Origin of the sequence: Nonomuraea sp. NPDC049709, assembly GCF_040674815.1 — a bacterium.
GTDB lineage: Bacteria > Actinomycetota > Actinomycetes > Streptosporangiales > Streptosporangiaceae > Nonomuraea.
This window is the reverse complement of sequence record NZ_JBFANM010000043.1, coordinates 1-57101: the sequence shown is the minus strand read 5'-3', so window position 1 is coordinate 57101 and position 57101 is coordinate 1. Positions and strand designations below refer to the sequence as shown.

General features: G+C 69.6%; 55 protein-coding genes (1 of these 55 running past the window's edge). 15 read left to right on the top strand and 40 right to left on the bottom strand.

The genetic code is table 11. The annotated features are described in order from the left end of the window. Nucleotides 1–212, top strand: the 3' end of a protein-coding gene (locus AB0J69_RS36375) for an Lrp/AsnC family transcriptional regulator (protein WP_364127025.1). 280 nt of this gene lie to the left of the window's left edge; only the last 212 of its 492 coding nucleotides appear in the window; its start codon lies beyond the left edge, outside the window; the stop codon is at nucleotides 210–212. Here the strand turns inward: AB0J69_RS36375 and AB0J69_RS36370 are convergent. From AB0J69_RS36370 to speB, 3 genes are read right to left on the bottom strand one after another with little or no spacing between them, the layout of a single operon-like run. Further along, nucleotides 209–856, bottom strand: a complete 648-nt coding sequence (locus AB0J69_RS36370; RefSeq protein WP_364127023.1) for a cyclase family protein — start codon at nucleotides 854–856, stop codon at nucleotides 209–211. The genes AB0J69_RS36375 and AB0J69_RS36370 overlap by 4 nt on opposite strands. After that, on the bottom strand, nucleotides 853–2379 hold the full coding sequence (locus AB0J69_RS36365) for a cytosine permease (protein ID WP_364127021.1): 1527 nt from the start codon (nucleotides 2377–2379) through the stop codon (nucleotides 853–855). Before AB0J69_RS36365 ends, AB0J69_RS36370 begins: the two co-directional genes overlap by 4 nt. Continuing rightward, the gene (speB, locus tag AB0J69_RS36360; RefSeq protein ID WP_364127018.1) at nucleotides 2376–3308 is read right to left on the bottom strand and encodes an agmatinase; all 933 of its coding nucleotides are present in this window, start codon (nucleotides 3306–3308) and stop codon (nucleotides 2376–2378) included. The genes AB0J69_RS36365 and speB overlap by 4 nt, the downstream gene beginning before the upstream one ends. Nucleotides 3309–3377: 69 nt before the next feature. Between speB and AB0J69_RS36355 the strand changes: the two genes are divergently transcribed. Next, nucleotides 3378–4838: a PucR family transcriptional regulator gene (locus AB0J69_RS36355; RefSeq protein ID WP_364127016.1), complete on the top strand. Its 1461-nt coding sequence runs from the start codon at nucleotides 3378–3380 to the stop codon at nucleotides 4836–4838. 31 nt (nucleotides 4839–4869) lie between these two features. Here AB0J69_RS36355 and AB0J69_RS36350 read toward each other — a convergent pair whose 3' ends face one another. The 8 genes from AB0J69_RS36350 to AB0J69_RS36315 are packed head-to-tail and all read right to left on the bottom strand — an operon-like array spanning nucleotide 4870 to nucleotide 14911. Further along, complete coding sequence (locus AB0J69_RS36350; RefSeq protein WP_364127014.1) at nucleotides 4870–7611, bottom strand: glycoside hydrolase family 38 C-terminal domain-containing protein; 2742 nt, start codon at nucleotides 7609–7611, stop codon at nucleotides 4870–4872. After that, nucleotides 7608–8687: a Gfo/Idh/MocA family oxidoreductase gene (locus AB0J69_RS36345; RefSeq protein WP_364127012.1), complete on the bottom strand. Its 1080-nt coding sequence runs from the start codon at nucleotides 8685–8687 to the stop codon at nucleotides 7608–7610. The genes AB0J69_RS36350 and AB0J69_RS36345 overlap by 4 nt, the downstream gene beginning before the upstream one ends. Beyond that, nucleotides 8684–9577, bottom strand: coding sequence for a TIM barrel protein (locus AB0J69_RS36340; protein ID WP_364127010.1), 894 nt, complete (start codon nucleotides 9575–9577; stop codon nucleotides 8684–8686). The genes AB0J69_RS36345 and AB0J69_RS36340 overlap by 4 nt, the downstream gene beginning before the upstream one ends. After that, on the bottom strand, nucleotides 9568–10740 hold the full coding sequence (locus tag AB0J69_RS36335) for a CehA/McbA family metallohydrolase (protein ID WP_364127008.1): 1173 nt from the start codon (nucleotides 10738–10740) through the stop codon (nucleotides 9568–9570). Before AB0J69_RS36335 ends, AB0J69_RS36340 begins: the two co-directional genes overlap by 10 nt. Beyond that, nucleotides 10737–11801 (bottom strand): ABC transporter ATP-binding protein, encoded by a 1065-nt coding sequence (locus AB0J69_RS36330; RefSeq protein ID WP_364127005.1) that lies wholly within the window; start codon nucleotides 11799–11801, stop codon nucleotides 10737–10739. The genes AB0J69_RS36335 and AB0J69_RS36330 overlap by 4 nt, the downstream gene beginning before the upstream one ends. After that, a complete protein-coding gene (locus tag AB0J69_RS36325) occupies nucleotides 11801–12619 on the bottom strand; it encodes a carbohydrate ABC transporter permease (RefSeq protein ID WP_364127003.1) in 819 nt (272 codons plus the stop codon). Before AB0J69_RS36325 ends, AB0J69_RS36330 begins: the two co-directional genes overlap by 1 nt. Continuing rightward, nucleotides 12616–13548 (bottom strand): sugar ABC transporter permease, encoded by a 933-nt coding sequence (locus tag AB0J69_RS36320; RefSeq protein WP_364127000.1) that lies wholly within the window; start codon nucleotides 13546–13548, stop codon nucleotides 12616–12618. The genes AB0J69_RS36325 and AB0J69_RS36320 overlap by 4 nt, the downstream gene beginning before the upstream one ends. Beyond that, nucleotides 13523–14911 carry an extracellular solute-binding protein gene (locus tag AB0J69_RS36315; RefSeq protein WP_364126997.1) on the bottom strand — a complete coding sequence of 463 codons (1389 nt, stop codon included), beginning with the start codon at nucleotides 14909–14911 and terminating at the stop codon, nucleotides 13523–13525. Before AB0J69_RS36315 ends, AB0J69_RS36320 begins: the two co-directional genes overlap by 26 nt. Nucleotides 14912–15174: 263 nt before the next feature. Between AB0J69_RS36315 and iolC the strand changes: the two genes are divergently transcribed. From iolC to AB0J69_RS36290, 5 genes are all read left to right on the top strand, one after another. Further along, nucleotides 15175–16113, top strand: a complete 939-nt coding sequence (gene iolC / locus AB0J69_RS36310) for a 5-dehydro-2-deoxygluconokinase (RefSeq protein ID WP_364126994.1) — start codon at nucleotides 15175–15177, stop codon at nucleotides 16111–16113. A 5-nt stretch (nucleotides 16114–16118) separates the two neighbouring features. Continuing rightward, on the top strand, nucleotides 16119–17015 hold the full coding sequence (locus AB0J69_RS36305; protein WP_364127127.1) for a deoxyribose-phosphate aldolase: 897 nt from the start codon (nucleotides 16119–16121) through the stop codon (nucleotides 17013–17015). After that, nucleotides 17012–17854, top strand: coding sequence for a 5-deoxy-glucuronate isomerase (gene iolB / locus AB0J69_RS36300; protein WP_364126992.1), 843 nt, complete (start codon nucleotides 17012–17014; stop codon nucleotides 17852–17854). The genes AB0J69_RS36305 and iolB overlap by 4 nt, the downstream gene beginning before the upstream one ends. After that, complete coding sequence (gene iolD / locus AB0J69_RS36295; protein ID WP_364126989.1) at nucleotides 17851–19698, top strand: 3D-(3,5/4)-trihydroxycyclohexane-1,2-dione acylhydrolase (decyclizing); 1848 nt, start codon at nucleotides 17851–17853, stop codon at nucleotides 19696–19698. The genes iolB and iolD overlap by 4 nt, the downstream gene beginning before the upstream one ends. 61 nt (nucleotides 19699–19759) lie before the next feature. Continuing rightward, nucleotides 19760–20743, top strand: a complete 984-nt coding sequence (locus AB0J69_RS36290) for an AI-2E family transporter (protein ID WP_364126985.1) — start codon at nucleotides 19760–19762, stop codon at nucleotides 20741–20743. 27 nt (nucleotides 20744–20770) lie between these two features. Here AB0J69_RS36290 and AB0J69_RS36285 read toward each other — a convergent pair whose 3' ends face one another. Then, nucleotides 20771–21259 (bottom strand): GNAT family N-acetyltransferase, encoded by a 489-nt coding sequence (locus tag AB0J69_RS36285; RefSeq protein ID WP_364126982.1) that lies wholly within the window; start codon nucleotides 21257–21259, stop codon nucleotides 20771–20773. A gap of 19 nt (nucleotides 21260–21278) precedes the next feature. Here AB0J69_RS36285 and AB0J69_RS36280 point away from each other — a divergent pair, with 19 nt between their 5' ends. Next, nucleotides 21279–21926 (top strand): HAD-IA family hydrolase, encoded by a 648-nt coding sequence (locus AB0J69_RS36280; RefSeq protein WP_364126979.1) that lies wholly within the window; start codon nucleotides 21279–21281, stop codon nucleotides 21924–21926. On the opposite strand, the gene AB0J69_RS36275 is transcribed toward AB0J69_RS36280, so the two are convergent. Further along, complete coding sequence (locus AB0J69_RS36275) at nucleotides 21923–22444, bottom strand: DivIVA domain-containing protein (protein ID WP_364126976.1); 522 nt, start codon at nucleotides 22442–22444, stop codon at nucleotides 21923–21925. The two genes, AB0J69_RS36280 and AB0J69_RS36275, sit on opposite strands and share 4 nt — an antisense overlap. A 115-nt stretch (nucleotides 22445–22559) precedes the next feature. On the opposite strand from AB0J69_RS36275, the gene AB0J69_RS36270 reads away from it, so the two are divergent. The 3 genes from AB0J69_RS36270 to AB0J69_RS36260 are packed head-to-tail and all read left to right on the top strand — an operon-like array spanning nucleotide 22560 to nucleotide 24710. Further along, the gene (locus AB0J69_RS36270) at nucleotides 22560–23294 is read left to right on the top strand and encodes an ATP-binding cassette domain-containing protein (RefSeq protein ID WP_364126974.1); all 735 of its coding nucleotides are present in this window, start codon (nucleotides 22560–22562) and stop codon (nucleotides 23292–23294) included. After that, nucleotides 23291–23959 carry a hypothetical protein gene (locus AB0J69_RS36265; protein WP_364126971.1) on the top strand — a complete coding sequence of 223 codons (669 nt, stop codon included), beginning with the start codon at nucleotides 23291–23293 and terminating at the stop codon, nucleotides 23957–23959. Before AB0J69_RS36270 ends, AB0J69_RS36265 begins: the two co-directional genes overlap by 4 nt. 37 nt (nucleotides 23960–23996) lie before the next feature. Continuing rightward, nucleotides 23997–24710 (top strand): SGNH/GDSL hydrolase family protein, encoded by a 714-nt coding sequence (locus AB0J69_RS36260; protein ID WP_364126969.1) that lies wholly within the window; start codon nucleotides 23997–23999, stop codon nucleotides 24708–24710. A gap of 19 nt (nucleotides 24711–24729) precedes the next feature. On the opposite strand, the gene rlmN is transcribed toward AB0J69_RS36260, so the two are convergent. Continuing rightward, entirely contained in the window at nucleotides 24730–25830 is a 1101-nt protein-coding gene (gene rlmN / locus AB0J69_RS36255) for a 23S rRNA (adenine(2503)-C(2))-methyltransferase RlmN (RefSeq protein ID WP_364126966.1), read from the bottom strand. Between the two features lie 119 nt (nucleotides 25831–25949). Here rlmN and AB0J69_RS36250 point away from each other — a divergent pair, with 119 nt between their 5' ends. Beyond that, entirely contained in the window at nucleotides 25950–26972 is a 1023-nt protein-coding gene (locus AB0J69_RS36250; RefSeq protein ID WP_364126963.1) for a suppressor of fused domain protein, read from the top strand. Between the two features lie 91 nt (nucleotides 26973–27063). Here AB0J69_RS36250 and AB0J69_RS36245 read toward each other — a convergent pair whose 3' ends face one another. From AB0J69_RS36245 to AB0J69_RS36215, 7 genes are all read right to left on the bottom strand, one after another. Further along, complete coding sequence (locus AB0J69_RS36245) at nucleotides 27064–27903, bottom strand: phosphatidate cytidylyltransferase (RefSeq protein ID WP_364126960.1); 840 nt, start codon at nucleotides 27901–27903, stop codon at nucleotides 27064–27066. A gap of 98 nt (nucleotides 27904–28001) precedes the next feature. Next, on the bottom strand, nucleotides 28002–28559 hold the full coding sequence (gene frr, locus AB0J69_RS36240; protein ID WP_364126957.1) for a ribosome recycling factor: 558 nt from the start codon (nucleotides 28557–28559) through the stop codon (nucleotides 28002–28004). 43 nt (nucleotides 28560–28602) lie between these two features. Then, nucleotides 28603–29301, bottom strand: coding sequence for a UMP kinase (gene pyrH, locus AB0J69_RS36235; protein ID WP_043634871.1), 699 nt, complete (start codon nucleotides 29299–29301; stop codon nucleotides 28603–28605). A 145-nt stretch (nucleotides 29302–29446) separates the two neighbouring features. Next, nucleotides 29447–30280 (bottom strand): translation elongation factor Ts, encoded by an 834-nt coding sequence (gene tsf, locus AB0J69_RS36230; RefSeq protein ID WP_364126954.1) that lies wholly within the window; start codon nucleotides 30278–30280, stop codon nucleotides 29447–29449. Between the two features lie 1500 nt (nucleotides 30281–31780). Beyond that, nucleotides 31781–32743, bottom strand: coding sequence for a 30S ribosomal protein S2 (gene rpsB / locus AB0J69_RS36225; RefSeq protein ID WP_364126952.1), 963 nt, complete (start codon nucleotides 32741–32743; stop codon nucleotides 31781–31783). A gap of 803 nt (nucleotides 32744–33546) precedes the next feature. Beyond that, the gene (locus AB0J69_RS36220; RefSeq protein ID WP_364126950.1) at nucleotides 33547–34170 is read right to left on the bottom strand and encodes a metalloregulator ArsR/SmtB family transcription factor; all 624 of its coding nucleotides are present in this window, start codon (nucleotides 34168–34170) and stop codon (nucleotides 33547–33549) included. Between the two features lie 86 nt (nucleotides 34171–34256). Next, nucleotides 34257–34472 carry a hypothetical protein gene (locus AB0J69_RS36215; RefSeq protein WP_364127145.1) on the bottom strand — a complete coding sequence of 72 codons (216 nt, stop codon included), beginning with the start codon at nucleotides 34470–34472 and terminating at the stop codon, nucleotides 34257–34259. A gap of 133 nt (nucleotides 34473–34605) precedes the next feature. On the opposite strand from AB0J69_RS36215, the gene AB0J69_RS36210 reads away from it, so the two are divergent. Beyond that, nucleotides 34606–35967, top strand: a complete 1362-nt coding sequence (locus AB0J69_RS36210) for an MFS transporter (RefSeq protein ID WP_364127124.1) — start codon at nucleotides 34606–34608, stop codon at nucleotides 35965–35967. 323 nt (nucleotides 35968–36290) lie between these two features. Beyond that, on the top strand, nucleotides 36291–37673 hold the full coding sequence (locus AB0J69_RS36205) for a peptidoglycan DD-metalloendopeptidase family protein (protein WP_364126947.1): 1383 nt from the start codon (nucleotides 36291–36293) through the stop codon (nucleotides 37671–37673). A 142-nt stretch (nucleotides 37674–37815) separates the two neighbouring features. On the opposite strand, the gene AB0J69_RS36200 is transcribed toward AB0J69_RS36205, so the two are convergent. After that, the gene (locus AB0J69_RS36200; RefSeq protein ID WP_364126944.1) at nucleotides 37816–38697 is read right to left on the bottom strand and encodes a tyrosine recombinase XerC; all 882 of its coding nucleotides are present in this window, start codon (nucleotides 38695–38697) and stop codon (nucleotides 37816–37818) included. 696 nt (nucleotides 38698–39393) lie between these two features. Beyond that, the gene (locus tag AB0J69_RS36195) at nucleotides 39394–40671 is read right to left on the bottom strand and encodes an alpha/beta fold hydrolase (RefSeq protein WP_364126942.1); all 1278 of its coding nucleotides are present in this window, start codon (nucleotides 40669–40671) and stop codon (nucleotides 39394–39396) included. Between the two features lie 61 nt (nucleotides 40672–40732). On the opposite strand from AB0J69_RS36195, the gene AB0J69_RS36190 reads away from it, so the two are divergent. Beyond that, nucleotides 40733–41323 carry a helix-turn-helix domain-containing protein gene (locus AB0J69_RS36190; protein WP_364126939.1) on the top strand — a complete coding sequence of 197 codons (591 nt, stop codon included), beginning with the start codon at nucleotides 40733–40735 and terminating at the stop codon, nucleotides 41321–41323. 1115 nt (nucleotides 41324–42438) lie between these two features. On the opposite strand, the gene dprA is transcribed toward AB0J69_RS36190, so the two are convergent. The 17 genes from dprA to AB0J69_RS36105 all read right to left on the bottom strand — a co-directional run. Beyond that, nucleotides 42439–43683 (bottom strand): DNA-processing protein DprA, encoded by a 1245-nt coding sequence (gene dprA, locus AB0J69_RS36185; RefSeq protein WP_364126936.1) that lies wholly within the window; start codon nucleotides 43681–43683, stop codon nucleotides 42439–42441. A 586-nt stretch (nucleotides 43684–44269) separates the two neighbouring features. Continuing rightward, nucleotides 44270–45805, bottom strand: a complete 1536-nt coding sequence (locus tag AB0J69_RS36180; protein ID WP_364126933.1) for a YifB family Mg chelatase-like AAA ATPase — start codon at nucleotides 45803–45805, stop codon at nucleotides 44270–44272. After that, nucleotides 45806–46168 carry a YraN family protein gene (locus AB0J69_RS36175; protein ID WP_364126931.1) on the bottom strand — a complete coding sequence of 121 codons (363 nt, stop codon included), beginning with the start codon at nucleotides 46166–46168 and terminating at the stop codon, nucleotides 45806–45808. A gap of 982 nt (nucleotides 46169–47150) precedes the next feature. After that, nucleotides 47151–47474 carry a DUF2469 domain-containing protein gene (locus AB0J69_RS36170; RefSeq protein ID WP_026215037.1) on the bottom strand — a complete coding sequence of 108 codons (324 nt, stop codon included), beginning with the start codon at nucleotides 47472–47474 and terminating at the stop codon, nucleotides 47151–47153. A 39-nt stretch (nucleotides 47475–47513) separates the two neighbouring features. Continuing rightward, entirely contained in the window at nucleotides 47514–48182 is a 669-nt protein-coding gene (locus AB0J69_RS36165) for a ribonuclease HII (protein ID WP_364126928.1), read from the bottom strand. A gap of 52 nt (nucleotides 48183–48234) precedes the next feature. Beyond that, nucleotides 48235–48828, bottom strand: coding sequence for a signal peptidase I (lepB, locus tag AB0J69_RS36160; RefSeq protein ID WP_364126925.1), 594 nt, complete (start codon nucleotides 48826–48828; stop codon nucleotides 48235–48237). Next, a complete protein-coding gene (gene lepB / locus AB0J69_RS36155) occupies nucleotides 48828–49685 on the bottom strand; it encodes a signal peptidase I (RefSeq protein WP_364126923.1) in 858 nt (285 codons plus the stop codon). Before lepB (AB0J69_RS36155) ends, lepB (AB0J69_RS36160) begins: the two co-directional genes overlap by 1 nt. 145 nt (nucleotides 49686–49830) lie before the next feature. Further along, nucleotides 49831–50193 (bottom strand): 50S ribosomal protein L19, encoded by a 363-nt coding sequence (gene rplS / locus AB0J69_RS36150; RefSeq protein ID WP_237109935.1) that lies wholly within the window; start codon nucleotides 50191–50193, stop codon nucleotides 49831–49833. 137 nt (nucleotides 50194–50330) lie between these two features. Continuing rightward, nucleotides 50331–51131: a tRNA (guanosine(37)-N1)-methyltransferase TrmD gene (gene trmD, locus AB0J69_RS36145; protein WP_364126920.1), complete on the bottom strand. Its 801-nt coding sequence runs from the start codon at nucleotides 51129–51131 to the stop codon at nucleotides 50331–50333. Further along, complete coding sequence (gene rimM / locus AB0J69_RS36140; RefSeq protein ID WP_364126917.1) at nucleotides 51131–51631, bottom strand: ribosome maturation factor RimM; 501 nt, start codon at nucleotides 51629–51631, stop codon at nucleotides 51131–51133. The genes trmD and rimM overlap by 1 nt, the downstream gene beginning before the upstream one ends. 73 nt (nucleotides 51632–51704) lie before the next feature. Further along, entirely contained in the window at nucleotides 51705–51950 is a 246-nt protein-coding gene (locus tag AB0J69_RS36135) for an RNA-binding protein (protein WP_043634919.1), read from the bottom strand. Between the two features lies 1 nt (nucleotide 51951). Beyond that, nucleotides 51952–52395 carry a 30S ribosomal protein S16 gene (rpsP, locus tag AB0J69_RS36130; protein WP_364126915.1) on the bottom strand — a complete coding sequence of 148 codons (444 nt, stop codon included), beginning with the start codon at nucleotides 52393–52395 and terminating at the stop codon, nucleotides 51952–51954. 252 nt (nucleotides 52396–52647) lie between these two features. Beyond that, nucleotides 52648–54198 carry a signal recognition particle protein gene (ffh, locus tag AB0J69_RS36125; RefSeq protein ID WP_364126912.1) on the bottom strand — a complete coding sequence of 517 codons (1551 nt, stop codon included), beginning with the start codon at nucleotides 54196–54198 and terminating at the stop codon, nucleotides 52648–52650. A gap of 57 nt (nucleotides 54199–54255) precedes the next feature. Beyond that, nucleotides 54256–54816 carry an ATP/GTP-binding protein gene (locus AB0J69_RS36120; protein WP_195899383.1) on the bottom strand — a complete coding sequence of 187 codons (561 nt, stop codon included), beginning with the start codon at nucleotides 54814–54816 and terminating at the stop codon, nucleotides 54256–54258. 7 nt (nucleotides 54817–54823) lie between these two features. Next, the gene (locus tag AB0J69_RS36115; protein WP_364127121.1) at nucleotides 54824–55132 is read right to left on the bottom strand and encodes a DUF742 domain-containing protein; all 309 of its coding nucleotides are present in this window, start codon (nucleotides 55130–55132) and stop codon (nucleotides 54824–54826) included. Nucleotides 55133–55257: 125 nt separating this feature from the next. Continuing rightward, nucleotides 55258–55680: a roadblock/LC7 domain-containing protein gene (locus AB0J69_RS36110; protein ID WP_346104683.1), complete on the bottom strand. Its 423-nt coding sequence runs from the start codon at nucleotides 55678–55680 to the stop codon at nucleotides 55258–55260. Beyond that, a partial coding sequence (locus AB0J69_RS36105; RefSeq protein WP_364126907.1) for an ATP-binding protein occupies nucleotides 55677–57101 on the bottom strand: 1425 nt, incomplete at its 5' end. The genes AB0J69_RS36105 and AB0J69_RS36110, both read right to left, overlap by 4 nt.

Here is a 57101-nt window from a genome sequence, read left to right as displayed (position 1 = left end):
CGGTGGCCGACGAGCTGGCGGCCATCGAGGAGATCGACTACGTGGTGCTCACGGCGGGCTCCTTCGACGTGATCGTGGAGGTGGTCTGCGAGGGCGACGGTCACCTGCTGGAGATCCTCAGCAAGATCCGCGCCATCCCGGCCGTACGGGCGACCGAGTCGTTCGTGTACCTGAAGCTGCGCAAGCAGACGTACTCCTGGGGCACCCGCTAGCCCACCCTCGCGACCGCGCGCACGGGCGCGCCGTCGGCGCCGGGGAGCCGCAGCGGCAGCAGGAACACCTCGATCGGCCTCCCCCGCACCTCCAGCAACCGGTCCAGGCCGGTCAGGTTCTCCGCGATCACGGCGTGCGCGCCGCACAGCACCCGGTGCGCCGGGAAGTCCTCGGCGGGCGTCGGGTCCACGCTCAGCGCGTCGATCCCGACCGTACGGACACCCCGCTCGACCAGCAGCCCGGCCGCCTCCTCGCTGAGGTACGGGTGCGCCGGGTAGTCCGCGCTCCCCCAGTACGCCGACCATCCGGTGGCGACCAGCACGATCGTCCCCGCCCTGAGCCCCTCGACCTCCTCGAAGGTCGCCGCCCCGATGGCCGAGCGCGGCGCCAGGCCCCGCGCGTCCACCACCACGGCGGGCCCGCAGAAGCGCTCCAGCGGCAGCTCGTCCAGCGCGGGCAGCGCGTCGTCGATGTGGACGGGCGCGTCCACGTGGGTGCCCGACTGGGAGCCCAGGTGCAGGGCCAGCACGTTGACGCCGTCGCGGGCCACGGTGAGCGCCGGGCCGACCGAGACCTCCGGATCGCCCGGGTAGACGGGCATCCCGGTCTCGATCGGCACCGACAGGTCGACGAGCTCGCTCACGCGACCGGCTCCGCCGCCCTGCCCGCCGCAGTGTCCACGATCGGCAGGATCGGGGTGTCGGCCGAACGCACCAGGCGCGGCCCGTCGGGACCGTAGACCTCGCGCGGCTCGGGGAAGGCGGCCAGCAGCAGCAGGTAGAGCAGCCCGGCCACGGCGAGCCCGACCGGCAGCGAGATGTCCACCTCGCTGGCCAGGTGGCCGAGCGGCCCGACGAACTGGCCGGGCAGGTTGACGAACATCAGCGCCAGCCCGGCGGAGACCAGCCAGGCGCTCAGCCCGCGCCAGTTCCAGCCGTGGGCGAACCAGTAGCGGCCGCCGCGCTGGCGCCGGTTGAACACCTGGAGCGCCTCGGGGTCGTACCAGCCGCGCCGGGTGACGTAGCCGAGCATCATGATCACCATCCAGGGTGCCGTACACGTGATGATCAGTGTGGCGAACGTGGAGATGCTCTGCGTGAGGTTCGCGGCGAACCGGCCGACGAAGATGAACACGATCGACAGCGTGCCGATGAACACCGTGGCCTGTACCCGGGAGAAACGGGGGAAGACGCTGGAGAAGTCGAGGCCGGTGCCGTACAGGGAGGTCGTGCCGGTGGACATCCCGCCGATCAGGGCGATGAGGCAGACGGGCACGAAATACCAGCCGGGGGAGACGGCCAGCAGGCCGCCGACGTAGTTGGGGGCGGCCGGGTCCACGTACTCGGCGGCCTTGGCGGCGATGATCGAGGCGGTGGCCAGGCCGAAGAAGAACGGCAGGATGGTGGCGATCTGCGACAGGAACGCGGCCGCCATCACCCGCCGGCGCGGGGTGTTCGCCGGGATGTAGCGGGACCAGTCGCCCAGGAAGGCGCCGAACGAGACCGGGTTCGACAGCACGATCAGGGCCGCGCCGATGAACGAGGGCCAGAACGGGGCGCCGGCCGGGAGCGCGCCCGGGTAGGACGGGTCGAAGTCGCCGGCGAAGGCGAAGACGCCCAGGACGAACAGCAGCGACGCGGCCGCCACCGCGATCTTGTTGACGAACAGCATGAAGCGGAAGCCGTACACGCAGACCACGAGCACGAGGACGGCGAAGATCGCGTACGCGGCGCCGTACGAGAGGTCGGTGTCCGGCAGCCCCACGAGCCGGTGCGCGCCGCCCACCAGCGCGTCGCCCGACGACCACACCGAGATCGAGAAGAACGCGATCGCGGTCAGCAGCGACAGGAACGAGCCCACCACCCGGCCGTGCACGCCCAGGTGGGCCGAGGAGGAGACGGCGTTGTTGGTGCCGTTCAGCGGCCCGAACAGCGACAGCGGCGCCAGGATCAGCGCGCCCACCACCAGCCCGAGCACGGTGGCGGCCAGTCCCTGCCAGAACGACAGGCCGAACAGGATGGGGAAGGCCCCCAGCACGCAGGTGGCGAACGTGTTCGCGCCCCCGAAGGCGACCCGGAACAGATCGACCGGGCGGGCGGTGCGGTCGGAGTCGGGGATGCGCTCGACGCCGTACGTCTCGATCTCGGTGATGGAGCCGCTGCTCATGTCTTCTCCTGGATCGCCAGCAGGCTGACGAGGTCGTAGGCCACGTGGGAGGCGGCGATCGAGGTGATCTCCGCGTGGTCGTAGGCCGGGGCCACCTCGACCACGTCGGCCCCGATCAGGTTGGCGCCGGCCAGGCCGCGCAGGATCTCCAGCAGCTCCCGGCTGGTGAGCCCGCCGGCCTCCGGCGTGCCCGTGCCGGGGGCGTGGGCGGGGTCGAGCACGTCGATGTCCACCGAGACGTAGAGAGGCCGGTCGCCGACCCGCTGCCGCAGCAGGTCGATCACCTCGTCCAGCCCGCGCCGCAGCACGTCGGCCGCGGTCACGATGCCGAACCCGAGCCGCCGGTCCTCCTCCAGGTCCTTCTTGCCGTAGAGGGAGCCCCGGATGCCGACGTGACTGAGCGCCTCGGTGTCGAGGATCCCCTCCTCGACGGCCCGCCGGAACGGGGTGCCGTGCGTGTACTCGGCCCCGAAGTAGGTGTCCCACGTGTCGAGGTGCGCGTCGAAGTGCACCAGCGCCACGGGACCGTGCTTCCTGGCCGCCGACCGCAGCAGCGGCAGCGCGATCGTGTGGTCGCCGCCGATGGTGACCAGCCGGGCGTCCAGCTCGTCGGCCGCGCCCTCGATGGTCTCGATGGCGGCGCCGATGTCGTACGGGTTGACCGCGATGTCACCGGCGTCGGCCACCTGCACCCGCTCGAACGGGGCGACGTCCAGCCCCGGATGGTACGGCCGAAGCAGCCGGGACGCCTCACGGACCGCGGCCGGACCGAACCTGGCGCCCGGCCGGTAGGAGACGCCGGTGTCGAAGGGTACGCCCACCACGGCCACGTCGGCCCGCCCGACCTGGTCGAGGCGGGGCAGCCGGGCGAACGTGGCGGGCCCGGCGAAGCGGGGGACCTTGGAGGAGTCGACGGGGCCTGTGTTCATGCGGACAGTGTTCGTCATGGCTCTGACCTGGGACAATTGTGGTCACCACAAAGTATTACGGTGTGTGTTGTGGCTGACCACAAGCTGACGGTCGAAGACCTCATCCGCTCCCCCGCCCTCCAGCTCCGCGTCCTGGCGGGCGAGTCCGGCCTGCCCCGCTCGGTCTCGTGGGCCCATGTGAGCGAGCTGGACGACCCCACCCCCTGGCTGCTGGGCGCCGAGGTCATCATGACCACGGGCATCGGCGTCCCCCGGACGGCGGCCCGGCAGCGCGCCTACCTGGAGCGCCTGGACGACGCCGGCGTCTCGGCCCTCGCCCTGTCGGCCCAGCTCCACGTCCCGCCGCTGCACCCGGCCTTCTTCGAGACCGCCGAGGAGCGCGGCATGCCGGTGCTGGAGGTGCCGCTGGCGGTCCCGTTCATCGCGATCGCCCAGGAAGTGGCCGCGGCGCTCCAGGAGGACGCCAGCCACCGCCTGGGCGCCCAGCTCCAGGTCTTCGGCGCGCTGCGCTGGCTGGCCGCGGAAGACCTCGACACGGCCACGCTCTTCAAACGCCTGGAACGCCTGTCCGGCTACGACGTCTTCCTGTCCACCCGGCACGGCCGTCCCCTGCTGCCCGGCGTACCCGTCCCGCCCCTCGACGTCCTTCCCGGCCAGCCCGACGCGCCGCCGACGATCCCCGGCGGCTTCGTCGTCCCGGTGTCCGCTCCCGGGGGCCCGGCGGGCTATCTGGTCGCCTTCGAGCGCGAGGGCGCCCGCCCGGCGGGCCTGGCCGTCGTCCAGCACATCGCCACGGTCGCGGCGCTGCAGGTGGCCATGGCCCGGCACGAACGGGAGACGCTGCGCAGGGAGGGCGCGGAGACGCTGGCCGAGCTGCTCCAGGACCTCCTCGACCCGCCGGCCGCCCGCCGCCGCCTGGCCCGGCTCGGCCTGCCCATGGACGCCGACACCGTCCTGCTGGTGGTCCGCAGCGTCCCCGACGACGCCCTCCGCCGCGCCCTCGACCCCCTGCCCCACCTGATGCTGCGCCGCGGCGACGACCACTACGTCCTGGGCCCACCCGCCCTCGGCCCCGCCGTCGCCGCCGCCCCGGGCGCGGCCGCGGGCCTGAGCCGCCCGTTCCCGCCCGGGGAGTCCCTGCAGGTGGCGCAGAGGGAGGCGGTCTGGGCGGTGACCCACGCCGCCGAATCGGGCAAGGCCCTGGTCCACTACGGCGAGGACACGACGGGCCGCTGGCTGCCGGACGACCCGGCGACCCTCTCGGCCCTGGTGGACCACGTGCTGGGCGGGGTGCTGAGCTACGACGAGGCGCACGACTCGAAGCTGCTCATGTCGGTGCGGGTGTGGATGGAACGCAACCGCCACGTGGAGGACGCCGCATCCGCGCTCCACGTCCATCCCAACACCCTGGCCTACCGCCTACGCCGCTTCGCCGCCCTCACGGGCCGCGACCTGTCGTCGAGCGCGGCGTTCGCCGAGGTCTGGCTCGCCATCCGAGCCGCCCGCCAGCTCGGCCTCCTCGGACCCTAGCGGGCCGTCCCCGGCGAACAACCTCAATTGCTCACTGCTGACGGAACTGGATGGTCGCGATCTCCCACGCTTCCAGCGGCAATCGCACCACACCGTCCCTGACCTGCACGGGCTCCCCCGGACGCCCTCGGAGGTCGGCCTGCCGGGCCTCGGTCAGGTCGCCCGAAATGACCGCCTCGGTGGGCTCGGGGGTGAGGGCCACCACCCGGAGCTCCTTCCAGCCGTCCCGGTCCCGCAGCGAGGTCATCACCACGCCCTCGCCCGTCACCGACAGCCCGGCCGCGGGTGAGGGCAGCGGGAGGAAGCGCTCGCCCTGCCCCGGCACCACGAGCAGGTCGTGCCGGAAGGACTCCGCCTGCGGCACCACCTCCTCCCAGGAGCCCTGGTACGGCATCAGCGCCAGGTTCACCGACCGCACCCCGCGCGACTGCGCCGCCGGAGTGGGCAGCTGGGGGCCGGCCGGTTCGGGGCGGAGGGCGTTGCGGTTGCGGGAGAGGTAGCCGACCGAGCGCAGCAGCGTCAGAGCCAGCTCCCCGTCCTCGACCTCGTACTCCGTCACGTGCTCCAGCAGCGCCGCCACACCTCCGGCGGCCACCCAGGAGGAGGCCGGGAAGGTGGGCAGCGGGGTCTCGCCGCAGCCGCCCTCCGAGGTGAGGCCACGGGTGACGACCGCGAACTGGCCCTCGGCGTACGAGTGCGTGGCCGCCGACGGGAGCGGGACGTGCAGGCGTACCCGGTGGTCGTCGCAGCGGTTGTCGAACTCGACGCGCAGGCGGACGAACGGCTCGCCCGCGCGCAGCTCGACCTGGGTGGTGACGGTGATGTCCTCCGTCCTGGAGCTGCGCGTCATGGCGGGCACCTCCGGAGCGCCGTCCACGCCCTCGCCCGAGACTGGCCAGCGGTACGTACGCCGCACCTCCACGATCGACACCAGCGGCCCCGAGCAGAGCAGCTCGACCTCGACCCGCTCCGGCTCCGACACCAGGAGGTCGGCCAGCGGGGGCGCGTAGTTGTAGGTGTCGCCCACGTCGCCGCGGTCCACGATGCGGCCGGCGCCGGTGACCGTGGTGCCGTCCTGGCCGACCAGCGTCAGCGTGCCCTCCGGCTCGATGGTGACCCGCAGCAGCCCGTTGTCCAGCACCTCGTGGTCGCCGCGCACCGGCAGGGCCGCCGAGTCGGAGCGGAGCCAGCAGGACGGATGGTGCTCGCCGAGCATGGGGTGGACCCGCTCGGTCCGGGCGGGGCCGTAGACCCGGTCGTGGGGGACGGGGCGGATGCTCGTGTGGCCGAGCGGCGGGGCCTCCACCAGGACCGCGACCGTGCGGCGCGGCTCGGCGACGATGCGGACGCGGGTCACGCCGTCGAGGGCGCCCCGCAGGTCGTCCACGTCGAAGACGACCGAGGTCTCGCGGGCCACGGTGAAGACCAGCGTGTCGCCCTCGACCGTCCAGTCGGTGATGTGCTGGCCGTACAGCTCGGTGCCGTGGATGAAGGTCAGCGCCGTGGCGGGGTCCATCTCCTCGTCGAGCAGCAGCGTGGCCGCGTACTCGAGGGGCTGCGTGGGCACCGGCCGGCCCCACGGGTCCACCAGCGGGTCCATCCCGGCGACGTCCACGATCACGACCCCGCCCCGCGCGTCCGGCGTCGGGTTGACGATCAGCACCCCGTCGGACGGTACGGTCCGCGCCAGGCGGGCGGTCACCATGTCGCGCACGGCCTGCCCGAGCTGCTCGGCCTCCGCGATGCGGGCGGCCACCTGCTGGGCGGTTTCGTCCACGCCGCACCCGGTCACCGAGTCGTGGCCGCTGGCGTCCACCAGCCGCCACCACGCCATGTCGAGGAAGCGGCCCGGCCACTTCTCGCCCCAGAGGGCGGCCAGCGGCTCGGCGTAGCGCTCGACCATCCGCTCGGCGCGGCCCATGGCCTGCTTGACGTGGGCGCGGACGGAGATGACGCCGGGCAGGATGTTGGCCCGGGCGTGGGAGCGGAGCTCTCCGTGCACCTCGGGCAGGCCATCCACTTCACCCGAATAAGAACCGATATATCCGGACAAGGTGTCCATGCGGGCGCCGATCGCCGCCACCATCTCCGGCAGCCCGCGCACGGGCGCCGAGTGGTCGGTCCCGTACATCGCCAGCAGCGACCCCTCGGGACCGTGCCACTCCCGCATGGTCTTGACGAACGCCGCCGCCCGCTCCTCCAGCCCCTGCGCGTCGTAGAACAGGTGGGCCCCGTTGCCGTAGCCGCCCGCCGGGAGGTACTGGGTGCGCAGCGCCGTGCCGTCGGGGGCGACCCAGGCGAACGCGTCGGTGGTGACCGAGGACGGCACCCCGCGGTACACGCAGGCGTGCAGCAGCCCGGCCTTGCGCAGGATCTGCGGCATCTGGGCCGTGTGGCCGAACATGTCCGGCAGGTAGCCGACCGGCATGGCGCCACCGAGCTTGTCCGCCCGGTCCATGCCCAGCTCCAGGTTGCGGATGATGTTCTCGCCGGAGCACAGGAACTCGTCGAGCAGGATCTGCCACGGCCCCACCGCCAGCCGCCCCGACTCCACCAGGGCCGCCACGCGGTCGCGATTCTCCGGGCGCACCTCCAGGTAGTCGTCCACGCAGGCGAGCTGCCCGTCCAGGGTGAAGTGGTAGGCCGGCTCGCGTTCCATGGTGTCGAGCACCTCGTCCAGCAGCGCCACCAGGCGCAGCCGGAAACGCTGGAACGGTTCGTACCACTCCCTGTCCCAGTGCGTGTGCGGTACGACGACGATCTCCTTGCTCACGCTGCCTCCCCTCCAATGGGCAGATCATGCTGTACGGCGTAACGGGCCGCGATCCGCTGCGCCGTGACGATGTCCTCCAGCCCGCCGCCCACGTCGGTCAGCGGCGGCTTGCCATCGTTCACGTAAGCATGGAAGGCCAGGAGTTGTACCTCGAATGCCTCAGTCACGTCCCGCCAGTGCGTACGGCTCTCGCCGTCGGAAACCACGGTGAGCCTGGTCGGGGCATTCATCAGATAAGGCGAGGGGAAGACCAGCTGGAGCGAGCCCCGGTCATGGTGGACGACCACGGTCTCGCGGTAGGCGGGATAGTCCTCCAGATAGTGCCAGCGGATGGAGAACCGGCCCCGGATCGGCAGCGGCCCGGAGATCTCGATGGAGCCGGGCGCGGGCCCCCACGTCTCAACGTACGAAATTTCCGTAGGCGAGCCAGTAAAGCGCCTCAAGAGCGACAAATCGTGGCATATCGAGCCCAACGCCACCCCGTAGAGGTTCCGCACCGCCTCGGGCGCCGACTCCCCCAGCGCCCGCGACACCAGATCGGTCTCCGCGGCGCGCAGCGCGGCGAGCAGCCCGGCGTCCACGTCGCGGGCCTGCGCCAAATTCGCGAACGCGAGCTGCGACTCCCCGCTCGGATGCAGCACCGTCACCTCGACCGCCCGGATCACCTCGGGCCCGCCCAGCCCGGCCAGCACCTCCTCGGCCCGGCGCACGGCGGGGTCGTACTGCTTCATGTAGCCGACCATCAGCCGCCCCTCGGGCAGCGCCGCCACCTCGGCCCTGGTCAGCGCGAGCGGCTTCTCGCACAACACGGCGTACCCGCCGGCCAGCGCCTGCCGCACGGTCTCGCCGTGGGAGCCGGAGGCCAGCACGACGACGGCCTCGAAGCCGCCGTCGGCCAGCATCTCCGCCACATCGGTGAACCGCCGGGAGGCGCCCAGCCGGTCCCCGACCACGTCGGCGAGCGTGCGCGACAGGTCGCACACCGCCACCACCTCGAACAGGTCGCGCCGCCTCGACAGCAGCGGCACGTAGACCGCCTGGGTGACGGCCCCGCAACCCACAAGAGCGATTCTCAAAGTCCCAAGTCCTTCAACTTCCGGCGATTGGCCGCTTGATCGGCGATGTTCTGGGCGACCGTGCGCCGCCCGGGCAGGGTGTCCTGCTCGATGACGATCCAGCCGGCGTAGCCGATCTCGTCCAGCGTCCGCACCACGCCGGGCAGGTCCAGCTCGCCCTCCCCGAGCCGGGCGAACCCGCCGCGGCCCATGAGCTCGCGCAGGTCCACGCCGTCCGACAGGGCCTGGGCCAGGATCTTCGTGTCGCCGTCCTTGATGTGCACGTGCCCGACCCGGTCCGCCCACGCGCGCAGGCAGGCGACCGGGTCTCCCCCGGCCAGCAGCAGGTGCCCGGTGTCCAGGCAGAGCGGCACGTCGGTCAGCTCCAGCAGGCGCTCGACGTCCTCGGGGGTCTCGACGTACGTGCCGAGGTGATGGTGGAAGGCGGGCTCGAACCCGCGCTCGCGGCACCGGTCGGTGGCCTCCTGGACGCGGGCGGCGTACGCGGGCCAGTCGGAGGCGGCCAGCCCTGGAGCGGTCCCTCCCGGGCGGGCGAACCGCTCCGGGGAGCCCGAGCAGGCCAGCGTGGGCCGCGGCGCCAGTTCACCGGAGGGGGCGGCGGCGAAGACGTCGAGCGCGGCCTCCAGCGCGGGCAGCCCGCGAGCGTACGCCTCGGCGTCGCCGTAGCGCAGGTCCACCCAGCCGCCCGCGAGCAGCAGCCCGGCCCCGGCCAGCCGGTCGGCCAGCTCGGAGCCGGTGCCCAGGTAGCCGATCGGGCCGGAGTCGATGCCCTCGTAACCGGCCTCGGACAGCGCGCCGACCATCTCGTCGGGGGTCAGCGGCGGCGGCGCGTCACTCAGCTCGAACACGCCGAAGCTCACAGGGGCGTTGGCGACTTTCCTCACGCGCATAGGGCGATCACCTCGTTCTCGTAGGTTTCCAACCGGTGCGGCCCGTCGATCGCCGGCAGCAGCACCCGCTCGCCGCGGACCACCTGCCGGGTGCCGTCGGGGCGGACCAGCACCAGGCCGTCGGCGTCCAGCGCGAGCAGCTCGTCGCCCAGCCTGACCAGCAGCGGCCCGTCGGGGCCCGTGGAGACGGCGGTGCGGCCGGCCCGCACGCCGTCCAGCACGGAACCGGGCTCCTCGGCCAGCACCCAGGTCGTGGGCGCGCCGGGCAGGCCGTCGGAGCCGGGGCGGTGGAAGTCGCTGCCGCCGATCGCGATCACGTCGTCGCGCCAAGCGTCGGCCCAGGCCAGCGGCGCGCCCCAGCGGCGATCCCACCAGCCGGAGCTCCACACCTCGGCGACCCGGGGCCGGCGGCTGATCGGCAGCAGCCAGGCGCAGTCGCCGCCGAGCGGGTGGTTGATCGAGATCAGCCCGCCCTCGCGCTCGGCGTGCTCCACCCAGGAGTCGGCCGGCTGCCGGAAGTCCACCCAGCCGACGTCGCCGAACACGTTCGCGTGGCCCCGGTCGGTGGTGACCTCCTGGCCGGGGATGAGCGTGACGTCCCGGTCGATCTTGCCCAGCCAGGGGTGGTGGCTGACGGTGTTGTGGTCGGTGACGGCCAGGAAGTCGAGCCCGCGCCCGCGGGCGAGCTCCGCCAGCTCGGCGATGGTCAGGCTGCCGTCGCTGTGCAGGGTGTGGGCGTGGAAGTCACCGGCGTACCAGCGCAGGCCGTCGATGTCGGGGATGTCCCGGCGGGGCGGGCGCTCGCCGTGCGGCGGCTCCCCGGCGACGGGCTCGGGCACGCTCTCGAACGAGATGTCCAGGGTGTAGTCCAGGCCCTGCGACGGGATCCGGTGCAGGCGCAGCCACACGTGCCAGGTCCCGGCCTCCGGCTCGCCCGGCAGGTAGCCGGGGGTGGCCCAGTCGCGGGTGATCGTGTACTCGTCGCGCGCGCCTCCCGACCAGCCGCGGAAGCCGTCCGGGGAGCCGCATCCGAGGTCGATCACCCCTTGCGACCTGTCGTAGGAGAGCTTCACGGTGACGGCGGCCGCCCCGGGCGGCACCTCGAACGGCACCTCCCGCAGGATCCGCTCCAGCCGGTCGTCCAGCGACCAGTGCCCTCTCACACCAGCTCTCCGTTCCGGTAGACGAGTGCCCGGTCGCGCCGGGGCAGCGCATGACCGTCATCCCCCACGGCGGGTTCACTGCCCTCGGGCACGACGGCCTGCACGGTCGTGTCGTTGACGTCGAGGGTCACGAGATGGGACGCGCCCAGGTTCTCCACGATCGCCACCTTCCCGCCGAACGCCCCTTCCGCGGCCTCGGCGGAGTAGGTCATGTACTCGGGCCGCACGCCGTACACGATCTTCTCCCCGTCGGACAGCAGCCCCTCCGCGGAGGCCGGGACCGCGACCTTGCACCCTGCCACCTCCAGCGTGTCACCTCGTACGGTGCCGTCCAGCAGGTTCATGGGTGTCGAGCCGATGAAGCCGGCGACGAACGTGTTGGCCGGCCGCTGGAACACCTCCGCCGGCGTGCCGATCTGCCGGATGTGCCCCGCCTCCATGACCGCCATCCGGTCGGCCATGGCCAGCGCCTCGGCCTGGTCGTGGGTGACGAAGACGGTGGTGACGCCCAGCTCGCGCTGGAGCTTCTTGAGGAACGTGCGCGCCTCCAGCCGCAGCCGGGCGTCCAGGTTGGACAGCGGCTCGTCGAACAGGTACGCCTGCGCCTGCGTGGCCATCACCCTGGCCAGCGCGACCCGCTGCTGCTGCCCGCCGGACAGCTGGCCGGGCCGCCGGTCCATGAGGTGTTCGAGCCCGAGCCGCGCTCCCACCTCGACGGCCTTGTCGCGGCGTGTGCCCTTGGGGACCTTCTTGATCCGCAGCGGGTAGGCGATGTTCTCCGTGACGTCCATGTGCGGGAACAGCGCGTAGTCCTGGAACACCATCGCCACGTCCCGGCCGCCCGGCTGCACGCCCGTGACGTCCCGCCCGCCGATCACCACGGCGCCGCCGGTGGCGGTCTCCAGCCCGGCGATCGTGCGCAGCAGCGTGGTCTTGCCGCAGCCGGAGGGCCCGAGCAGGGCGAAGAACTCGCCGTCGGGGACGGCCAGGTCGAGCGCGTCGAGCGCTTTCACCCCGCCGGGGTAGACCTTGGTCAGCCCGCGTAGTTCGATGGCGGCCATTAACGCTTGATCCCTCCGTGGAAGCGGAAGCCGTACTTCTTGCTGACGAACAGGTACATGAGCACCACCGGGATCGAGTACAGCAGCCCGAACGTGGACAACATGCTCAGGTTGGCCTGGCCGCCCTCGGTGTACAGCGTGTACGTGATCACGGCCGCCGGCTGCTTCTCGACGTCGCTCAGCAGCAGGTATGGCATCAGGAAGTTCCCCCACACGTTGGCCACGGCCCAGACGGCGATGGTCGCCAGGCCGGGGCGTACCAGGGGGACGACCACGTGCCGGACGATCTGCAGCGGCGTGGCCCCGAAGACCCGCGCCGACTCCTCGTACGACTTCGGGGTGGAGTCCATGAAGTCCTTCAGCATGAAGATCGCCGCGGGCAGCAGGCCGCCGGTCAGGATGAGGATCAGCCCGAACTGGGAGTCGATGAGGTTCAGCTCGACCGCGAGCTGGAACAGCGGCACCATCGCCGCCGTGCCCGTGATGATCGACGACAGCAGCAGCAACGCGTACAGCAGCGCGTCCCGCCCCGGTAGCCGCACCCGGCTCAGGGCGTAGGCGGCCAGCGCCGCCAGGACGACCACCAGCACGGCGGTGCCGGCCGACAGGACGACCGAGTTCCACAACGACGGCAGCGCGTACGGGTGCTCCAGCACCGCCCGGAAGTTGTCCAGGGTGAAGTCGGGCACGTTCACCTCGTACGTGGGGTCCGAGGTGAACGGCGCGGTCACCAGCCACAGCAGCGGGATCGTGAAGAACGCCAGCAGCACCGCGATCAGCGTGCAGAACCCGATCCGGCCCAGGACGAAACGCGTCATTTCTTGCTCCGCAGCAGCCGCAGGTAGAACACCGCCACGACCAGGTTGATCAGCAGGATGATCGTGGAGACGGCGGCGCCGTAGCCCAGCTCGCCGCCCTGCAGCGCGACCTTGTACACGTGCACGGCCAGCACCTCGGACTTGCCGTCGGGGCCGCCCGCGGTGAGCAGGAAGGGGGTGAAGTCGTTGAACGTCCACAGGCTGATGAGCAGCAGGTTCGTCAGGATGTGGCCCCTGATGTGCGGGAACACCACGTCCCTGAGCTGCTGCCAGCCGGAGGCCCCCGCCAGGCGGGCGCTCTCCAGGTGCGACGGGGGCACGTTCCCGAGCGCGGCGCCGTACAACATCATCGAGAACGCCGTGCCGCGCCAGGTGTTGAACACGATGATCGACAACATCGGGTGGTCGAGCAGCCAGGCGAACCCGGGGATGCCGAGCAGCGCGTTCAGCGTGCCGCCGTCTCGGTCGAGCAGCGCCACCCACAGGAACGACACGATGGCGCTGGGCAGGATCCAGGCCAGGATGACCAGGCCCTCGACCAGCCGCTTCAGCGGGCCGCGCCGGTCGCGCAGCAGCCAGGCGATGGTGAAGCCGAGCCCGACCTGTCCGATGACGGCCGAGCCCAGCACGAACTGCGTGGTCAGCCACGTCGAGTCCCAGAACGCGGGGTTGGAGACCGCCTCGAGGAGGTTGTCGAGCCCCACGAACTGCGGCTCCGCGGCCGCGATGCCGGTCAGGCGGTAGTTCGTGAGCCCGAGATAGAGCACCCAGAGCGCGGGGAAGACGAGGAAGACGGCGATGAGGAGCAGGGCGGGGGCCACGAAGGCCCCGGCCCGCCACCTCCCCAGGCCCGCCGCGTCCGAGCTGTAGCGAACGGGCTCCTGCTCTACCGGGAGCTCGACCTCAGGAGGCGATATTGCCTGCGCCACCGACGATTCCCTCAAGCTTCTTCTGGTAGTCGGCCGCCGCCTGGTCGGGCGCGGTCCCGCCCACGACCGCGGCGGTGGCCTCCTGCAGCGCCACCGACACCTGCGGGTAGACCGCGACCGGCGGCCGGTAGGCCGTCAGCGGCAGCACCTTCTCCGAGATGTACGTCAGCAGCGGCTCTCCGGCCAGGATCTCCTTGTTGACGTCGGTGCGCGGCGTGACGCGGACGTTGCCGTTCGCGGTCTCCGCCTTCAGCGCCTCCGGCGAGAGCGTGAAGGCCAGCAGCTCGAAGGCCTCCTTCGGGTGCTTGCTGTTGGGGTTGACCGTACGCAGCGCGCCGCCCGACATGCTGACGAAGTCCTGGCCCCTGAGGCCCTTGCCGGGCTCCATGGCCGGGATCATGGCGTATCCCACGGTCTGGTCGCGGTCGGCCATCTTGGCCACGCCGTCCTTGGGGTTGACCACGCCGCGCCAGAAGTAGTCGCCCTCCATCAGGATGCCGATCTTGCCCTCGGCGAACTGCTGGAACGACTTGTCGCGGCCCTTGGCCTCCTGCTGGAGCTTGGGGTCGCCGAGGCCGCCACCGTAGATCTTCTGGTAGAGGCCGAGCGCGTCCTTCAGCGGCTGGGAGGCGCCGCTCCACTTGCCGTCCTTGAGCACCTCGCCGCCCGCGCCCGCGAGCAGCGGCAGCACGCCCTGCATCGAGGTGGCCTCGCCCATGGCGGTGCCGGCGTTGATCTGGATCGGCACGGGCACGCCGGAGGACTTGAGCTTGGTCCCGGCGTCGAGGACCTCCTGCCAGCTCTTCGGCTGCCAGTCGGCCGGCAGCCCCGCCTTGGCGAAGAGGGTCTTGTTGAAGTAGAGCACCCGGCCGTCGGTGCCGACCGGCAGGGCGTACTTCTTGCCGTTGAACTCGGCCATCCCCTGCACCGCCTCGGGGATCTGCGCCCAGCCGTCCCAGCTGTCCGCCTCCGCCCCGACCAGCTCCGACAGCGGCTTGATGTAGCCGGCCTCGGCGAACTCACCGGCCCAGATGCTGTCGATGTCGATCACGTCCGCGCCCTTGCCTGACTTGAGGTCGAGGGAGAGCTTGGTCTTGTACTGCTCGTCGTCCACTCCGCTGGGAACGAACTTGACCGTGACGTCCTTGCCCTTCGCCTTCTGGGCCGCCTCGAACTTGGGGATCACCCAGTCGGCGATGTATTTCGCGGCCGCCGCGTTCTTCCCGCCCGCGATGGCGTTCTGGGCGATCGTCAGCTCGATCGCGTCACCGTCCCCGCCGGACGACTGGCCGCAGGCGGCGAGCCCCAGACCGGCCGCGGTGATGACCGCGACCACACCCATCGACCGTTTCCGCAATGCCATGCAAACCCTCCGACGTGTCCGAAAAGGGAGGAGCCATGGGCCAATATGTCATGACATCCATATGACGTAAAGACCTGGCCATAATTCGAGGATGTGCCCGCATGCTGCGTCTTTGCTCGACTGGGAGCGATCTAACTGTCCGACACTATGCGATGTGAGGCGCCGGGGTTTCGGCCGGGGCACATTGCGCAACATAGCGGACATCCAGATGTCATGACAATATGCCATAGTGTCGCGGGTAAGCTCCGTCCCTGGAGGTGCTGTTGTACGACTTGATCACGATCGGCCGCTGCGGCGTCGACGTCTATCCGTTGCAGACCGGTGTCGGGCTGGCCGACGTCGAGACCTTCGGCAAGTTCCTCGGCGGCAGCCCGACCAACGTGGCCGTCGCCGCGGCGCGCCACGGGCTGCGCCCCGCCGTGATCACCGGTGTGGGGGCGGACCCGTTCGGCGACTACGTGCGCCGGGCGATCCGCGGCTTCGGCGTGGACGACGCCTTCGTGCACACCATCGAGGGCCCGCCGACGCCCGTGACGTTCTGCGAGATCTTCCCTCCCGACCACTTCCCGATCTACTTCTACCGCGGCGAGCACCCGCCCGACCTGCAGCTCTCCCCGTCCATGCTGGACCTGGAGGCGATCGCGGCGACGGGGCTGTTCTGGTTCTCGCTGACGGGGCTCAGCCAGGAGCCGAGCGCCGCCGCCCACGCCGCCGCGCTGGCGGTCCGCTCCTCCGGGTGGACGGTGTTCGACCTCGACTACCGGGCCGCGCTGTGGGAGTCGCCGGAGGCCGCCCACGAGGCGGCGCGGCGGGCCCTGCCGCGGGCGAACGTCGCGGTGGGCAACCTGGAGGAGGTCGAGGTCGCGGTCGGCGTACGCGATCCGGAGGCGGCCGCGCAGGCGCTGCTGGACGCCGGAGTACGCGTCGCGATCGTGAAAATGGGCCCCGAAGGGGTTTTCGCGCGTACCTCCGAGGAGAGCGCATTGGTAGAGCCCATGGAGGTGAAGGTGGTCAACGGGATCGGCGCGGGAGACGCGTTCGGCGGCGCCATCTGCCTCGGGCTGCTGCGCGGCTGGCCGCTGGAGCGCACGCTGCGCTTCGCCAACGCGGCCGGCGCCTTCGTGGCCGCCCGCCTGGCCTGCGCCGACGCCATGCCGACGACCGCCGAGGTCGACGATCTGCTGAACGGGGCGCGCTCTTGAGCGACATCACGCTGTCCAGGGCGGCCGACTACGGGCGGCTCACCCACATCCGCGCCACCAGCCCCGAGAAGATCGCCGCGGCCGCGGCCCGCCGGGAGCGGCGCGGCCTGCCCGGCGAGGGTGAGCGGCTGCTGATCATCGCGGCCGACCACCCGGCCCGCGGCGCCCTGGGCGTACGCGACCGGCCGCTGGCCATGGCCAGCCGCACCGACCTGCTCGACCGGCTGCGCCTGGCCCTGTCGAGGCCGGGGGTGGACGGCATCCTGGCCTCCCCCGACGTCCTGGAGGACCTGCTCCTACTCGGGGCGCTGGAGGGCAAGCTGGCCTTCGGCTCCATGAACCGGGGCGGCCTGCAGGGCTCGGTGTTCGAGCTGGACGACCGCTTCACCGGCTTCGACGCCGCCTCGATCGACACCATGCGGCTCGACGGCGGCAAGATGCTCTGCCGTATCGACCCCTCCGACCACGCGACCGTGGCCACGCTGGAGTCGTGCGCCCGCGCGGTCACCGACCTGGCCCGCAGGCGGCTGGTGGCCATGGTGGAGCCGTTCTGGTCGCTGCGCTCCGAGTCGGGCGCGCTGCGCAACGACCTGTCGCCCGACGCCGTGATCCGCGCCATCAGCGTCGCCCAGGCGCTCGGCGTGACCTCGGCCTACACCTGGCTGAAGATCCCGGCCGTGGCCGAGATGGAGCGCGTGATGGCCGCCACCACGCTGCCCGCCCTGCTGCTCGGCGGCGACCCGCCCGACATCGACGCCGCCTACGCCGACTGGCACCGCGCGCTGAGCCTGCCCGGCGTGCGCGGCCTGGTCGTCGGGCGCGCCCTGCTCTACCCTCCGGACGACGACGTCGCCACGGCCGTGGACGGCGCCGCGGCACTGGTGCGAGAGGCCCGCGCATGACCTACCTTCCGTACGGCAAGACCGCCAGCGGCCCCTGGTCGGTGGAGATCACCCCGTCCCTGGCGGGCTGGACCTACTCGGGCCTGCGCATCGCCGACCTGACCGACGCCCCGATCTCGTTCGACACCGGCGAGGAGGAGCTGCTGGTGCTGCCCCTGGCGGGCTCCTGCACCGTCACGATCCCGGGTGACATGTTCGTGCTGAACGGCCGGTCGTCGGTCTTCGACGGCCCCTCCGATTTCGCCTATATCCCGATTTCTACGCATGTGACCCTGGAGGGCTCCGGGCGGATCGCGCTCCCCTCGGCCCGCGCCACCCGCGCGCTCGCCCCCCGCTACGTCGCCGCCGCCGAGGTCTCCGTCGAGATCAGGGGCGCCGGCCAGGCCACCCGCCAGGTGAACAACTTCTGCTCCCCCGACGCGTTCGACGGCTGCGACAAGCTCATGGCCGTCGAGGTGCTCACCCCCGACGGCAACTGGTCGTCCTACCCGCCGCACAAGCACGACACCCCCAACCCGGGTGAGGCGGTGCTGGAGGAGATCTACTACTTCGAGGTCGCCGACCAGGGCATCGGCTACCAGCGCGTCTACTCCTCGGAGCGCGGCCAGATCGACACCCTGGCCGAGGTCTCCTCGGGCGACGTGGTGCTCGTCCCGTACGGCTACCACGGCCCCTCGATGGCCGCCCCCGGCTACGACCTCTACTATCTGAACGTCCTGGCCGGCCCCGCGGAGCAACGTTCGATGGCGTTCTGCGACGACCCCCGCCACGCCTGGATCCGCGCCTCCTGGGACGGCCGGCCCATCGACCCCAGACTGCCGTTCGGGAGGACCCCATGATCCGGCTGACCGTCGCGCAGGCCGTCGTACGCTTCCTGGCCCACCAGTGGAGCGAGCGCGACGGCGCGGAGCGCCGGTTCTTCGGCGGCTGCACCGGCATCTTCGGCCACGGCAACGTCGCCGGCCTCGGCCAGGCGCTGGCCACCTCCACCGAGGACCTGCCCTACCACCTGAGCCGCAACGAGCAGGCGATGGTCCACACGGCGGCCGCCTACGCGCGCGCGAGCAACCGGCTGGCCACCCTGGCCTGCACCACCTCGATCGGCCCCGGCGCGACCAACATGATCACCGGCGCGGCGGGCGCGACCATCAACCGCCTGCCCGTGCTGCTGCTGCCCGGCGACATCTTCTCCACCCGCGTCGCGAGCCCGGTGCTGCAGGAGCTGGAGGACCAGCGCTCCTACGACATCTCGGTCAACGACTGCTTCAAGCCGGTCTCCCGCTACTGGGACCGGATCAACCGCCCCGAGCAGCTCCCCTCGGCGCTGCTGGCCGCCATGCGGGTGCTCACCGACCCGGCCGAGACCGGCGCGGTGACGCTGGCGCTGCCGCAGGACGTGCAGGCGGAGGCGTTCGACTGGCCGGACGAGCTGTTCGCCCGCCGGGTCTGGCACATCCCCAGGCCGCGCCCCGAGCGCTCGGCCCTCGCGCGGGCCGCCGAGCTGATCAGGGCGGCCGAACGCCCGCTGATCGTGGCCGGCGGCGGGACGATCTACAGCGAGGCGACCGGGCAGCTGCGCGCGTTCGCCGAGGCGCACGGTGTCCCGGTGGCCGAGACGCAGGCGGGCAAGGGCGCGCTGCCCCACGGGCACCCGCTGGCGATGGGCGCCATCGGCGCGACGGGCACCACGGCCGCCAACGCGCTGGCCCGCGACGCCGACCTGATCATCGGCGTCGGCACCCGCTACAGCGACTTCACCACCGCCTCCAGGACGATCTTCGCCCCCGGCGCCCGATTCGTGAACCTCAACATCACCGGCTTCGACGCCGCCAAGCTGTCCGGCCTGCAACTGGTCGCCGACGCCCGCGAGGGGCTGGCCGACCTGACCGAGGCGTGCGCGGGCTGGAGCACTCCCGCCGCCTACCGCGAGCGGGCCACCGAGCTCACCCGGGTGTGGGACGCGGCCGTGGACGCGGCGTACGCGACGGAGGGCCCCCTCATCGCGCAGTCCGCGGTGATCGGCGCGGTCAACGCGGCGGCCGGCGACGACGGCGTAGTAGTGTGCGCTGCCGGGTCGATGCCCGGCGACCTGCACAAGCTCTGGCGCCCCAGCGGCCCGGGCAGCTACCACGTCGAGTACGGCTACTCCTGCATGGGCTACGAGATCGCCGGCGGGCTGGGCGTGAAGATGGCGGCCCCAGAGCGCGAGGTGTTCGTGCTGGTCGGCGACGGCTCCTACCTGATGATGGCCCAGGAGCTGGTCACGGCCGTCTCGGAGGGCGTCAAGCTGGTCGTGATCCTGGTGGACAACTCCGGCTTCGCCTCCATCGGCCGCCTGTCCGAGAGCGTCGGCGCGGAGCGGCTCGGCACCTCCTACCAGCGCCGCGACGGCGGCCCGCTGCCGGTGGACCTGGCGGCCAACGCGGCCAGCCTCGGGGCCACGGTGCTGCGTCCGGAGTCGATCTCCGACCTGCGCAAGGCGCTCGACGCGGCCCGCTCGGCGGCGGAGACCACGGTGATCTACGTCCGCACCGACCCCCTGGCCGACGACGCGCCGTCCTCCGAGGCGTGGTGGGACGTGCCCGTGGCGCAGGTGGCGACGACGAGCGCCACGTACGCGGCGCGGGAGACGTACGAGGCCAACAAGCGCTCCCAGCGCCCCAGCCTGGCCCCGCCCGGCTGAGCAGGGTTGCCCCCGATCACCTGGGGGAACTCCTCTGACCAGGCACGATAGGGGGCAGGGGATGGGGCCGTGGCGGCTGCTGGGTTGGTTCGCGGTCATCGCGGTGGCCTTCTTCTGCCTCTACCACGTGCGGACGGTGGCCATCTCGATCATCATCGGCGTCTTCCTCACGGCCCTGCTGCTACCCCCGGCCAAGTGGCTCAGGTCGCGCGGGCTCGGCCGGGCGCTCGCCACCACGATCGTCTTCGCCGGCGGCCTCCTGCTGGCGGGCGCGCTCTTCGCGCTGCTGGTCCCGCCCACGGTGGACAGCGTGTCGCAGCTGCGTGACAGCGTCGGCAAGGTGCTCGACGACCTGCACGACCTGACCGCCCGGTTCGGCCTCGACGACCAGCAGCTCATCGACCAGGCCAGGGACTACCTGTCCACCCAGGGCCGGCAGGTCACCAGCGGAGCCCTGGCCGGGGTGCGGACGGTGGGCGAGATCGTCATCGGGGCCGTGCTGGCGGTCATCCTGTCGGTCTACTTCGTGCACGGCGGCGACAAGCTCTTCCGCTGGCTGATCGCCCTGGCGCCGGCCTCCGCCAGGACACGGCTGGCCGAGACCGGCCACCTGGTCTTCTCGGTGATCGGCCGCTACATCCGCGGCATCGCGATCGTGGGCGCGGTCGACGGGTTCTTCATCGGGATCGCGCTGTGGATCCTCGGGGTGCCGCTCGCGCTGCCGCTGGCGGTGCTGACGTTCGTGGGGGCGTTCCTGCCGGTGGTGGGGGCGTTCATGGCGGGGCTGCTGGCCGCGGTGGTGGCGCTCGTGTCGAAGGGCGTGCTGGTGGCCCTGATCGTGGTGGCCGTGACCGTGGCGGTGCAGCAGATCGAGGGGCACGTGCTGGCGCCGCAGATCTACGGCAAGGCGCTCGACCTGCCCGGCGCGGTCATCCTGGTGGCGATCACCGTGGGCAGCGTGATCGCGGGCATCGCCGGCGCCTTCCTGGCCGCCCCGGTGACCTCGGTCATCGTCGCCCTGCTGCACCGCACGAAGACCGCCTGACCGCTCCGGGCCGCCACGGCCGTCGCGCTAGGGACCGAGGAGCAGTTCGAGCTCCAGCTCGTGCCTGATCGGGATCCCGCCGGCCTCGGCCGGGATGCCGGGCTTGAGCTCGCGCACGCGGTCCATGGCGTTCCTGCGCAGCGCGACGAGGTCGAACCCGTAACGCTGGTAGAAGCGCAGGGCGTGCGTGTTGTCGTTGGTGGTGACCAGCCAGAGCCGGGCCGCGCCGCGCTCGGCCGCCGCCGCCCGCACGGCGTCGAGCAGGGCCCGCCCGACGCCCCTGCCGGGCAGCACGGCGTCGAGCGAGGCCACCTCCACGGCGCCCTCATCCTCGATGTACGTGACGACGCCGGCCACCTCACCGTCCACCTCGGCGACGAACCCGGGCAGCTTGGTGGTGTCCACCAGCTCGCCGCACCCCAGGACCATCAGGGTGGTGCCGCCCCAGCTCCCGCTGATCACCCGCGTGACCACGGACAGGTCGTCCGGCCGGATGGAACGCACGGAGATTGTCATGACCGTCATTATGAGACCTATGCGATGGGCTACGTTCGACTGTTTCGGAACTCTGATCGACTGGCGGCACGGCATCCTCACCAGCGCCGAGCTGATCGCTCCCGGCCAGGGGGCGCGGCTGCTGGAGGCGTACAACCGGCACGAGCACGCCGTCCAGACCGAGTCCCCCGGCCTGCGCTACCGCCACGTGCTGGCGGAGGCGCTGCGCAGGGCGTGCGCGGAGGAGAAGGTGGAGCTGGCCGCGGACGACGCCTCGGTGCTGGCCGCGACGCTGCCGTACTGGCCGGTGTTCCCCGAGGTGGGGACCGAGCTGTCGGAGCTGCGCGCGGCCGGGTGGCGCCTGGCGCTGCTGACGAACTGCGACCGCGACCTCATCGCCGAGACCCGGCGGCGGCTGCCCGTGCCGTTCGACGCGGTGGTGACGGCGGAGGACGCGGGGGCGTACAAACCGGCGGAGGCGCACTTCGAGCTGTTCCGGCGCTCGTACGAGCCGGAGGTGTGGGTGCACGTGGCCCAGAGCTACTTCCACGACCTGGTGCCCGCGCATCGGCTGGGCCTGCCCCGCGTGTGGATCAACCGCCACGGCGACCGGCCGTCCGACCCGACGGTCGTCCAGCGGGTCCTGCCCGACCTGCGCGGCCTCCTCACCGCGGTGGAGGCCGCCTAGACCCGCTGCTCCAGTACGTCGGCGATGCCCGTGAGGAAGGAGTCCACGTCCGCGATCAGGTAGCCGGACCTGAACATCACGGTCGAGAACTTCGCCTCCCGCACCTCCTTGGCCGTCAGCGGGTAGTCGGTCGTGCCGCGCAGCGTGGCCACGATCCGGTCGAGGAAGGTGTCGACCTCGTCCTCGTTGTAGCCGGTGCCCATGCGGCCGGGGCGGAAGGCCACGCGCTCCACCCGGGCGGCCTGGGACTCGAACCACTCCTCGCGGAGCAGCTCGCCGGTGGGCTCGGCCATGGCCAGGCGTACGGGGCGCTTGGCCTGGGTCTCCAGTGCCACCACGAAGGCCTCCAGGGCGAAGTCCACCGGGGTCTCCTGGTAGCCGCCGCGCTTGGCGCGGAACGTGGCCGTACGTACCTCGTCGGCGGTGACGGGCTCCAGGGTGTGCGATCCCCGGCCCAGGGTCGCCTCGATCCGTCCGATCAGGGCGTCCACTTCGACGGGGTCATAGCCTGAACGCATACCCATGACGCGCGGAAAGCGGTTCAAGCCTCACTCCTCTTGAGATGTGCTGGGGTCCCTCCATTGTCGGACCTTTATGACGGCCCTGCGACCCGACATATACCGTTACAGGACCATGCGTCTGTCCAAGGTCTCTTTCCGCTACCGAAGGCGTGATTCTTTCGTCATCGAGGACGCCGATGCCCACCTCGCCCCCGGCGACGTGATCGAGCTGACCGGCGTGAACGGAGCCGGCAAGTCGACTCTGCTCCGCCTCCTGGCGGGCCTGGCGCGGCCGACGGCGGGCACGATCGCCGACCGCCCGCCGGTCGTCGGCTTCGCCCCTGACCGGTTCCCCACGGGCCAGCCGTTCACGGTCACGGCCTACCTGCGGCACATGTCCCGCGTACGCGGCGGCGCCCGCTGGGAGCCGTGGTCCGAGCGCCTGAACATGGGCCACCTCCTCGACACCCCGCTGGGCGACCTGTCGAAGGGCAGCGCGCACAAGGTCGGCCTGGTCCAGGCGCTGATGGCCGAGCCGGGGCTGCTGATCCTGGACGAGCCGTTCGCCGGTCTGGACGTCGACACGCGCGAGACGCTGCCCTCGATCGCGACCGAGGTGGCGGGCCGGGGCGGCATCGTCATCGCCAGCGACCACCAGGGCGGCCTGCGCGGCCTCCCGGGCGTCCGCCAGTGGTCCGTGGTGGACGGCCGGCTCAAGGAGGGCACGGCAGCGCCCGCCGTCGAACACGCCAAGGCCACAGCGCCGGTCACTGTGGCCGTCACCCTGCCCGCCGACGAGCTCCCGCGCTTCCTGGCCAGGATGCGCGACGAGGGCTACCGGACGCGCGAGATCGAGGAGACCCGGTGATCGCCCTGGCCGCCTTCCGCCTGGCCGCGTACGTCCGCTCGCACCGCGTCTACCAGGCGCTCCTCCTCATGCTGGCCATGCAGGCGGTCATCCACGGCAGCCGGGCGCCGAGGGGTGAGGAGGCCACCGTGCTCACGGACGGCGGCGTCCTGATCATCCCTGTCCTGGCCTGGACGGCCCGGAGCCTGCTCGACACCGAGCCCGACCGGCAGCGCGAGATGTCGGCGGTCCAGGTCGGCGGGCGGGGCAGGGAGGTGGCGGCGGGGCTGCTGGCGGCGTTCGCGGCGTGTGCCGTGCTGGCGGCGCTCGCCCTCGGCTGGGCCATGCTGCTCGGCATCACGGGATCGCCGTCCTCCGGCGTGCTGGGCGCGGCCCTCCTCCTGTACGCCCTGTCCGCGCTGGCCGGCACCGCGCTCGGCGCTCTCACCAGCCGCGCCGTCCTCCCGTCCCCGGCCGTGTCGATCATGACGCTGCTGTTCGGCTTCATCGCGATGCTGCTGGTCAGCGCCACCTCGCTGTACTGGCTCACGGTCCCGCTGCTGCGCTGGATGAAGGCCGCGAACTCCGGCGACCTCGTCGCCCAGTTCCCCCAGCTCGCCTCGATCTCGCTGGCCTGGTGCGTCGTCGGCCTGGGAGCCTACGTGTGGGTCCGGCGGAGGGTGTAGGTTAGTAAGCACTCACCCACCCATGGAGGAGGCGACGGTGAAACTGATCTGCTTGGGCGACAGCATCACGCGCGGCCAGGTGAGCGCCGACTACGTGGCCCTGCTCCGGACCCGGCTGCCCGATGACACCGTGATCAACGCCGGGGTCAACTACGAGCCGTCATCCGAGCTGGTCAAGCGGCTCGACGCCGTCATCGCGCAGGACCCGGACGTGGTGACCGTGCTGATCGGCACCAACGACGCGAACGCCACGCTGAGCGGCAAGCGCGCCCGGGCGCTGCGCAGACGCTGGAAGCTCGCCGCCGACCCCACCGCCGCGGACTACGCCGCGAACCTCGCGACCGTCGCCCGGCGGCTGCAGGACCAGACGATGGCCCGCGTGGCCCTGATCTCCCTGCCGGTGATCGGCGAGGACCTCGCCTCGGTGCCGGTACGGCGGGCGGCCGAGTACAGCGACATCGTCCGCCGGGTCGCGGCTCGGGAGGGCGTCACGTACCTGCCGCTCAACGAACGGATGACCGCGTACCTGGAGGAGCGGGGCCGGACACCCGGCACGGCCTACCGCGCGGAGGGCCTGCTGGCGCAGACTGCCGCGATGCAGCACTTCCTGCTGGGCCGCAGCCTGGACACGATCTCGAAGCGCCGGGGCCTCCAGCTCACCACCGACACGATCCACCTGAACGGGCGCGGCGCGGCCATGATCGCGGACCTCGTCGAGGGCTTCGTCACCCGCTCCATCGCCCCCCACTGACCCCCTGCGCCGGGAGTGGCTACTCGGCGGCGGCGAGCTGCCCGCAGGCGCCGTCGATTTCGCGCCCGCGCGTGTCGCGCACCGTCACCGGAACCCCGTGGAACTGCAGCCGCCGCACGAACGCCCGCTCGTCCTCCGGCCGCGAGGCCGTCCACTTGGAGCCGGGCGTCGGGTTGAGCGGGATCAGGTTGACGTGCACGAGCTTGTTCTTGACCAGCTTGCCGAGCAGGTCGGCCCGCCACTCCTGGTCGTTGATGTCCTTGATCAGGGCGTACTCGATCGAGACCCGCCGCTTCGTCCTGGCCGCGTACGCCCAGGCCGCGTCGAGGACCTCGGCCACCTTCCACCGCGTGTTGATCGGCACCAGCGTGTCGCGCAGCTCGTCGTCCGGCGCGTGCAACGACAGGGCCAGCGTGACCGGCAGCCCCTCGTCGGCGAGCTTGCCGATGGCCGGCACCAGCCCGACGGTCGAGACCGTGACGCCCCGCGCCGAGATGCCCAGCCCGTGCGGCGCCGGCTCGACCATGCGGCGCACCGCACCGATCACCTGCTTGTAGTTGGCCAGCGGCTCGCCCATGCCCATGAACACGACGTTGCTCACCCGCCCGGGCCCACCGGGCACCTCCCCGGCGGCCAGCGCGCGCGCCCCGGAGACGACCTGCTCGACGATCTCGGCCGTCGACATGTTGCGGGTCAGCCCCGCCTGGCCCGTGGCACAGAACGGACAGTTCATGCCACAACCGGCCTGGGACGACACGCACATCGTGGCCCGGTCGGGATAGCGCATGAGCACCGACTCCACCAGGGCCCCGTCGAACAGCCGCCACAGCGTCTTACGGGTCGTGCCCCCGTCGGTGGTCAGCTCCTTGACCGGCGTGAGCAGGTCGGGCAGCAGCGTCGACAGCTTCTCCCTGGACGTCGCCGGCAGGTCCGTCATGGCGGCCACGTCGGTGGTCAGGCGCTCGAAGTAGTGGCGCGAGAGCTGGTCGGCCCGGAAGGCCTTCTCGCCCAGCTCGGTGACCGCGGCCCGCCGGTCGGCCATCGACAGGTCGGCCAGATGCCGGGCGGGCTTGGCCCGCCGGGGCGCGACGAAGGTGAGCTGACCTGGAGGCTGGGACACGTTACTGCCTTTGCTTGAGGGGTTGTCGACCAGGGTAGTGAACGTTCGGATCGGAGGTGGCATTCCTGGTCACGGTACGGCTCGCGTCTTGGTCGCCGCCCGATCTACAGTCATCTCGTATGGCGATTTTTCGGTCGGCATCTGGCGAGGGTGGCACCGAGGTCGTGCTCGCCGCCGGCAACCCGTACGGGAGCCGGACGCTCGTGGTCGAGCGGGACGAGGACTCCTCGGTAGCTTACCTGTGCTCGCCCGACGGCACGGTCCACGGCGCCGTCTGGCTGGCCAACCACCGCCCCGCCCCGCCCGTGGTGGACCTTCCCCGGATCAACGCCGGCCTGCCGCCGCTGATGCCCAGGCCCAACACGCTGCACCCGGAGGGCCGCCGGCCGCTCGGGCAACTCAGCCCGCTGTGGTTCGAGGAGGGCGACGGCGTGGCCCTCTACGAGGACGACGACCTGCTGGCGGTCATCCCCGGCTGGGCCGACATGAGCCGGGGCATGCCCGGCTACGCGCGCGACGCGGTGGGCGAGTCACCGTTCGCGTGGGCGCTGTCGGAGGCGCTGGAAGGGCTGCAACCCCGTATCTCGAACGCCAGATCCTACTGGCGCTGGCGGCACAGCGAAGGCTCCTGGCCTTCGTTCCAGCAGTTCGTCATGGGCCACCTGGACCGGGCGCTGGGGCCGGCGGGCCGATACTGGGACGCCAGCGGCGAGCGGCTGCCGACCGTCGGCATCACCGAACGCCCGCCGCACCACGACCGCGCCTTCACCGTGCTGTCCACGGTCGGGATGAGCTGCCAGCGCATGCCGACGGTGGAGCAGTGGATCGACAAACCCGGCGCGTACGCCCGGATCGAGCTGGCCGTGGCCACCCGAGAGGACCCGCGGGACGCGGCGTTGCTGCTGGTGTGGCTGTCGCAGTATCCCTGGCACTCGGTCACGTGGCTGGGCCACGGGCACACGGCGAAGTGGTATCACGACCCGTCGACGTTCCCGCTGGGCCCGCAGTATTCGGGCGTCCTCATGCAGGCCAACCCACCCCACATGCCTGACATGTCAGGATTCGCGTTCGGCGGCGAGGCAGTCCGCTGGCTCTGGCTCTCCCCCGTCACCACGCAGGCCCTGGAGGCTCAGCGGCACTAGAAGAGCAAGCTCTGGAGGCTCAGCGGCACCAGAAGAGCAAGTCTGGTGGCTCAGCGGCACCAGAAGAGCAAGCTCTGGTGGCTCAGGGGCACTAGAAGAACAGCGTCATCAGCAGCCAGACCGGCACCAGCGTCGTCACCAGCGAGTCCAGCCGGTCCATCAGCCCGCCGTGTCCCGGCAGGATCGTGCCCATGTCCTTGATGCCGAGATCCCGCTTGATCATCGACTCGATCAGGTCGCCCACGGTGGCCAGCAGCGCCCCCAGCGCCCCGATCAGCGCACCCTGCCAGAGCTCCCCGCCGAGCAGCCACGTCACCAGCCAGGCCCCGACCGCGACGCACGCGACGACCGAGCCGGCCATCCCCTCCCACGTCTTCTTCGGGCTGATCACCGTCATCTGGTGCCGGCCGAACAGCACGCCCGCGATGTAGCCGCCGATGTCGCTCGCCACGGTCACCGCGATGAAGATCACCACCCGGTGGCTGCCGTCGTCCGCGCTGAGCAGCAACGCCGCGAACGCGCTCAGCATCGCCGGGTAGAACAGCGTGAACACCGACGCGGACGCGTCGCGTACGTAACCCTCCGTGCCGTCGCTGAACATCCGCCAGATCAGCAGCACGAACGCGAACACCGCGAACGAGGCCAGCAACCAGAGCGGCCCGCCCCAGTACGCCCCCGCCTGCATCGCCACCAGGCCCACCAGCACCGGCACGGCCGGAACCTTGATGTCACGGGTGGCGAAGGCCTTGGTCAGCTCGAGCACACCGACGCCGACGGCCCCGGCGACCACCAGGAGGAACAGCTCCTTGATCGTGTAAACGGTGCCGATGACCAGTGCGCCCAGCACCACGCCCACCGCGATCGCGGCAGGCAGGTTCCTACCGGTACGGCTGCCGCCGCTCGAGCTGGTGCCAGCCGTACGTTCTTCCACAGAGTTCTCCAAGAGCCACGGCCCCCGCCGTCGGGCGAGGGCCGTAGGTGCAGACCTGCGGCGGCCCACTGGACGCGGTCCGCCGTGCGGCGCGCCGCTCAGACCTCGAGCAGCTCGGTTTCCTTGTGCTTGAGCAGCTCATCGATCTTGGCGACGTGCTTCTGGGTGAGGTCGTCGAGCTCCTTCTCGGCCCGCCTGACCTCGTCCTCGCCCGCATCGCCGTCCTTGATCATCTTGTCGAGGACTTCCTTGGCGGAGCGACGGATGTTGCGAATCGACACCTTGGCGTGCTCGCCCTTGTTCCTGGCGACCTTGATGTACTCTCTGCGGCGCTCCTCGGACAGCTCCGGGAACGTCACACGGATCACGTTACCGTCGTCGGTGGGGTTGACGCCGAGGTCGGAGTCGCGGATGGCCCGCTCGATCGCGGTCATCGAGCTCTTGTCGTAGGGCTGGATCAGCACCATGCGCGCCTCGGGCACGTGGAACGACGCCAACTGCTGGATCGGCGTCGGCGTGCCGTAGTACTCGGCGTTGATCTTGTTGAACATCGAGGGGGTGACGCGGCCCGTACGGATGCTCGCGAAGTCCTCTTTCGCGACCGAAACGGCCTTGTCCATCTTTTCCTCGGCTTCGAGGAGGGTTTCGTCGATCACAGCGGCTCCCTGTCTTCTAGCTGGCGGTGTCGGGCTCGCTCCCTCATTTGCCTGCGGGACTCACCAGCGTGCCGATTTTCTCACCGCGCACCGCTCGCAGGATGTTGCCCTCGCCCATGAGGTCGAAGACCACAATCGGCAGATCGTTGTCCTTGCACAGGCTGATCGCGGTGGCGTCCATGACCGCGAGGTCACGCAGCAGCACCTCGCCGTAGTCAAGATGGTCGAACCTGACCGCGTCCGGGTTCTTGCGTGGATCGGAGTCGTAGATCCCGTCCACCTGCGTACCCTTGAGCAGCGCCTCGGCGCCGATCTCCAGGGCCCGCTGGGACGCCGCGGTGTCGGTGGAGAAGAACGGCGAGCCGAGCCCCGCGCCGAAGATGACCACGCGCCCCTTCTCGAGGTGCCTGATCGCGCGGCGCGGCAGGAACGGCTCGGCGACCTGCTGCATGGTGATGGCGGTCTGTACGCGGGTCTCCACGCCTCGCCGCTCGAGGAAGTCCTGCAGTGCCAGGCAGTTGATGACCGTGCCGAGCATGCCCATGTAGTCGGCCCTGGCCCGGTCGATGCCGCCCTGCGACAGGGTGGCGCCACGGAACATGTTGCCGCCGCCGACCACGACCGCGACCTGCACGCCCTCCTTGACCGCTTCGGCGATCGAATCGGCCAGGTGATCGACGACCACCGGATCGATGCCCAGCGGCTCGCTGCCGGCGAACGCCTCTCCTGACAGCTTCAGCATCACCCGCTTCCACCTGAGTGGACCTTGCGGGTTTTGAGATGAGGAAGCCGCCGTCCGTGTGGATTCGTGGGCTGACTCCCGGTGGTCCTGCACGGCGGCGGCCTCCTTCATTCGGTGGATCGTTGAGCTGGCAGCTTGCCTAAGCCTAAGCCTGACCGACCTTGAAGCGGACAAAGCCGAGTACCTCGACGCCGTTCTCGTCAGCGTACTTGCCCACGCTCTTCTTGTTGTCCTTGACGAAGGCCTGCTGCACCAGCGTGAAGTCCTTGTACCAGCCGTTCACGCGACCCTCGACGATCTTGCCGATGGCGGCCTCCGGCTTGCCCTCCTCGCGGGTCATCTCCTCGAAGAGCTTGCGCTCCTTGTCGACGACCTCGGCGGGCACGGAGTCCGGCTTGAGGTACTGCGGGGCCATCGCGGCAGCGTGCTGCGCGATGTCCTTGGCGACCTCGGCGTTCGGCTTGTCCAGCTGGACCAGCACGCCGACCGCCGGCGGCAGGGCCGGGTCGGTCTTGTGCATGTAGGCGCCGATGTAGCCGCCCTCCAGCACCGCGAACCGCCGGATCTCGATCTTCTCACCGAGCGCGGCGTTGGCGGTGTCGAGGTGCTCCTTGACGGTCTTGCCGTCGAAGGCGGACTCGAGGAGCGCCGCCACGTCGGCGGGCTTGGTCTCGAGGACGTGCGCGACGACCTGGGAGGCCAGTTCCTGGAAGCGCTCGCCCTTGGCCACGAAGTCGGTCTCGCAGTTGAGCTCGAGCAGCGCGGCAGAGGAGTCGCCGTCCTGCTTGAGCGCGACCAGGCCGTTGGACGCGGTACGGGCCTCACGCTTGCCCACGTCCTTGGCGCCCTTGAGACGCAGCAGCTCGATGGCGCGGTCGAAGTCGCCCTCGGACTCCTCCAGCGCCTTCTTGCAGTCCATCATGCCGGCAGCGGTGATCTCGCGAAGCCGCTTGACGTCGGCCATGTTCACGGAAGCCATTGCTCTTTTTCCTTGTGGGATTTCGTCGTCGTCATCGTGGATCGGGCGGGCACCGGGATCCGGCCACCCACCCTGGGTTCGTACGGCAGGCGTGTGCCGTACAGGAGCGTTGTCTTGCGCGGGGCTCGGCTCAGCCCGGCTCTGCTGCTGCTTCGCCCGGCATACTGCCCAGCCTTGCCTCGGCTTACCACCTCAGCTCAGCACCGCCTCACATAAGCTCACGGCCCCGCTCCAGCCACCTGACCCCGGCGCTCGCACCAAAGCTCGGCAACCACCTCACCCGGCCCACCGGACCAAGCTCAGCGATCACCCACCCCAGCCCTCGCACCGCAGCTCGGCAATCACCTCACCCCGGCCCACCGGACCAGGTTCGGCAATCACCTCACCTCAGCCCACCGGACCAAGCTCGGCGATCGCCTCACCTCAGCCCTCGCGCCGCAGCTCGGCAATCACCTCACCCCGGCCCATCGGACCAAAGGTCGGCGATCACCTCACCCCGGTGCCGTGCCGAAGATCAGCCACCAGCCGGCCCGGACGCGGTAACCCCGGCTCAGCCGCCGCCCCCCAAGGCCCGGCACCCAGCTTCGACCTTCGCCTCACCTGGACACCACCCCGGAGCAGCCATCGCCTCACCTGGCACCACACCTCGGATCGGCAATCGCCTCACCTGGGCACCACCACGGATCGGCGACCGCTTCACCTCAGCACCATGCTCCCGGCCCGCCAACCGCCTCACCTCGCCCATCTTCTGAGCTCAGCCTGGCGATCGACCTCACTGCGCCTCACCTCGTCGTGCCATCTCGGCTCGGCGGCCATCGGACCTGACCGAGGCACCCGCCCCAGCCCTGTCCGACCACCCACCTCGCCTCGATGCCTGACGCTTCGGTTCGGCCCCAGCATTGCTTCGGTTCGGGCCAGCACCACTTCGGTTCGGCCCGGTACCACTTCGCTTCGGCCTGGCTTACCGCCTGAACCCTGGAGTCGCCTTGCCCGGCGTGCCGTCCTAGCTCAGCCATTTGCCGAGCCAGGACACGCAGCTTGCCTGACCGACCACCCAGGGCCCTGACCCGCCGGTGGTTTCCCTATTCAGCTGTCACGTTGCCTTGCTTGTTCCGCTCGCCCTGCCCTGCATTGCCGTGCTCACCCGAGCCTGGGCAACTGCCCTCGCCCGGCGCCACAACCCTGCTAGCGAGGCTGTGCTCCCGTCAGGAACGCCTGCCCTGCGCGGCCGAGCCATGATCAGGACGCTGTCCCGGCCCTGGTGGCCGACCCCTCGCACCCCGACCATCCGCGATCGAAATGCGAGGAGCCCGGCCACCCGAGATCGGAATCTCACGAGCCCGACCGCCCGAGCCCCTGTTGCCAGGAGCCCCGGCCACCCGAGACCTTCAGTCAGGTCACGAGAAGCCTGCGGCCGAACTGCGGTAAGCCCTTGCCGGCCCTCGAATCCGGGCCGTCAGCAGCCTACCCGCGCCCTCACCAAGGCCTCTGGCTCAGACCTCAGGCCTGCTGCTCGGTCTCACCCTCGGCAGCGGGGGCCTCAACCGGAGCGCTCTCCTCGGCGGCAGCGACGCTCTCCTCAGCAGGAGCCTCGGGGGCGGCCTCGGCGGCAACCTCCGGAGCAGCCTCGGGAGCGGCCTCGGCAGCAGCCTCAGGAGCCGCCGCGGCCTCGTCGGCCGCGCGCTCGCCGGTGCCCTGCTCGATGAGCTCGCGCTCCCACTCGGCCAGCGGCTCGGCGGCGGCCGGCTTCTCGTCACCGCGAGCGGCGCCGGAGCGAGCCATCAGACCGGCCGCGACACCGTCGGCGACGACCCTGGTGAGCAGGCCGACGGCGCGGATCGCGTCGTCGTTGCCCGGGATCGGGTAGTCGACCTCGTCGGGGTCGCAGTTGGTGTCGAGGATCGCGACGACAGGGATGCCAAGCTTCTTGGCCTCGCTGATCGCGATGTGCTCCTTCTTGGTGTCGACGATCCACACCGCGCTGGGCACGCGGCCCATGTCACGGATGCCGCCGAGCGTACGCTCGAGCTTGTCCTTCTCGCGGCGGCGCATCAGGAGCTCCTTCTTGGTGAGCCCCGAGCCCGCGACGTTGTCGAAGTCGAGCTCCTCGAGCTCCTTCAGACGCTGCAGCCTCTTGTGCACGGTGGAGAAGTTGGTGAGCATGCCACCCAGCCAACGCTGGTTGACATACGGCATGCCGACACGGGCGGCCTGCTCGGAGATGGCCTCCTGAGCCTGCTTCTTGGTGCCGATGAACAGGATCGTGCCGCCGTGAGCGACGGTCTCCTTCACGAAGTCGTAGGCGCGGTCGATGTACGACAGAGACTTCTGCAGGTCGATGATGTAAATGCCGTTGCGCTCGGTGAAGATGAAGCGCTTCATCTTCGGGTTCCAGCGCCGAGTCTGGTGACCGAAGTGAACGCCACTCTCGAGCAGCTGTCGCATGGTGACGACGGGGGCCATGTGCTGGTCCTCCAGGTCTGGGCGCCCTGCGGATGGGCGCGGTTCTCGGTTGTGCCGCGGCAGCGCGCTGTCTGCCGCCCTGATGCCCCGAACCCGCTCCCGCCGGGCACGTGGCCCGGACCGATGGCACGGTCCGCAATGGGGCATGCGAAGTCGGCCTGTGGTCACAGGCCATCGAAAAGTCTACCTCCCACACCACCCCAGGCTGACCGTCTGCGGTCAAACGGACATCCCACCCCTCCGCGACACCACCACCCACCCACCTCAAACGACCCACTGGCCACCCCACCGGCCGCCACCCCAAAGACCACCAAGTCACCTCAAACCCCAACATTCGCCCGGAAGAGCACCAGCCCACCCACAAACCACCAAGCAAGACAACCGCCCAACCAACACGACGCTCAACGACCGCCCAGTCGGCCATGCCCTCACCCACCACCATGGGGCGCTACAAGAACGACAACCATCAACACACCACAACCGCCCCGAGACAACGCCCACTAACTACGCCGTCGCTTACCGCGACACCACCCATCGGCACAGCCTCACCACGCACCGCCATCCCCGCTGCCTCGAAATCGCCTACACCACCCCAAGCTCAACAGGCACCCCCGAACCGCCACCCTCGTGACGCACCTCTTGCCTCAATTGGTCGCACGCCACCTCCCTTCCTCAGATCGGCCACGCGCCACTCCCTACTTGCAGATCGTCGCGCGCCACCACCCCACTGCCACCACCCCACTGCGACCACCCCACACAGCCTCACTGCGACCACCCCACTGCCACAATCTCACTGCCCCAGCTCACTCAGGGCGCGGCGCGTCATGGTCCTCGGTAGGCAGCCCCGGCACCGCCCTCGGCGCGATCGGAAACAGATTGACCTGCGCTTCAGCGATCCTGGCCCCCTCCGGGGCAACCTTCTCGCTCCGATGCCGCGCCGCATACGGCTCGAGCAACTTCTCGATCTCCCGGTTCAGCCGCGCCAGTTCCTCAGCGTCAACCCTGATCCGATACCGGCCGAACAGGGTCGCGTCACGCCACTCCGCAGATTCCTGGTCGACATGCGCCAGGGCCCGTTCCGCCTCCTCGTTGACCTCTCGCCGAAACGCCGCGATCAACGAGACCTTCGCAGCCCGAACCTCAGGCTGATCATCGGGCTCCATCCCGACACTGAGCCGCTTGTCCACGGCCTTCCACAGTCGCTCCCTGCCATCTCCCCGTGGCGGCGCATCCTCCACGAACCCGTACTTGGCCAACATCCGCAGGTGATAGCTCGCGGCACTAGGCGTGATCCCCGCAATCTCCGCCACTTCGGTGGCGGTGGCACTCTCCTCCACGGCAAGCCTGTTCAGGATCATCAACCTCGCCGGATGAGCCAGCGCCCGCATCGCCCTGGGATCACTGAGCCCCTCGCTGCCCTGCGTCATGTGCCAAAGGTACTACCCATCCCCAGATGCGAAGCATTGCTTTCACAGTTGTGAAGGGTTACCTTCACAGTTATGAAGCAATCCCTTCAGAAGTTTTCCAGCAACCCACGCGCCGAGAACACCACCCCCGAACCACCCGCCGCGGCAGCCGGCTGCGGGCGGACAGGGATGGCCGCCAGCAGCAGAGCAACCGGTACCGCAGCGTCCGACAACAAGCCGGCCGGGACCACGGCGACCAGCAGCGGGATGAACGGGAGCACGGCCGCCAAGACCGAGATGGCCGGCACCACGGCGGCCGACAACGGGATGACCGGGACCGGCGCAGGCCAGCGCCCAAGCCCTCGGAGCCCGTCACCAACACCACTCCCCACCCCCTTGAACCGCACTCAGACCACCCCCAACCACACTCCCGAATCATCCAAAGCGGCAACGCCCCTGCACCCTCCAAGCACCGTCATCGATCACTCCAGCCCTCCTCCCCCCATCCCCCTGAGAAAACAGCGCGACTACCGCTTGCTCTGGACAGCTCGGACAATCTCGATCACCGGCTCAGAAGTGTCCAAGCTGGCCATCCCCATGACCGCGATCACCTTGCTCACCGCCTCGCCCTCCCAGATGGGCATGCTGACCGCCGCCGCCTCCGTCCCGGCCCTCCTGTTCGGCCTCCAGTCGGGCGCCATCGCCGACCGGCTCACCCGCCACCGCCCGCTGATGATCGCTTGCGAACTCGTCTCCTGCGCAGCCGCCGCAACGATCCCCCTCGCCTGGCTCCTCGGCGTACTGAATGTCGTCTGGTTGATCGTCGTGGCCCTCGTGATCGGCACAGCCGGGGTGCTCTTCAAAGCCGCGAATTTCCCTCACGTGGCAGCAGTGGTCGAGCCGACCCAGCGCACCGAGGCGATGGCGGGCTTCCATGCCTCCTACTCAGTCGCCTCAGTCAGCGGCCCCGGTCTGGCCGGCCTCTTGGTACAGCTCCTCACGGCGCCTCTGGCCGTACTGGCGGAGGCGTTGTCATTCCTGACCTCAGCCCTGTTGCTCCGCACGATAAGAACCCGTGAGCAGACCACCCCCGCGGCCTCCAAAGGCATGTGGCGCGACGTCGTGGAAGGCCTGAAGGCCGGCATCACCCACCCGGTGCTACGCGCTCTCCTCGGCGCCGGCGTAACGATCAATTTCTTCGCCATGGCCTACACAGCCGTCTACATGCTCTACATGCTGAACACGCTCAACATCCCCAAGGGTCTGATCGGCGTCCTCATCGCCCTGAGCGGAGCCGGAGGCCTGCTCGGCGCCTGGACAACGGCCCGACTGTCCAAGCGCTACGGCGAGAACCGCATTCTCCTCTTCGCAGTGATCTTCTTCCCCATCGAGATCCTCGCGGTAGGCCTGCTGACAGGCCCCCTGTGGTGGAAACTCTCGCTACTCGCCCTGACCGGCACGATCACAGGCGGCATAGTCGTAGCCTTCGCCACCTGCATGGGCGCGATCATCCTCCGCGAAACCACCCCGGAGCTCCGCGGCCGCGTCAACGCCACCATGACCTTCGCAGTGCAAGGCGTCCTCGCCCTGGGCGGCCTCGTCGGCGGCCTCCTGGCCGAACTCATCGGCCTGCGCTCAGTCGTCCTCATCTGCGCGGCAGGCATAGCCCTGAGCACCATATGGATCTGGACGTCTCCCATCCGCCCCCATCGCCCCCACCGCTCCGAGCTCGCATCCCCTGACCCCAGAGTTCCTGCCCCATCGTTCACCAAGTCCGTGAACCACTTGATCGATTCCAGGCGCCATTCCTGGCTCTAACCAGCCGGCGTCCCCCTCCGAACCGGCACCCCACCCTCCAACCGCAACTCCAAAGGTCCCGCCCTCGGGCCGCAGCCCCCGCCGTCCGACCGCAGCCCCCTGCCGTCCGACCGCAGCCCCCTGCCGTCAGACCGCAGCCCCGCCCTCGGGCCGCAGCCCACCTCCCGACCGCAGTCCTGCCCTTCGAACCCGCACCCCATCATCCCGCCTCTGCACCACTGCCCAACCGCTTCATCCACAGGCCAGACCCCGGCTCGCCCCTTCATCCACAGAACGACGTTCACCGCCTCGCAACCCGAGGCACCGCAGCCAAACTGCCCGCCATGAACGCCCACGCCACCCCCACCCCGCCGACCCTCTCTCCAACTCCCCCAGCCCACGGCACCGACATCCCCCGCTTGCCAACATCCACCGCGACCAAGCCCGCCCCACAGCCACGGCGTCGACCGTGGCCACGGCTCCACCTCGCCAAACCCGTCCCCTATAGACCAAGACCGGCTAGTCCATCCCGCCACCCCAGAACAAACCAGACACCACAATTCAACCCTCACCCACCAACACCGACCCCTGCCTCCGCCCACCACTCACCAGCACCGACGCTGCCCAACCGCGACCCGACCAGATCACCACCATCACCCGGGCGCCACCCCTCAACAGCGTCCAGAAGAGCCGCCACGCTGCTGGCGCTCATCTCCACGGCCCTGCTCCTGTCAACGCCGACAGCCCAAGCCAGAGCCTCTCCTTCCACTTGGCGCTGGCCGCTGGACGGACACCCCCGGATCGTGCGCCGCTTCACCCCGCCACCCGAGCCCTGGCTCGCCGGCCACCGTGGCATCGATCTGGCCGCCCCCGTAGCCACTCCGGTCCTGGCGGCAGGCCCAGGCACGATCCGCTTCGCCGGCCCCGTCGCCGGCAAAGGCGTAGTCACCATCGATCACCCCGATGGCCTGCGCACGACCTACCTCCCAGTGACAGCCTCCGTACGCCGCGGCGACCCCATAGCGCCAGGAGCCAAACTGGGCGTTCTAGAAGCCGCGAAACCGCACTGCGAGGAGTCGTGCCTGCATTGGGGCCTCCTACGCGACACCCGCTACCTCAACCCACTCCAACTCCTGGGCCACGCCCCCACCCGCCTACTCCCCTTCTGGCCCGAGACAACAACCGCCGACCACCTTGAAACCCATAACTCTCCACCCCCGAACAGGCTTGCTTCCGCCAATCCCCGAACCTCCCACCCCTCACCCACCATCACCATGCCAAGCAAGCAGCAACCGCTCGGTCCCACACACCACCCGTCAGCGGCACTACCAGAGTCACTTCAGAACACGCCACCACCCGCGGCAAGAACCGACTTCACCCTCACCCTCACCGCCTCTTACAGCCGCCAGAGCAGTCAAAGCGACAACAACGGCCATACTCCACAGACGACCATCCCACCCCCGCCGCGCGACCCCGGCTTAACAGCGAGCATCCAGTCCCTACCACGCGCCACCACAACACCGCTCACCGGCGCCACCACCACGATCATCGGCCTCGGAGCAGTGCTAGGAACCCTCATCTTGATCGTCGCCCTACACCGAACCCGCCTCAAACGCCCTACCCGCCCGATCCAGCACGCTCCGCCGAAGGGCCAACACCGCAAGCGCCGACGTCACAGAGGCCAGACACGCAGACGCCGCCCTCCAACCTCCCCCACCCCGCATTGAAGCAACCACGGCATGGGCATACGGACCGACCGATCACCACCGACCCCGACGTGGACTTCCGAGAGCTGTCCAGCACCACCCACCCATCCACTCACCTCCCAGCCCGACCGCCCCTGCACGACACCCGCTCACCGGTCACCGATCACGCCCTCGGATGCGCCTGCCGATAGGCCGCACGCAACCGCTCGATCGAGACATGTGTATAGATCTGCGTGGTGTTCAGCGACGCATGCCCAAGCAACTCCTGAACGCTACGCAGATCCGCACCGCCTTCAAGCAGATGAGTCGCCGCACTGTGCCGCAACCCATGCGGGCCCATGTCAGGTACCCCATCTACTTGAGCCAGCCGGGCGTGCACCACTCGCCGTACGGTCCCCGCGTCAATGCGACCGCCCCGCACCCCGAGAAAGAGAGCCGGCCCTGACCCCGCCCGCACCCACAACGGCCGCCCATGGATGCACCACCGGTCCAACGCCCGCAGAGCAGGCGCCCCGAACGGCACCGACCGCTCTTTGCGCCCCTTGCCCAGCACCCTGATGACATTCCGCTCGCGGTCCACGTCATCGACATCGAGCGCGCAGAGTTCACTCACCCGCACACCGGTGGCGTACAACATCTCAAGCAGCGCCTGATCCCGCAGCTCCTTGGGCTCCCCTGTAGGGGGCGCGTCCAGAACGGCCTCCGCCTGCCGCTGATCAAGTACGGCCGGCAAAGGCCGAGGTGCCTTGGCACTCCCAAGCAGCAGCCCGGGATCGACCGTCAGCCATCCCCGGCGATAGCAGTACGCGGTGAACGTACGGGCACAGGCGGTCCTGCGCGCCAGCGTGGCCCGCGCTTTCCCTGCCGCATGCTGCCCAGCCAGCCACTCCCTGAGCACCCCGATATCAAGACCTTCAAGTACTCCACCGGTGTGGTCGAGCAGAGAGTTGACGTCGGTCAGGTACGCCCGAACGGTATGCGGAGAAAGATCGCGCTCAAGCCGCAAATACCGCCCGAACTCCGCTACGACCTCATCCCTGTCCACGCCCCAACCCCTCCGGCACCAGAACTACCCAAAGGCCAAACATCGACCGCCCGCACGACGACCAATACCGAACCATCCCTCTCACCGCAACAACCCACGAACCCTGAAAGCGCCCGTCGCACCGCAACAACGGAACATTTCCCGAAGCCCTGTCACACGGCATCAAACACCGACACCAACAAACGCACCTTGTCAGCTCCGCACCACGCGGTTTGACAGCAAGCGACGGTGCGCGCCTACGGGTCCGATCCGGACACTTCGGGCCTGCCCGCCGTGCCACCGGCCACTACCGAAGCGTCGCCGCGCCCCCGCGATCGATCATCCTGCGTATCCACAGCTCCAAAGACGAGACCGCACTCGATCAACCCAGAGATGCATCCACGCAGCCGCTCATAGTTGCCAGATCCTCTCGCACCCAACCCAGGGGGCCATCAGCCATCACACCGTAAGAAGCGACCCCACACCGGCCACCCCACCTCCACCCCACCAATCCGCCGAACCCCGCATCGGCCTATCGGTGGTGCACCGGCGCATCGGTGGAGTTGGCCCGGGCAACTCCATCGGTGTGACGTGACCGCGACTGATCGCATCGGCGTACCGGTCGCATCGGCTTATTGGCGGCCACCGCACCCTACTGACACCACCACCCGCAGCAGCTGCCACCAACTCCACACAACCGCACCCGATCAAGGAGCGTCACACGGGGAGGGCGGCCCCGCCCCGCAATGCCAGCCACTCCGCGATGTCACCGACGACAGCCGGATCAACATGTTGCGCAGGTTCGTACTCCGCGGGCGTTGACGGACCCGCGCCAGGAAAGAACAGGTGGTTATCGGCGTCGTATACCCGGATCGTGACATCCGGCCGGTGTGCAAGACCGTCCCGCCACCCCGACAAGTCGTCCGCGACGGTCACCTGATAGTCGCGGCCTCCCTGGAGGATGAACATCGGTTTGTCCAGCGCCGCCGCGGCCGCGACCGGGTCGTAGGCACGCATGTCCAGCCAGTACGAGCCCGGCAGCTCGAACGGCAATGCCTTGGCCGGTGTCGAGGGCGACAGGTCAGGGCTGTCGACCATCGTCACCTGCTCCATGATCCCCTGCACGAGGGCGTCTGCGGCCGGGCCGGGGGTCAGGGAGGCGAGGTAGCGCGCGACGCGTACGGCAGCACGATGCATCGGCTGCGTGTCACCGGCGAGGATCACCAGACCGGCGACGGACGGTTCGGCGGCCGCCACCCGCGGAGCGACCTTGCCTCCCATGCTGTGCCCCAGGATGTACACCCTCGTGGGATCGACTCCCGGCTGGTTCTGGAGGGCGCGTACGGCGGCGACCGCGTGCGGCACGTACTCGCTGCTCATCGTGAAGTCGGGCGCGCTCGTCACGTGACTGTGCGTATGCGTTACCTTGTCGAACCGCAGGATGGCCGCGCCCCGACTCGCCAGCCCCCACGCGAGATCCTTGAGTGGCTTGTTCGGCCCGATGGTCTCGTCGCGGTCGAACGGCCCGCCTCCGCCGAGGAGCACGACGCCGGGCCGCGGCTCGGTGCCAAGTGGCAGGCTCAGCGTCCCGGGCACGGCAAGAGGGCCCGATCCGACCGTGATCTCCTGCTCGACGAAGAGCTGCGGCACGGCGTAGTCCGGCGGTGCCCACGAGGCGGTGGTCGCGAGCACGAATTGCAGCCCATGCAGTGTGCCGGCGCCATCCACCGACATGACCACCGTGAACCCATCACGCTCGCAGACGACCGGAACGCTCACGCGTACCCGTCCAGCGTCGACCGGCTCAACCACAGGCTCTCCGAGGGCGGAAACCGGACCCCGCTTGCCGATCTCGATCGTCCAAGCAACCCGAAGCGCCTGATCGGACACGGCCGCCCGCAGCTCCGGAGCGAACATCTCCCCGATCTCACCGAAGCGCCCGTCGCGCGCCATCTCCACGACCGCAACGGCCGTGGCCAGCTGATCAGTTTCCATCGTCCATCATCTCCATTGTTCTCATTATTGAGAAAGGTAGCACACATGAGACCATAAGCACGTGGACACCTTGGAACTCCTGGCACACCCCGTACGGCTGCGCGTCGTACACGCGATGAGTGGAGGGCGCCTGTTGACGACCTCCCAGCTGTGCGCGCGAATCCCCGACGTCTCCAAGGCCACGCTCTATCGCCACATCGACCTGCTGGCGACCGGGGGAATCCTGGAGGTGGCCGACGAGCGGCGGGTACGGGGAGCAGTGGAGCGCCGATATCGCCTGCGCCAGGACCTGGCGGTGATCGACAACGCCATGGTCGAATCGCTGTCGCTCGACGATCACCGGCGCGGCTTCGCCACGGCCATGGCGATCTTGCTGGCCGAGTTCAACGCCTACCTCGACCGAGATCACGCCGACCCGGTGGAGGATCTCGTCGGATACCGGCAGCACGCCGTCTGGCTGAGCCACGACGAACTCCACGACCTGATCGGCGACCTACGCAGCGCCATCGCGCCCCGACTGGCCAACCGATCCACCCCGGACCGCGCCCAATACCTGCTCAGCCCGATCCTGTTCCCTCTCGAGACGCCACCTTCCGACCCCGAATCCACCCCCGAGGCTGAAACCAGGACCGAGCCCGACCCCGGGACTTGATCCGAGACCCAGCCAACATCAACACCAAACCTCGAACCGGAACCGGACCCCAACCGGAGACCAACGTCGAGGACTGCCGAAATGCTGGTGCGAGGACTGCCGTGGGCAAGGACCGTCAACGGCAAGGACTGTCGAGGGACCGAGGGCCAGGGCGGTCAACGACCGAGGGTGAAGACCATCAACGGCCGGAGCCGACGGCCATCCAGGGCCAGGACGAAACCTGAATCCGGAGCGCGTCCGGGCTGACACCGACACCACGAACCAAAACCGGGACCGAGAACCGAGCTGAGCCCAGGTCCAAGACCAAGGCCGGGGACAGAACCCGGTCCGAAACGGGACCATGGGCGGCTGGAACCAAGACCGGGACCGGGAGCAAGGCGAGCCGGGGTCAGAGGCGGGCTGGGTCAGAAGCGGACCCGGACCGAGGCCAGACCCGGGCTGAGGTCGAGGTCGAGGTCGGGTCGAGGTCGAGGCCGGGTCGAGGCCGGGCCAGGGTCAGAGGCGAGTCGAGATCGAGGCGGACCGGACCAAGGCCGGGCCAGGGTCAGAGGCGGGCCGAGCAGGGACGGACCCGAGCAGGGACGGACCCGGGGCAGGGACGAAGGGCGAGTGCGTGCGACACATGACCGGTCGCCGTCGCGACCATTCGTCACCACCTTGTGCCTAGGTCCACGCGCAAGGGCGATGCCCGCCCAATCAGGGGTGACCCGATCGTTGCTCTCGCAGCGTCACTTCTCAGGCCAATGCCCTGGTCGCGGGACTCTCCGACGAAGTCGCCCTGCCGTCGGCGTGCGGCCGGTGGAATGGTGACGGCCACCGCTTGATCCTAGGAGGGTCTTGGTCGAGACCGAAGGAGAGCATAACGATGGCCGCAGAAACAGTGTGCTGCTTGAGCGACAGCGGCGAGGCAGAACCTGTACCGGTGGCCCCTACTTTGTTGGGTTCCGCGTGAAGATCGCGACTGATGGCCGACGCCGTGCAGTGGAACTGAGACGACTTGTCGGCCATGTCCTTTGCCACTCTGCGTGGCCAGGGCACTTGAAGTCGGTGGTCTACGAATTGTGAATGGGCTGCGAGGTCGTGAGCGGCCGGTCCTGAGTTGTGGTGGTGGTCTCCTAGGAGTTGGGATGGTCGTACTCCGGGGGTGGGAAGTCGTCCGGGGGCGGTGGGGAGTCGGCGGGGTCGGGTTGCGGGGTGGGTGGGGGGTCCAGGGCGGCGGAGTCGGAGGCTTTGCGGTATGTGGTGGTCTGTTTGCGGAGACGCCAGCCGTTCTCGGTTCTTTCTATGTAGCCTGCGGCTGCCAGGCCGCCCAGTGCGCTCAATGTCGTGTCCAGGCCCAAGCCGGCTGCGACCGCGATCGAGGCGGGGCCTGCGCCGCCTCGGGCGGGGATCGCGTCAAGGACTCTTTTGGTCGGCTCGTTGAGTTTGTCTCTGGGGACGGCTGGGGCTCGGGATTGTGTGGCCAGGTCGTCGCCCATCACGCCTACGAGGTCGATCATTTCCTCCGGTGAGGTGATGCACACCGCCTTTCGTTCTCGGAGGAGTCTGTGGCAACCCGCTGACATGCCCGACGTGATCGGGCCGGGGACCGCTCCCAGGTGTCTGTTGAGGGACAGGGCGTGGGTTGCCGTGTTGAGGGCGCCGCTGCGGAGGGCGGCCTCCACTACCACCGTGCCTCTGGAAAGGGCGGCTATGAGGCGGTTTCTGATGAGGAAGCGCGCTCGGGTCGGGTGAACTCCTGGGGGGCACTCACTGATCACGACGCCCTGCTCTCGTACGGCGGCGAACAGGGTGTCGTGGCCGGTCGGGTAGCAGATGTCCACACCGCAGGCCAAAACCACGACCGTGGGTGAACCGGCGGCCAGGGCACCTTTGTGGGCCGCCCCGTCCACTCCGAACGCTCCGCCTGACACGACGGTCCAGCCGGACTCGCTGAGGCCGACGCCGAACTCGGCCGCGATGTGCGATCCGTACGAGGTCGCTGCCCTTGCCCCCACCACGGCGACGGATTGGAGGCAGGAGAAGCGGAGGTCTGCTGTGCCGTGGGCCCACAGAGCCAGGGGGCGGCTCAGGCCTAGTTGATCCAGCTGGGTGGGCCATTCTGGGCTGCCGGGGATGATCAATCTGGCGCCGGATGCTTCTCCTGCTTCGATGTCGGCTGCGGGGTTGGCGGATGCCAGGCGGGCGTACCAGGTGTTCAGACGGGAGGTGAGGTGGTCTGGTGAGCGGTCTTGCTCGGCTTCCCGGGATACGAATTCTGGCGGGAGGGTGCGGGTGCGGATCGCCTCCACCGCTCGATGAGCGCCGTACTGGGCGACGAGGCGGCCCATGGTGGTGTCGCCTACGTCGGTGGCCCGCATGAGGGCGGCTCTGACCTCGGCTTCGGTCTGAGTAGATGTCCTGGTTCCAGTTCCGGTTCGGATTCCGGTTCCGGTTCCAGTTCCAGTTCCGGTTCGGATTCCGGTTCCGGTTACGGTTCCAGTTCGGGTTCGGGTTTCGGGTCGGGGTTGGGTGTCCGTCTTGGACTGAGTGTCCGTCGGAGGGTGGGTCCTCATTTCGGCTTGGGTCTGCGTCTTGGCTTGGGCGGGCACTGCCATCGGCGTCTCTGTGACGGGCTCAGCCTCGCTCTTGGGGCTCGCTCGGCTGACCGTTCCGGCTTCGGGCTGGAGCGGGATCTCATGTGGTGGGGTGCTGGTTGCGGGAGCTTGTGGAGTCTCGTCAGTAGAAGCGAGCGGTCTGTCGATGCTTTCCGGTGCTGGGGGTGGGGTGGTCAGGGAAGCGGTTGTGGGTGGCTGGGGCTGGTGGGTGGTTGCTGTGTGGAGGGCGGGCATGGGGGCTCCTACAGGTGCGTGGGGTGTGGAGGGAGGGCTGGTGGCGGGGTCGCTAATGGATGGGGGTGTTGAGTTGGTGGGTTTCTGCGGGGGCATGCTGGGTTTGCGAGGGGCGCTACGACTTCACGCCTAGCCAGAAACTCAGGGCGGCGTTTGTCTCGTCCTGGCCCGGCTTGTCATTGCCGGCCAGGTCGGCGAGGGTCCAGGCCACTCGTACGACACGGTCGAGGCCCCGGGCGGTGAGGGCGCCCGAGTCGAGGCATGACGTCATGGGGCGCATGGCGTCTGCGGACGGGCGGTAGTCGGCGTGGAGGATGGAGGAGGGGATCTCGGCGTTCGAGCGCCAGGGAGTGCCCGCCAAGCGTTTCGCGGCTCGTTCGCGAGCCACCAGGACGCGTTCGGCCACGGTCTTGCTGGGCTCCACGAACTGGCGGTCGGCCAGGAGCTCGCGTCTGGTGGAGCGGACGACCGTGACCTTCATGTCTATGCGGTCGAGAAGTGGGCCCGAGAGCCTGCCCAGGTAGCGGCGTCTGATCGTGGGGGAGCATTTACAGGTTTCTCCCTGGTCCTCGGCCTGGGCGCACGGGCAGGGGTTCGCGGCCAGGATCAGCATGAACCTGGCGGGGAACGTGACCGAGCCCACCGATCTGGACACCGTCACCCGGCCGGACTCCAGCGGCTGTCTGAGCGCGTCCAGGACATGGCGCGGGAACTCCGGGGCCTCGTCCATGAACAGGACCCCTCGGTGTGCCAGGGAGACGGATCCGGGACGGACGATCGTGCTGCCGCCTCCGATGATCGCGGCCGAGGTCGCTGTGTGGTGCGGGCTGATGAAGGGGGGTCGACTCATCATGGGGGCGTTGGGCGGGAGCACGCCTGCGACCGAGTGGATGGCGGTGACCTCCAGGGCGTGGTCGAGCTCCAGATCCGGCAGGAGGGTGGGGAGGCGTTCGGCCAGCATGGTCTTGCCGGTGCCAGGCGGACCGAGCATCCAGAGGTTGTGGCCACCGGCCGCGCAGACTTCGAGGGCGCGCCGGGCGGTCGGCTGGCCCACGACATCCGACAGATCGACGTCGGGGACGACGGTGGACTTGGACGGCTCGGGGCACTCCTCGACCTCGGCCTCGGGTGGGTCGTCTCCCTTGCGCAACCACTCCACGAGCTGGCGGAGGTGGGCGACGGGAACCACCTTCACGTCAGGTACGAGGACGGCCTCGGCCGAGTTCGCCGACGGGACGACCACCGTGACATCGCCGTGCTTGGCCGCGCCCAGGACGGAGGGAAGCACGCCGCGTACGGGTCTTATGCGCCCGTCGAGGCCGAGCTCTCCGAGGAAGAACGGCTCCGCGATGCGTTCGGCGGGGACCACGCCTGCCGCACCTAGGATTGCCACGGCGATCGCCAGATCGAACTGCGATCCACGCTTGGGCAGGCTGGCCGGGAAGAGGCTGACGATGATGCGGGCATCCGGCCAGGGATAACTGCTGTTGACGACCGCTGATCGCACCCGGTCGCGGGCCTCGCTGAGCGCCGTGTCCGGTAGACCGATGAGGTGGATGCCGGCCAGGCCGTTGCCCACGTCGGCCTCGACCTCGACGGTGCGGCCTGCGACGCCCACCAGGGCCACGCTGCGGGTGCGGGCCACGGCCACCTAGATCGCCCCCCGTACGTGGCGTAGGGCGAAGTCTCCGGCGAAGCGCTCCAGGGCGATCACGTCGACTCGTACGGTCTCGTACGTGTGGGAGGACTGCGTGGTCAGCCACTTGGCGGCGAGCATGCGCAATCTGGCGAGCTTGGCTGGGCTCACCGACTCCAGGGCCGAGCCGTGGGACCTGCTCGATCGGGTCTTGACCTCGACCACGACCAGGTTGGGGCCCTCTTCCGCGATGATGTCGATCTCGCCATGGCGGCAGCGCCAGTTGCGCTCGATCACCTTCATCCCCCCGGCCTCCAGGTAGGTCACGGCTGCCTGTTCGCCGCGTTTGCCTAGCTCGAGCTTGCTCTCCGTGGCCATGTGCCATCTCCGTCCGGTCGATCGGTGCGGGTCTGGTCATGACCTTCGTGGATGCGGGGTGGTGGTGGCGGGGCCGAACGGGGTTCTGGGGATGGTGGGGGTGAGTTGAGTGGGGGTTGTGGATAACGGCTTGGGTCCGCTCGGCTCGACGCGGCCCTTGGTTGAGGCTCGGGACCAGGGCCTGAGCCGGCGGACCGGGGAGCCGGTAGGCGGGGAGCCGGTAGGCGAGGGGCGGGTAGGCGGGGCCAGCGGACGGGATCGGCGGGGTTCCAGGCCGTAGAAAGGGCGTCAGCAGGGCTTGGGAGAGCGTCAGGGTCGCGGGAGGATGTGGGAGGAAGAGGTCGGAGGAAGGGCGTAGGTGACGGCCCTGCAAGGGAGCCGGATGGCCAACGGTGTGTGGATGCCGACAGGCCAAGAGACCGGGGGTGTGGCCAACCCCGAGGGGCAGATAGGTGCGCCGTGCTGGGACGGCGAGCAACGCTTTGCTGTCCGGGCGCGGGTAACGGCCCTGGCGGTGAAAGGTGGGGCGGCAGCGTGGCCGACCAGCTGCAAGTGGCGAACGTCCCGATAAGGCCGTGGCGCGGCTGATCAGATGTGCGGAAGGCCATGTCGATACGCCGGGCAGCGCTGATCAGATGTGGGCGGCGCTGTGAGAGCCCGCGGCGACACCCCCGGCCAGGGGCGGGAGTCCCTGTATCGAGACGGCGGCGGCACCCCCTACCAGACATCGGCGGCCGTACCAAGCAGGCGGCTCACCGCGGGCTGAACCACCCACCCGGCCGGCCCACCCACACCACCCACTACCTCTCACAGGCGGCCGGCATGGGCGCACAGGCCCGAGCCGAGGCGGGGATCACCGGCGTGCCGGTGGTCGAGGTTCAGCCGATGACCAGGGACACCACCACCAGCCGCCACAGCCCCGAGGCCACGCCTGAGCCGTCCCGAAGCTCGAATCCACCCCCGGACCCCGGCCCACCCCTCGCTACCCCGAGAACCCTTCCTTCGGCATCTCCAGGTCCGCCTTCGCGAGCTCCTCCACGTTCACATCCTTGAACGTGACCACCCGCACATTCTTGACGAACCGCGCCGGCCGATACATGTCCCACACCCAAGCGTCCTGCATCTTCACGTCGAAGAAGACGTCGCCGTTCTCCGCGGTACGGACGTCGAGGTCGACCGAGTTGGTCAGATAGAACCGCCGCTCAGTCTCCACCACGTATGTGAACAAACCGACGACATCACGGTATTCGCGGTAAAGCTGCAGCTCCATCTCGGTTTCGTACTTTTCGAGATCCTCTGCGCTCATCGCGGTCCTCCTGTCGTACCGGTCCCCCGGTTTGCCTGCTCAGGCAACCCCGGCCCCCATTTCATTTTCACCCATCCCCCTCGCCACCGTGACAAAGGAGTAACGGTGATCGGGACACGGGCCGTGCGTTTCCAGCGCCAGCCGGTGTCCTGGTGTGACATACCCCTTGTGCTCGGCGAAGCCGTACTGCGGGTAGCGCTCGTCCAGCGCGACCATGAGGCGATCCCGGGTCACCTTGGCCACGATGGACGCGGCCGCCACGCATGCGGCCACCTGGTCCCCCTTCCACACGGCCAGCGACGGCGCCGGCAGGCCCGGCACCGGGAAACCGTCCGTCAGGATGTACTCCGGGTCACAGGGCAACTGTGCGACGGCTCGCCGCATTCCTGAGACATTGCATTTGTGAAGACCTTTGGCGTCGATCTCCCCCGACGGGATGATCACTATGCCTACGTGAGAGACGCGCATGATCTGGTCGTAGAGGCGTTCGCGCACCGGCGGGGTGAGCAGCTTCGAGTCCGCCAGGCCGTCGATCTGCCTGCGCAGGATGACGGCGGCGACCACGAGCGGCCCCGCGCACGCGCCACGCCCGGCCTCGTCGACGCCCGCGATAGGGGTGAGGCCGCGGCGGGCGAGCGCCCGCTCATAGGCGTAGAGTCCGGAATCGCGCCGGACGACGCTCGGTCGAGGGCGGAACGCAACTGTCATGACACAGGCAGCGTACGCCCCAATCGCCGCAAACCGCGACCGAAAGCCCCCGCTACTTGACCTTGTCGAAAGTGTCAGGACGGGAGAAGAGATAGCCCCGCGACAGCGGCCAGTAGCGCACCACGGCCTTGCCCACCACCGCGTCTTCCGAGATGAAGCCCCCTCCGGGCTCCTCCATGTGGGCCCGGGAGTCGGCCGAGGCGCTGCGGTGGTCACCCATCAGCCAGAGCTTCCCGGCAGGCACGGTGACGTCGAACTTATCGCCGGAAGCGAAATCGTCGGGGTAGAGGTAGGACTGCTCGTCCAGCGGCGTGCCGTTGACCGTGATGCGCTTCTGCTTGTCGCAGCACACCACCTTGTCGCCGCCGATGCCGATGACCCGCTTGATGGTGTCCTCGCCGTTCCAGCCCTTGAACACCACGATGTCGCCGCGCTCGGGCTTGCCCGCCAGCTTGTTGACGAACACGCGGTCGTTGACCAGCAGCGTGTTCTCCATCGACACGGACGGGATGTAGAACGAGCCGACCACGAACGCCTGCAGCAGCAGCGCGATGCCGACGCCCATGATGAGCAGCAGAACGGTCTCGCGGAAACCGCCCTTCTTCTTCTCTTTCCCCACGCCCTCCGCCTTCTTGGTGACGGCCATCAACGCCTCCTCCGCAGGCGCCGACGAACCAGCACCAAGGGTACGGCCAGCCCGAACCCGGCGACCAGCGGCACGGACCCGCCGAGTGCCTGGAGCGCGGGCTGCGCGAACGTGTCAGGAATGTCGATCGAGTCGAACCGGTTGAACGGCCAGACGATCACGAAGGCCCGGCCGATGACCTGACCTTCGGGAATGGAGCCGCCGCCGGGATCACCGGTGTGGGATCGGGAGTCGAGCGAGACCGAGCGGTGGTCGCCCATCACCCACAACCGCCCCTCCGGCACCGTGATGTCGAAGAACTTGTCGGACGGCACGTTGCCCGGATAGAGGTAGCTCTCCTCGTCGATGGGGGTGCCGTTGACCGTGATGCGCTGCTTGGAGTCGCAGCACTTGACGTGGTCACCGCCGACGCCGATGACCCGCTTGATGTAGTCCTTCTCGCCGGGAACGACGCCGAACGCGGTGCCGACCCACCGGAAGAACGCCGCGAACGCGTTGGGCGGCTCCTCCAGCTGGAACTCGCCGTCCCACGAGTCGACTCCCGAGAACACCACCACGTCTCCCCGCTCGATGTCGCGGGTGTGGTAGACGAGCTTGTTGACCAGGACCCTGTCGTTTTTCAGCAGGGTGTTCTCCATCGACTCCGACGGAATGTAGAAGGCCTGGACCACAAACGTCTTGATGATCAGGGCCAGCACCAGGGCTACGACGATAAGAACGGGAAGTTCTTTCCAGAACGACCCCTTCTTCTCCGCCTTTTCACCCTTGGCCGGCTTCTGAGTCTCTTCGGCGACCACGTCCACCTCGTCCTCGACAGGGCGGCGCGCCGCGCCGTGCTCCTGGCTCTCGCTAGTCATCGCTGACGAGCCTAGATGATGCACCGGCTCGACAAGCCTCGACCGACGTTACACCCACGCACGAGTCGCTCCACATAAAGGAAACGGCCCTGTAAAGCCGAATGGCCCGCGCGGTGCGCGGGCCATCGGAAGAGAACAACGGAGCCTACTTGGCGGGCGTCGTCTCGCGCTTCTCGCGAATGCGGGCGGCCTTGCCGCGCAGGTCGCGCATGTAGTAGAGCTTGGCCCGGCGCACGTCGCCGCGGGTCACGAGCACGATCTTCTCGATGACCGGGCTGTGCACGGGGAAGGTGCGCTCGACGCCGACACCGTAGCTGACCTTGCGGACCGTGAAGGTCTCGCGGGCGCCGCTGCCCTGCCTGCGCAGCACGAAGCCCTTGAAGACCTGGATGCGGGAGCGGTTGCCTTCGACGACTCGTACGTGAACCTCGAGCGTGTCACCCGGGCGGAACGCCGGCACGTCACCGCGCAGGGTCGCCTTCTCGAGCTCCTGGATCTTCGTGTGCATGAGAGCTGTCCTCAAGTCCTCGCGAGCACGCGGAGGTCCACCCGGCCGAGGCTCGCGGCGGACGCGCTTGCTGATTTGATGAACCCGGGATCGTTTCCCGGGCATGACGGACCAACCGTACGACGGTTGGCAGCGATTCAGTTTGCCATATCTTCCGGCTGGAGGCGAAACGAGAGCTCCTCAAGGAGCTTTCTGTCGTGCTTGTCCAGTGTCGCGGGGTCGATCGCCGCCGCCAGTTCGGGCCGGTTCCGTACGGTACGCCGGATCGCCTCGTCGCGCCGCCATCTGGCGACATTTCCGTGATGTCCCGACAGCAGCACGGCGGGCACCTCGTGCCCCCGCCACACGGGCGGCTTGGTGTAGACGGGCCCCTCGACGAGGTTCTGCATGGAGCCGGGCGCGAACGAGTCGTCCACGGCCGACTGGGCGTTGCCGAGCACGCCGGGCAGGAGCCTGCCGACGGCCTCCACCATGACCAGCACCGCCACCTCGCCACCGGCCAGCACGTAGTCGCCGATGCTGACCTCGTCGACGCGCAGCCGGGAGGAGTATTCGGCCATGACCCGCGAGTCGATGCCCTCGTAGCGTCCGCACGCGAACAGCAGCCACGGCTCCCCCGCCAGCTCCTGCGCCAGCTCCTGGCTGAACGGCCGCCCGCTCGGCGTCGGCACGATCATCCGCGGCAACCCGCCGTCCGGGCCCTGGGGGCCGGCGGCGATCACCGTGTCGATGGCCTCGCCCCACACCTCGGGCTTCATGACCATGCCCGGCCCCCCGCCGTACGGGGTGTCGTCCACGGTCTTGTGCACGTCGTGGGCCCAGTCGCGGAGCTGGTGCACGTGTACGTCGAGGGTGCCGCGCTCACGCGCCTTGCCGATCAGCGAAACGTCGAGCGGCGCGAAGTATTCGGGAAAGATCGAGACGATGTCGAGCCGCATCAGAGCAGCCCCTCGGGCGGATCGACGACCAGCCGCCCCGCCTCCGGATCGACCTCGGGCACCAGCTCCTTGACGAACGGGATGAGCGCGTCGTCCTGGCCCTCACGGCGTACCACGAGGAGGTCCTGGCCGTGGTGGAGGACGTCCGCCACCTCCCCGACCGGCTCGCCGGAGACGGTCCGCACGGCCAGCCCGATGAGCTGGTGGTCGTGGAACTCGTCCGGGTCATCGGACGGCGTCACCTCGGCCGAGTCGATGACCAGCATGGTGCCGCGCAGCCCCTCGGCGGCGTCGCGATCGGCGACCCCCTCGAACGACACCAGCAGCATGCCCTTGTGCCAGCGGCGGGACGTGACGACGAGCGGCCCCCGGTCCGCGGGGTCCGTCTCGATCGAGATGCCGGCCGCGAAGCGCAGCTCGGGATCGTCGGTGCGCACCTCCACGGTCACGTCACCGCGTACACCGTGCGGGCGGCCTATCCGGCCGACGACCAGCTGCACGTGAACCTGCCCTCTCTTATCAACGCAAGCGCCCCCATCGGCACGAGACCGATGAGGGCGCGCAAACCTGACGCTAACGGACTGCTTCGTGCAGGTCGAGCAGATCGACCCGTACGTACTTCCCGTCGGCCAGGGCGTTCACGACCGTGCGCAGCGCCTTGGCGGTGCGCCCGCCGCGTCCGATGACCTTGCCCAGGTCCTCGGGGTGCACCCGGACCTCCAGGACGCGCCCGCTGCGAATGCGGCGTGCGCGGACCCGGACATCGTCAGGATGTTCGACGATGCCCTTAACGAGGTGCTCGAGAGCCTCCTCGAGCACGTCAGGCCTCGCCCTCGGTCTGGGTCTCGGCGGGGGCGGCCTCGGCCTCGTCCTTCTTCTTGGCCTTCTTCGGCGTGGTGGCGGCCGTGCCGGTGTCGCCACCGGACAGCGTCTCCTTGGCCGCGGCCTCGTAGAGGGCATGCCGGTCAGGCTTGGGCTCGGCGACCAGAAGCGGCGCAGGGGCGGGCTCGCCCTTGAACTTCTGCCAGTCGCCGGTGAGCTTGAGCAGCTTGAGCACCGGCTCGGTCGGCTGCGCGCCGACACCCAGCCAGTAAGCCGCACGCTCGGCGTTGACCTCGATGCGCGAAGGGTGCTCCTTCGGGTGGTACAGGCCGATCTCCTCGATCGCCCGGCCGTCACGCTTGGTGCGGCTGTCGGCGACGACGATACGGTATTGAGCGTTGCGGATCATGCCGAGCCGCTTGAGCTTGATCTTGACTGCCACGGGTGTGGTCTCTCCTGCATTCGAGCGTGGGTGAACGGCACCTCGCCGAGTGGGGCACGACGGGATGACGCTCCAGGGACAGGCGTGACCTGCGGGAGATGAGAGGGCACCCACCTGGTCACGGTGTTCCAACATGTCATTGTGCCAGATCGACGGCACTGCCTACGACTTGTCACGGCAGCGCACCGCAAAGGTCCGGCAAGGACCGGATATCGGCGTACGCCCGCCACCGCGGCGGCGGGCGCCGACCGGCTACTTCTGGCCGGGAAGCCGCAGCTTGGACGGGTCAAAGCCGGGCGGGAGCTCCATCCCCGGGGGCAGCTTGCCACCCAGGTTGCCCAGCACGCCGCCCTTCGCGGGCTGCTCGCCGTCGGGCTCTTCGGCGGCGGCCTTGCCCAGCGCGGCCTTGCGCGGGTCGCCGCTGACGCGCCGCCCCTTCTTGGCCTTCTTCTGCGCCTTGCTCGCCTTGCCCCGACCCCCGGGCATGCCGGGGATGCCCATGCCGCCGGCCATCCGCTTCATCATCTTCTGCGCGTCGAAGAAGCGGGTGACCAGGTTGCTCACGGCGCTCACGGTGACGCCGGAACCGGCGGCGATGCGGGCGCGGCGGGAACCGTTGATGATCTTCGGGTCCTGGCGTTCGGCCGGGGTCATCGAGCGGATGATGGCCGCGATGCGGTCGAGGTCGCGGTCGTCGATGGAGTTGATCTGGTCGCGCATCTGCCCCATGCCGGGCATCATGCCGAGCAGGTTCTTGATGGGCCCCATCTTCTGGACCATCATCATCTGCTCGAGGAAGTCCTCGAGCGTGAAGTTCTCGCCCGACGTGAGCTTGCCGGCCATCTTGGCGGCCTGCTCCTCGTCGAACGTCTTCTGGGCCTGCTCGATCAGGGTGAGGATGTCACCCATGTCGAGGATGCGGGAGGCCATCCGGTCGGGGTGGAAGGCGTCGAAGTCTTCCAGCTTCTCGCCCGTGGAGGCGAACATGATCGGCCGGCCGGTGATGTGCCGAACCGAGAGCGCCGCGCCGCCGCGCGCGTCGCCGTCGAGCTTGGTCAGCACGACGCCGTCGAAGCCGACGCCCTCCATGAACGCCTGCGCCGTCGTGACGGCGTCCTGGCCGATCATGGCGTCGACCACGAACAGGACCTCGTCGGGCGAGACCGCGTCGCGGATGTCGGCGGCCTGCTTCATCATCTCCTGGTCGATGCCCAGGCGACCGGCGGTGTCGATGATGACGATGTCATGCTGCAGGCGCTTGGCCTCGTCGATGGACGTGCGGGCGACCGAGATCGGGTCGCCCACGCCGTTGCCGGGCTCCGGCGCGTAGACCGCGACCTCGGCGCGCTCGCCCACGACCTGGAGCTGCTGGACGGCGTTGGGCCGCTGCAGGTCGGCGGCGACCAGCATGGGCACGTGGCCCTGCTCGCGCAGCCACTTGGCCAGCTTGCCCGCCAGCGTCGTCTTGCCCGCGCCCTGGAGGCCCGCCAGCATGATGACGGTCGGTGGCGTCTTGGCGAAGCGGAGCCTGCGGGTCTCGCCGCCGAGGATCCCGATCAGCTCGTCATTGACGATCTTGACGACCTGCTGCGCCGGGTTGAGCGCCTGGGAGACCTCGGAACCGCGGGCGCGCTCCTTGACCTGGGCGACGAACGCCTTGACCACCGGCAGTGCGACATCGGCCTCTAGCAGGGCGATGCGGATCTCACGGGTGGTGGCGTCGATGTCGGCATCGGACAGCCGCCCCTTGGATCGGAGGGAGGAGAAGACCGATGTCAGCCGGTCGGATAGCGTCTCGAACACGTGGTTGGCCAGTCCTCGAAGCGAATGTACGTCTAAGACTCCAGCCTATCCGCTCCGCTAGCCGCTCCAGCCTGGCACGGCCATCCGGACCGTGAGAGCGTGCTCGACGAGGTTGATCAGCGCGCTTTTCACCGAGTCCTTGGAGCGGGCGTCCAGCCGCACCATCGGGATGTGCGGGGCCAGGGTAAGGGCGTCGCGCACCTCGGAGTCGCTGTGCGCGTACTGGCCGTCCCACCCGTTCACCCCCACGATGAACGGGAGTTGGGCCTCTTCGAAATAGTCGATGGCCGGGAAGCTGTCGGCCAGTCGGCGGGTGTCCACCAGGACGACCGCGCCGATGGCACCGCGCACCAGGTCGTCCCACATGAACCAGAACCGGTGCTGCCCGGGCGTGCCGAACAGGTACAGGATGAGGTCGCGGTCCAGCGACACGCGGCCGAAGTCCATGGCGACGGTCGTGGTCGACTTCAGCGGTGTCATGCCCAGATCGTCGATTCCGGCGGAGGCATCCGTCATGACGGCCTCCGTCGTCAACGGCATGATCTCCGACACGGCACCGACGAACGTCGTCTTGCCAACCCCGAACCCGCCGGCGACCACGATCTTCGTCGAGGTCAATCCGGGGCTAGAGCCTGCGAAGTCCACTTAGCACCCTTTCCAGCAGGTTGACGTCCGGCCTACCCTCATCCAGCTGCGGCTGATGCACCCGAACCAGGCCCTCGGCCGCCATGTCCGCGATCAGAACACGCACCACGCCGAGCGGGATCCGCAGCAGCGCCGACACCTCTGCCACCGATCGGACCTGCAGGCAGAGCTGGCTGATCGCTTTGTACTCGGGCGTGATGTGCGAGAACTCCCGGTGCTCGGCGGTCGCCGAGGACACCAGGGCCTCCATCGCCAGCTTGACCTTGGGCGCGGTCCGCCCGCCCGTCACGGCGTAGGGCCGTACCGGGGAGGCGGGGTCGGAGCTGGGTGGCTGGGGCGGCGGCTCCCAGCCACCGCTGTTCCAGCCACCACTGTTCCAGCCTCCGCTGTTCCACGTGGGATTCGTCACCTACATCACCTGGTCTGGCTGGCGCGCAGCTCCGCGCGCACAGCCGGAGTCAGTACCTGCCCGGCGCGATCGACCATCAGCGTCATCTGGTACGCCACCAACCCCATGTCACAGTCGGGGGCCGCCAGCACGGCGAGGCACGAACCGTCGCTGATCGACATGATCAGCATGAGCCCGCGCTGCATCTCCACGATCGTCTGGTTGACCGCGCCGCCCTCGAACACCCGGGCCGCGCCCTGTGTCAGAGAGACCAGCCCGGACGCGATCGCGGCGAGCTGGTCAGCCCGATCCGCCGGAAAGCCCGCCGACGCCGCCAGCGGCAGACCGTCGGACGAGACGACCACGGCGTGTGCGACCCCCGGGACCGTGCTGACGAAGTCGGTGATTAACCAATCCACCCCACGTGCCGACTGGCTCAGGTCGTTCATGCGCGTTCATCCCTGCTCTCAACACTTCTCGGACCGGAGGGATACGTTCTTCCCTCGCTGATGTCGTCTCGTGCTGCCCTGAATCCCTGCTGGAAGCTCGAGAGACGGCTGCGTACCCGTTCGGGGGAGACGGCCGGCATGGGCGCGACCCCCTTCGGCGCCGAGACGGTGTCCGCCGAGCCGGGCACCAGGTTGGCCTTGGGCACCCGCTTGGGGAGTCCCGCCGCCGTCGCACCGTCACGTACCGGCTCCACCACCGCCTGGGCCGCGTTCCAGCCCGCGTCGGCCTTGGCCGATCCCCAGGTGGCCTCGCCCTCGGCGCCCTGGTCGAACCACTTGGACTCGACCGAGGCGAAGATCGGCAGGTATTCGTCACCCGAGGAGGCGGGCTTCACGACGGGGATCGGGCCGGTGGCCGCGGACTCGGTCTCCGGCATCTCGTACCGTGACCGCCTGAAGCCCATGTCCGATCCGCCGGTGTCCGCTCCCCAGCCGGTGCCCGGCCGGTCGTCGGCGGCGGGGCGCTGCGGCGGCAGGGCGGCGTTGTTCGTCCAGCCGCCGGACGGCGAGCTCATGGGGTTGCGCGAGGGGACCCAGACGTCGGTGCTGTCGTACTGGGGGCCGCCGTTGCCGCGCGTGTCAGCCGACGGCCAGCCCGTGTCCATGCTCGGCTGGGAGGGGAACGAGGGGTGCCCGGGGCCCGGGCGGTACTCGCCCCCGCCCCACTGAGGCACGGGGGGCGGCGGCACGGACGGCGGTCCGCCGAATCCGAAGCCCTCGTCCTGGCTCGGCATACCGCCGGGCATGCCCGAGGCCGCCGCTCCCCCCGGGTAGGCGGGGGACTGCGAGCCCAGGAGCGCCTCGGGCATGAGGACCATGGCGGTCAGGCCGCCGGAGCCGTGCGGGCGCAGCTGCACCCGGATGCCGTGCCGGTGCGCCAGCCTGGCGACCACGAACAGGCCCATGCGGCGCGACACCGACACGTCCACGCTGGGCGCGTCGATGAGGCGGTCGTTGGCCTGGGCCAGCTCGTCCTGGGTCATGCCGATGCCGGAGTCGGTGATCGACAGCATCACGCCGCCGCCGTCGATCCGGCTGCCGGACACGGTCACCCTGGTCTCGCGGGGCGAGAACGACAGCGCGTTCTCGACCAGCTCGGCGATCAGGTGGATGACGTCGTTGACGGCCTGGCCGGCCACGGAGACCCCGTCGGGGACCTGGAGGACGACGCGCTCGTAGTTCTCGACCTCGGAGAGTGAGGCTCGGGCGACGTCGACCAGCTTGACGGGCTTGCTCCAGCGGCGCGGCGGTTCCTGGCCGGCGAGGACCAGCAGGTTCTCGCTGTTGCGGCGCATGCGGGTGGCCAGGTGGTCCAGCTTGAACAGGTTGCCGAGCCGCTGCTCGTCCTGCTCGCCCTGCTC

Bases quoted from the DNA above. Each gene is read 5' to 3' on its own strand.
- AB0J69_RS36325 (WP_364127003.1), bottom strand. From the start codon at position 12,619: ATGACGCGTTTCGTCCTGGGCCGGATCGGGTTCTGCACGCTGATCGCG.
- dprA (WP_364126936.1), bottom strand. From the start codon at position 43,683: ATGCGGGCCACCGACGTAGGCGACACCACCATGGGCCGCCTCGTCGCC.
- AB0J69_RS36165 (WP_364126928.1), bottom strand. From the start codon at position 48,182: ATGACAGTTGCGTTCCGCCCTCGACCGAGCGTCGTCCGGCGCGATTCC.
- trmD (WP_364126920.1), bottom strand. From the start codon at position 51,131: ATGCGGCTCGACATCGTCTCGATCTTTCCCGAATACTTCGCGCCGCTC.
- pyrH (WP_043634871.1), bottom strand. From the start codon at position 29,301: ATGCTGAAGCTGTCAGGAGAGGCGTTCGCCGGCAGCGAGCCGCTGGGC.
- AB0J69_RS36280 (WP_364126979.1), top strand. From the start codon at position 21,279: ATGCGATGGGCTACGTTCGACTGTTTCGGAACTCTGATCGACTGGCGG.
- AB0J69_RS36315 (WP_364126997.1), bottom strand. From the start codon at position 14,911: ATGGCATTGCGGAAACGGTCGATGGGTGTGGTCGCGGTCATCACCGCG.
- AB0J69_RS36285 (WP_364126982.1), bottom strand. From the start codon at position 21,259: ATGACAATCTCCGTGCGTTCCATCCGGCCGGACGACCTGTCCGTGGTC.
- AB0J69_RS36175 (WP_364126931.1), bottom strand. From the start codon at position 46,168: ATGGCCACGGAGAGCAAGCTCGAGCTAGGCAAACGCGGCGAACAGGCA.
- iolD (WP_364126989.1), top strand. From the start codon at position 17,851: ATGATCCGGCTGACCGTCGCGCAGGCCGTCGTACGCTTCCTGGCCCAC.
- AB0J69_RS36110 (WP_346104683.1), bottom strand. From the start codon at position 55,680: ATGAACGACCTGAGCCAGTCGGCACGTGGGGTGGATTGGTTAATCACC.
- rplS (WP_237109935.1), bottom strand. From the start codon at position 50,193: ATGCACACGAAGATCCAGGAGCTCGAGAAGGCGACCCTGCGCGGTGAC.
- iolB (WP_364126992.1), top strand. From the start codon at position 17,012: ATGACCTACCTTCCGTACGGCAAGACCGCCAGCGGCCCCTGGTCGGTG.
- AB0J69_RS36170 (WP_026215037.1), bottom strand. From the start codon at position 47,474: ATGAGCGCAGAGGATCTCGAAAAGTACGAAACCGAGATGGAGCTGCAG.
- AB0J69_RS36290 (WP_364126985.1), top strand. From the start codon at position 19,760: ATGGGGCCGTGGCGGCTGCTGGGTTGGTTCGCGGTCATCGCGGTGGCC.
- AB0J69_RS36270 (WP_364126974.1), top strand. From the start codon at position 22,560: ATGCGTCTGTCCAAGGTCTCTTTCCGCTACCGAAGGCGTGATTCTTTC.
- lepB (WP_364126923.1), bottom strand. From the start codon at position 49,685: ATGACTAGCGAGAGCCAGGAGCACGGCGCGGCGCGCCGCCCTGTCGAG.
- tsf (WP_364126954.1), bottom strand. From the start codon at position 30,280: ATGGCTTCCGTGAACATGGCCGACGTCAAGCGGCTTCGCGAGATCACC.
- AB0J69_RS36340 (WP_364127010.1), bottom strand. From the start codon at position 9,577: ATGCGCGTGAGGAAAGTCGCCAACGCCCCTGTGAGCTTCGGCGTGTTC.
- AB0J69_RS36250 (WP_364126963.1), top strand. From the start codon at position 25,950: ATGGCGATTTTTCGGTCGGCATCTGGCGAGGGTGGCACCGAGGTCGTG.
- AB0J69_RS36330 (WP_364127005.1), bottom strand. From the start codon at position 11,801: ATGGCCGCCATCGAACTACGCGGGCTGACCAAGGTCTACCCCGGCGGG.
- AB0J69_RS36205 (WP_364126947.1), top strand. From the start codon at position 36,291: ATGAACGCCCACGCCACCCCCACCCCGCCGACCCTCTCTCCAACTCCC.
- AB0J69_RS36195 (WP_364126942.1), bottom strand. From the start codon at position 40,671: ATGGAAACTGATCAGCTGGCCACGGCCGTTGCGGTCGTGGAGATGGCG.
- AB0J69_RS36220 (WP_364126950.1), bottom strand. From the start codon at position 34,170: ATGACGCAGGGCAGCGAGGGGCTCAGTGATCCCAGGGCGATGCGGGCG.
- speB (WP_364127018.1), bottom strand. From the start codon at position 3,308: ATGAACACAGGCCCCGTCGACTCCTCCAAGGTCCCCCGCTTCGCCGGG.
- AB0J69_RS36365 (WP_364127021.1), bottom strand. From the start codon at position 2,379: ATGAGCAGCGGCTCCATCACCGAGATCGAGACGTACGGCGTCGAGCGC.
- rpsB (WP_364126952.1), bottom strand. From the start codon at position 32,743: ATGGCCCCCGTCGTCACCATGCGACAGCTGCTCGAGAGTGGCGTTCAC.
- lepB (WP_364126925.1), bottom strand. From the start codon at position 48,828: ATGGCCGTCACCAAGAAGGCGGAGGGCGTGGGGAAAGAGAAGAAGAAG.
- AB0J69_RS36275 (WP_364126976.1), bottom strand. From the start codon at position 22,444: ATGCGTTCAGGCTATGACCCCGTCGAAGTGGACGCCCTGATCGGACGG.